General features: G+C 58.4%; 73 protein-coding genes (1 of these 73 cut by a window edge). 27 read left to right on the top strand and 46 right to left on the bottom strand.

The genetic code is table 11. The features are described 5' to 3' along the window. Nucleotides 1-749, top strand: partial view of a hydroxypyruvate isomerase family protein gene (locus tag KO492_RS04620; protein WP_216043876.1) — the 3' portion only. It extends 16 nt beyond the left edge of the window; only the last 749 of its 765 coding nucleotides appear in the window; its start codon lies beyond the left edge, outside the window; its stop codon occupies nt 747-749. 15 nt (nt 750-764) lie between these two features. On the opposite strand, the gene KO492_RS04615 is transcribed toward KO492_RS04620, so the two are convergent. After that, nucleotides 765-1685: a cation diffusion facilitator family transporter gene (locus KO492_RS04615; RefSeq protein WP_216043875.1), complete on the bottom strand. Its 921-nt coding sequence runs from the start codon at nt 1683-1685 to the stop codon at nt 765-767. Between the two features lie 508 nt (nt 1686-2193). Between KO492_RS04615 and KO492_RS04610 the strand changes: the two genes are divergently transcribed. Then, a complete protein-coding gene (locus KO492_RS04610; protein ID WP_066601885.1) occupies nt 2194-2538 on the top strand; it encodes a hypothetical protein in 345 nt (114 codons plus the stop codon). A gap of 111 nt (nt 2539-2649) precedes the next feature. Here the strand turns inward: KO492_RS04610 and KO492_RS04605 are convergent, their stop codons facing one another. Then, nucleotides 2650-3468 carry a sulfotransferase family protein gene (locus KO492_RS04605; RefSeq protein WP_216043874.1) on the bottom strand — a complete coding sequence of 273 codons (819 nt, stop codon included), beginning with the start codon at nt 3466-3468 and terminating at the stop codon, nt 2650-2652. Between the two features lie 133 nt (nt 3469-3601). Between KO492_RS04605 and KO492_RS04600 the strand changes: the two genes are divergently transcribed. Then, on the top strand, nt 3602-5179 hold the full coding sequence (locus tag KO492_RS04600) for a DUF5928 domain-containing protein (protein ID WP_216043873.1): 1578 nt from the start codon (nt 3602-3604) through the stop codon (nt 5177-5179). 11 nt (nt 5180-5190) lie between these two features. Continuing rightward, complete coding sequence (locus tag KO492_RS04595) at nt 5191-5568, top strand: HIT domain-containing protein (RefSeq protein WP_216043872.1); 378 nt, start codon at nt 5191-5193, stop codon at nt 5566-5568. 91 nt (nt 5569-5659) lie between these two features. On the opposite strand, the gene KO492_RS04590 is transcribed toward KO492_RS04595, so the two are convergent. Beyond that, on the bottom strand, nt 5660-6592 hold the full coding sequence (locus KO492_RS04590; protein WP_216043871.1) for an ABC transporter ATP-binding protein: 933 nt from the start codon (nt 6590-6592) through the stop codon (nt 5660-5662). 194 nt (nt 6593-6786) lie between these two features. Between KO492_RS04590 and KO492_RS04585 the strand changes: the two genes are divergently transcribed. Both KO492_RS04585 and polA read left to right on the top strand, forming a co-directional pair. Continuing rightward, nucleotides 6787-6969: a zinc-finger domain-containing protein gene (locus KO492_RS04585; RefSeq protein WP_066608716.1), complete on the top strand. Its 183-nt coding sequence runs from the start codon at nt 6787-6789 to the stop codon at nt 6967-6969. Nucleotides 6970-7150: 181 nt separating this feature from the next. Beyond that, a complete protein-coding gene (gene polA / locus KO492_RS04580) occupies nt 7151-9958 on the top strand; it encodes a DNA polymerase I (protein WP_216043870.1) in 2808 nt (935 codons plus the stop codon). A 102-nt stretch (nt 9959-10060) separates the two neighbouring features. Here polA and KO492_RS04575 read toward each other — a convergent pair whose 3' ends face one another. The 3 genes from KO492_RS04575 to KO492_RS04565 are packed head-to-tail and all read right to left on the bottom strand — an operon-like array spanning nt 10061 to nt 11841. After that, nucleotides 10061-11047, bottom strand: a complete 987-nt coding sequence (locus KO492_RS04575) for an adenosine kinase (protein ID WP_216043869.1) — start codon at nt 11045-11047, stop codon at nt 10061-10063. Then, the gene (nth, locus tag KO492_RS04570) at nt 11040-11687 is read right to left on the bottom strand and encodes an endonuclease III (RefSeq protein WP_216043868.1); all 648 of its coding nucleotides are present in this window, start codon (nt 11685-11687) and stop codon (nt 11040-11042) included. Before nth ends, KO492_RS04575 begins: the two co-directional genes overlap by 8 nt. A gap of 7 nt (nt 11688-11694) precedes the next feature. Further along, complete coding sequence (locus KO492_RS04565) at nt 11695-11841, bottom strand: hypothetical protein (protein ID WP_216043867.1); 147 nt, start codon at nt 11839-11841, stop codon at nt 11695-11697. Nucleotides 11842-11870: 29 nt separating this feature from the next. Here KO492_RS04565 and KO492_RS04560 point away from each other — a divergent pair, with 29 nt between their 5' ends. From KO492_RS04560 to KO492_RS04550, 3 genes are all read left to right on the top strand, one after another. Continuing rightward, nucleotides 11871-12758: a methylated-DNA--[protein]-cysteine S-methyltransferase gene (locus KO492_RS04560; RefSeq protein ID WP_436835694.1), complete on the top strand. Its 888-nt coding sequence runs from the start codon at nt 11871-11873 to the stop codon at nt 12756-12758. Between the two features lie 104 nt (nt 12759-12862). Next, nucleotides 12863-13513, top strand: coding sequence for an OmpA family protein (locus tag KO492_RS04555; protein ID WP_216043866.1), 651 nt, complete (start codon nt 12863-12865; stop codon nt 13511-13513). 106 nt (nt 13514-13619) lie between these two features. Continuing rightward, a complete protein-coding gene (locus KO492_RS04550) occupies nt 13620-14390 on the top strand; it encodes a FadR/GntR family transcriptional regulator (protein ID WP_216043865.1) in 771 nt (256 codons plus the stop codon). A gap of 99 nt (nt 14391-14489) precedes the next feature. Here KO492_RS04550 and KO492_RS04545 read toward each other — a convergent pair whose 3' ends face one another. The 5 genes from KO492_RS04545 to KO492_RS04525 all read right to left on the bottom strand — a co-directional run bounded on the left by KO492_RS04545 (nt 14490) and on the right by KO492_RS04525 (nt 17138). Next, nucleotides 14490-15047: a F0F1 ATP synthase subunit B gene (locus KO492_RS04545; protein WP_216043864.1), complete on the bottom strand. Its 558-nt coding sequence runs from the start codon at nt 15045-15047 to the stop codon at nt 14490-14492. Nucleotides 15048-15051: 4 nt separating this feature from the next. Then, nucleotides 15052-15603, bottom strand: a complete 552-nt coding sequence (locus KO492_RS04540; protein WP_066608701.1) for a F0F1 ATP synthase subunit B' — start codon at nt 15601-15603, stop codon at nt 15052-15054. 116 nt (nt 15604-15719) lie between these two features. After that, on the bottom strand, nt 15720-15956 hold the full coding sequence (locus tag KO492_RS04535; RefSeq protein ID WP_066608699.1) for a F0F1 ATP synthase subunit C: 237 nt from the start codon (nt 15954-15956) through the stop codon (nt 15720-15722). A 61-nt stretch (nt 15957-16017) separates the two neighbouring features. Further along, nucleotides 16018-16773, bottom strand: coding sequence for a F0F1 ATP synthase subunit A (locus KO492_RS04530; protein WP_066608695.1), 756 nt, complete (start codon nt 16771-16773; stop codon nt 16018-16020). 2 nt (nt 16774-16775) lie between these two features. Next, on the bottom strand, nt 16776-17138 hold the full coding sequence (locus KO492_RS04525; RefSeq protein WP_066608693.1) for an AtpZ/AtpI family protein: 363 nt from the start codon (nt 17136-17138) through the stop codon (nt 16776-16778). A gap of 229 nt (nt 17139-17367) precedes the next feature. Between KO492_RS04525 and KO492_RS04520 the strand changes: the two genes are divergently transcribed. Continuing rightward, nucleotides 17368-17697 carry an ArsR/SmtB family transcription factor gene (locus KO492_RS04520; RefSeq protein ID WP_216043863.1) on the top strand — a complete coding sequence of 110 codons (330 nt, stop codon included), beginning with the start codon at nt 17368-17370 and terminating at the stop codon, nt 17695-17697. Between the two features lie 52 nt (nt 17698-17749). Here the strand turns inward: KO492_RS04520 and KO492_RS04515 are convergent, their stop codons facing one another. The 3 genes from KO492_RS04515 to KO492_RS04505 form a co-directional block, all read right to left on the bottom strand. After that, complete coding sequence (locus KO492_RS04515) at nt 17750-18649, bottom strand: DMT family transporter (RefSeq protein ID WP_231730594.1); 900 nt, start codon at nt 18647-18649, stop codon at nt 17750-17752. 245 nt (nt 18650-18894) lie between these two features. Further along, entirely contained in the window at nt 18895-19791 is an 897-nt protein-coding gene (locus KO492_RS04510; protein WP_216043862.1) for a LysR family transcriptional regulator, read from the bottom strand. A 67-nt stretch (nt 19792-19858) separates the two neighbouring features. Next, the gene (locus KO492_RS04505; RefSeq protein ID WP_216043861.1) at nt 19859-20677 is read right to left on the bottom strand and encodes a putative nucleotide-diphospho-sugar transferase; all 819 of its coding nucleotides are present in this window, start codon (nt 20675-20677) and stop codon (nt 19859-19861) included. A 388-nt stretch (nt 20678-21065) separates the two neighbouring features. Between KO492_RS04505 and ffh the strand changes: the two genes are divergently transcribed. The 10 genes from ffh to KO492_RS04455 all read left to right on the top strand — a co-directional run bounded on the left by ffh (nt 21066) and on the right by KO492_RS04455 (nt 28207). Continuing rightward, nucleotides 21066-22568, top strand: a complete 1503-nt coding sequence (gene ffh / locus KO492_RS04500; RefSeq protein ID WP_216043860.1) for a signal recognition particle protein — start codon at nt 21066-21068, stop codon at nt 22566-22568. A gap of 2 nt (nt 22569-22570) precedes the next feature. Beyond that, nucleotides 22571-23119 carry a GNAT family N-acetyltransferase gene (locus KO492_RS04495; protein WP_216043859.1) on the top strand — a complete coding sequence of 183 codons (549 nt, stop codon included), beginning with the start codon at nt 22571-22573 and terminating at the stop codon, nt 23117-23119. Nucleotides 23120-23207: 88 nt separating this feature from the next. After that, the gene (locus tag KO492_RS04490; RefSeq protein ID WP_216043858.1) at nt 23208-23507 is read left to right on the top strand and encodes a chorismate mutase; all 300 of its coding nucleotides are present in this window, start codon (nt 23208-23210) and stop codon (nt 23505-23507) included. 48 nt (nt 23508-23555) lie between these two features. Then, entirely contained in the window at nt 23556-23942 is a 387-nt protein-coding gene (rpsP, locus tag KO492_RS04485; RefSeq protein WP_066608676.1) for a 30S ribosomal protein S16, read from the top strand. A gap of 197 nt (nt 23943-24139) precedes the next feature. Beyond that, the gene (bluB, locus tag KO492_RS04480) at nt 24140-24787 is read left to right on the top strand and encodes a 5,6-dimethylbenzimidazole synthase (protein ID WP_216043857.1); all 648 of its coding nucleotides are present in this window, start codon (nt 24140-24142) and stop codon (nt 24785-24787) included. A 78-nt stretch (nt 24788-24865) separates the two neighbouring features. Continuing rightward, a complete protein-coding gene (gene rimM / locus KO492_RS04475) occupies nt 24866-25375 on the top strand; it encodes a ribosome maturation factor RimM (protein WP_216043856.1) in 510 nt (169 codons plus the stop codon). Between the two features lie 5 nt (nt 25376-25380). Further along, the gene (gene trmD / locus KO492_RS04470; RefSeq protein ID WP_216044327.1) at nt 25381-26205 is read left to right on the top strand and encodes a tRNA (guanosine(37)-N1)-methyltransferase TrmD; all 825 of its coding nucleotides are present in this window, start codon (nt 25381-25383) and stop codon (nt 26203-26205) included. A gap of 267 nt (nt 26206-26472) precedes the next feature. Beyond that, nucleotides 26473-26847, top strand: a complete 375-nt coding sequence (gene rplS / locus KO492_RS04465) for a 50S ribosomal protein L19 (protein WP_066608665.1) — start codon at nt 26473-26475, stop codon at nt 26845-26847. Between the two features lie 11 nt (nt 26848-26858). After that, nucleotides 26859-27080, top strand: coding sequence for a 50S ribosomal protein L31 (rpmE, locus tag KO492_RS04460; RefSeq protein ID WP_066608661.1), 222 nt, complete (start codon nt 26859-26861; stop codon nt 27078-27080). Between the two features lie 314 nt (nt 27081-27394). Continuing rightward, nucleotides 27395-28207: a division plane positioning ATPase MipZ gene (locus KO492_RS04455; RefSeq protein ID WP_216043855.1), complete on the top strand. Its 813-nt coding sequence runs from the start codon at nt 27395-27397 to the stop codon at nt 28205-28207. Nucleotides 28208-28296: 89 nt separating this feature from the next. Here KO492_RS04455 and KO492_RS04450 read toward each other — a convergent pair whose 3' ends face one another. The 4 genes from KO492_RS04450 to KO492_RS04435 all read right to left on the bottom strand — a co-directional run bounded on the left by KO492_RS04450 (nt 28297) and on the right by KO492_RS04435 (nt 30949). Beyond that, on the bottom strand, nt 28297-28449 hold the full coding sequence (locus tag KO492_RS04450) for a hypothetical protein (RefSeq protein ID WP_216043854.1): 153 nt from the start codon (nt 28447-28449) through the stop codon (nt 28297-28299). Between the two features lie 55 nt (nt 28450-28504). Further along, nucleotides 28505-28777, bottom strand: a complete 273-nt coding sequence (locus KO492_RS04445; RefSeq protein WP_216043853.1) for a hypothetical protein — start codon at nt 28775-28777, stop codon at nt 28505-28507. Nucleotides 28778-28894: 117 nt separating this feature from the next. Then, nucleotides 28895-29848, bottom strand: coding sequence for a glycosyl transferase family protein (locus KO492_RS04440; protein WP_216043852.1), 954 nt, complete (start codon nt 29846-29848; stop codon nt 28895-28897). Between the two features lie 603 nt (nt 29849-30451). Further along, nucleotides 30452-30949 carry a DUF2478 domain-containing protein gene (locus KO492_RS04435; protein ID WP_216043851.1) on the bottom strand — a complete coding sequence of 166 codons (498 nt, stop codon included), beginning with the start codon at nt 30947-30949 and terminating at the stop codon, nt 30452-30454. 80 nt (nt 30950-31029) lie between these two features. Between KO492_RS04435 and mobA the strand changes: the two genes are divergently transcribed. Next, a complete protein-coding gene (gene mobA, locus KO492_RS04430; RefSeq protein WP_216043850.1) occupies nt 31030-31653 on the top strand; it encodes a molybdenum cofactor guanylyltransferase MobA in 624 nt (207 codons plus the stop codon). Here mobA and KO492_RS04425 read toward each other — a convergent pair. Next, entirely contained in the window at nt 31640-31909 is a 270-nt protein-coding gene (locus KO492_RS04425) for a sulfurtransferase TusA family protein (RefSeq protein ID WP_216043849.1), read from the bottom strand. The genes mobA and KO492_RS04425 overlap by 14 nt on opposite strands. A 74-nt stretch (nt 31910-31983) precedes the next feature. Next, complete coding sequence (locus tag KO492_RS04420) at nt 31984-32898, bottom strand: isopenicillin N synthase family dioxygenase (protein WP_216043848.1); 915 nt, start codon at nt 32896-32898, stop codon at nt 31984-31986. A gap of 466 nt (nt 32899-33364) precedes the next feature. Between KO492_RS04420 and KO492_RS04415 the strand changes: the two genes are divergently transcribed. The 5 genes from KO492_RS04415 to KO492_RS04395 all read left to right on the top strand — a co-directional run bounded on the left by KO492_RS04415 (nt 33365) and on the right by KO492_RS04395 (nt 38620). Further along, a complete protein-coding gene (locus KO492_RS04415) occupies nt 33365-34669 on the top strand; it encodes an extracellular solute-binding protein (protein WP_216043847.1) in 1305 nt (434 codons plus the stop codon). Between the two features lie 68 nt (nt 34670-34737). Next, complete coding sequence (locus tag KO492_RS04410) at nt 34738-35619, top strand: ABC transporter permease subunit (RefSeq protein WP_066608636.1); 882 nt, start codon at nt 34738-34740, stop codon at nt 35617-35619. A 9-nt stretch (nt 35620-35628) separates the two neighbouring features. Next, nucleotides 35629-36522 carry an ABC transporter permease subunit gene (locus KO492_RS04405; protein ID WP_216043846.1) on the top strand — a complete coding sequence of 298 codons (894 nt, stop codon included), beginning with the start codon at nt 35629-35631 and terminating at the stop codon, nt 36520-36522. An 11-nt stretch (nt 36523-36533) separates the two neighbouring features. Continuing rightward, complete coding sequence (locus KO492_RS04400) at nt 36534-37625, top strand: ABC transporter ATP-binding protein (protein WP_216043845.1); 1092 nt, start codon at nt 36534-36536, stop codon at nt 37623-37625. Further along, complete coding sequence (locus tag KO492_RS04395) at nt 37622-38620, top strand: endonuclease/exonuclease/phosphatase family protein (RefSeq protein WP_216043844.1); 999 nt, start codon at nt 37622-37624, stop codon at nt 38618-38620. Before KO492_RS04400 ends, KO492_RS04395 begins: the two co-directional genes overlap by 4 nt. Nucleotides 38621-38751: 131 nt before the next feature. Here KO492_RS04395 and KO492_RS18760 read toward each other — a convergent pair whose 3' ends face one another. From KO492_RS18760 to KO492_RS04325, 15 genes are all read right to left on the bottom strand, one after another. Beyond that, nucleotides 38752-38880: a hypothetical protein gene (locus tag KO492_RS18760; protein WP_289847566.1), complete on the bottom strand. Its 129-nt coding sequence runs from the start codon at nt 38878-38880 to the stop codon at nt 38752-38754. A 40-nt stretch (nt 38881-38920) separates the two neighbouring features. Continuing rightward, nucleotides 38921-39139 carry a DUF1127 domain-containing protein gene (locus tag KO492_RS04390; protein ID WP_216043843.1) on the bottom strand — a complete coding sequence of 73 codons (219 nt, stop codon included), beginning with the start codon at nt 39137-39139 and terminating at the stop codon, nt 38921-38923. Between the two features lie 305 nt (nt 39140-39444). After that, nucleotides 39445-39633 carry a 50S ribosomal protein L30 gene (rpmD, locus tag KO492_RS04385; protein ID WP_066608627.1) on the bottom strand — a complete coding sequence of 63 codons (189 nt, stop codon included), beginning with the start codon at nt 39631-39633 and terminating at the stop codon, nt 39445-39447. A gap of 12 nt (nt 39634-39645) precedes the next feature. After that, nucleotides 39646-40203, bottom strand: a complete 558-nt coding sequence (gene rpsE / locus KO492_RS04380) for a 30S ribosomal protein S5 (protein WP_066608623.1) — start codon at nt 40201-40203, stop codon at nt 39646-39648. Nucleotides 40204-40331: 128 nt separating this feature from the next. Next, nucleotides 40332-40691, bottom strand: coding sequence for a 50S ribosomal protein L18 (gene rplR, locus KO492_RS04375; RefSeq protein ID WP_216043842.1), 360 nt, complete (start codon nt 40689-40691; stop codon nt 40332-40334). Nucleotides 40692-40702: 11 nt separating this feature from the next. Continuing rightward, on the bottom strand, nt 40703-41236 hold the full coding sequence (rplF, locus tag KO492_RS04370) for a 50S ribosomal protein L6 (protein WP_216043841.1): 534 nt from the start codon (nt 41234-41236) through the stop codon (nt 40703-40705). 12 nt (nt 41237-41248) lie between these two features. Beyond that, a complete protein-coding gene (rpsH, locus tag KO492_RS04365) occupies nt 41249-41641 on the bottom strand; it encodes a 30S ribosomal protein S8 (RefSeq protein ID WP_066608614.1) in 393 nt (130 codons plus the stop codon). A 13-nt stretch (nt 41642-41654) separates the two neighbouring features. Beyond that, nucleotides 41655-41960 carry a 30S ribosomal protein S14 gene (gene rpsN, locus KO492_RS04360; RefSeq protein WP_066608612.1) on the bottom strand — a complete coding sequence of 102 codons (306 nt, stop codon included), beginning with the start codon at nt 41958-41960 and terminating at the stop codon, nt 41655-41657. Between the two features lie 22 nt (nt 41961-41982). Further along, nucleotides 41983-42546: a 50S ribosomal protein L5 gene (rplE, locus tag KO492_RS04355; protein ID WP_216043840.1), complete on the bottom strand. Its 564-nt coding sequence runs from the start codon at nt 42544-42546 to the stop codon at nt 41983-41985. After that, on the bottom strand, nt 42546-42851 hold the full coding sequence (gene rplX, locus KO492_RS04350) for a 50S ribosomal protein L24 (protein ID WP_066608603.1): 306 nt from the start codon (nt 42849-42851) through the stop codon (nt 42546-42548). Before rplX ends, rplE begins: the two co-directional genes overlap by 1 nt. After that, the gene (gene rplN / locus KO492_RS04345) at nt 42851-43219 is read right to left on the bottom strand and encodes a 50S ribosomal protein L14 (protein WP_009574016.1); all 369 of its coding nucleotides are present in this window, start codon (nt 43217-43219) and stop codon (nt 42851-42853) included. Before rplN ends, rplX begins: the two co-directional genes overlap by 1 nt. 89 nt (nt 43220-43308) lie before the next feature. Then, nucleotides 43309-43536 (bottom strand): 30S ribosomal protein S17, encoded by a 228-nt coding sequence (rpsQ, locus tag KO492_RS04340; RefSeq protein ID WP_066608601.1) that lies wholly within the window; start codon nt 43534-43536, stop codon nt 43309-43311. Nucleotides 43537-43548: 12 nt separating this feature from the next. Continuing rightward, the gene (rpmC, locus tag KO492_RS04335) at nt 43549-43749 is read right to left on the bottom strand and encodes a 50S ribosomal protein L29 (RefSeq protein ID WP_066608599.1); all 201 of its coding nucleotides are present in this window, start codon (nt 43747-43749) and stop codon (nt 43549-43551) included. Nucleotides 43750-43931: 182 nt separating this feature from the next. Next, complete coding sequence (locus KO492_RS04330; RefSeq protein WP_216043839.1) at nt 43932-44282, bottom strand: hypothetical protein; 351 nt, start codon at nt 44280-44282, stop codon at nt 43932-43934. Nucleotides 44283-44400: 118 nt separating this feature from the next. Further along, a complete protein-coding gene (locus KO492_RS04325; RefSeq protein WP_216043838.1) occupies nt 44401-44886 on the bottom strand; it encodes a bacterioferritin in 486 nt (161 codons plus the stop codon). 137 nt (nt 44887-45023) lie between these two features. Here KO492_RS04325 and KO492_RS04320 point away from each other — a divergent pair, with 137 nt between their 5' ends. Next, nucleotides 45024-45647, top strand: a complete 624-nt coding sequence (locus tag KO492_RS04320) for a TIGR02466 family protein (protein ID WP_216043837.1) — start codon at nt 45024-45026, stop codon at nt 45645-45647. A gap of 28 nt (nt 45648-45675) precedes the next feature. Here KO492_RS04320 and KO492_RS04315 read toward each other — a convergent pair whose 3' ends face one another. The 11 genes from KO492_RS04315 to KO492_RS04265 form a co-directional block, all read right to left on the bottom strand. After that, the gene (locus KO492_RS04315; protein WP_216043836.1) at nt 45676-46440 is read right to left on the bottom strand and encodes an ion transporter; all 765 of its coding nucleotides are present in this window, start codon (nt 46438-46440) and stop codon (nt 45676-45678) included. 209 nt (nt 46441-46649) lie between these two features. Continuing rightward, nucleotides 46650-47063, bottom strand: coding sequence for a 50S ribosomal protein L16 (gene rplP / locus KO492_RS04310; protein ID WP_216043835.1), 414 nt, complete (start codon nt 47061-47063; stop codon nt 46650-46652). Nucleotides 47064-47076: 13 nt separating this feature from the next. Continuing rightward, nucleotides 47077-47784, bottom strand: coding sequence for a 30S ribosomal protein S3 (rpsC, locus tag KO492_RS04305; RefSeq protein WP_066608566.1), 708 nt, complete (start codon nt 47782-47784; stop codon nt 47077-47079). After that, on the bottom strand, nt 47784-48164 hold the full coding sequence (rplV, locus tag KO492_RS04300; protein ID WP_066608564.1) for a 50S ribosomal protein L22: 381 nt from the start codon (nt 48162-48164) through the stop codon (nt 47784-47786). Before rplV ends, rpsC begins: the two co-directional genes overlap by 1 nt. A gap of 3 nt (nt 48165-48167) precedes the next feature. Further along, nucleotides 48168-48446: a 30S ribosomal protein S19 gene (rpsS, locus tag KO492_RS04295; RefSeq protein WP_066608563.1), complete on the bottom strand. Its 279-nt coding sequence runs from the start codon at nt 48444-48446 to the stop codon at nt 48168-48170. Nucleotides 48447-48449: 3 nt separating this feature from the next. Then, nucleotides 48450-49292, bottom strand: a complete 843-nt coding sequence (rplB, locus tag KO492_RS04290) for a 50S ribosomal protein L2 (protein ID WP_066608561.1) — start codon at nt 49290-49292, stop codon at nt 48450-48452. A gap of 398 nt (nt 49293-49690) precedes the next feature. Beyond that, the gene (locus KO492_RS04285; protein ID WP_066607452.1) at nt 49691-49987 is read right to left on the bottom strand and encodes a 50S ribosomal protein L23; all 297 of its coding nucleotides are present in this window, start codon (nt 49985-49987) and stop codon (nt 49691-49693) included. Next, entirely contained in the window at nt 49984-50580 is a 597-nt protein-coding gene (gene rplD, locus KO492_RS04280) for a 50S ribosomal protein L4 (protein ID WP_066607449.1), read from the bottom strand. The genes KO492_RS04285 and rplD overlap by 4 nt, the downstream gene beginning before the upstream one ends. After that, the gene (gene rplC / locus KO492_RS04275; protein WP_170845893.1) at nt 50577-51311 is read right to left on the bottom strand and encodes a 50S ribosomal protein L3; all 735 of its coding nucleotides are present in this window, start codon (nt 51309-51311) and stop codon (nt 50577-50579) included. Before rplC ends, rplD begins: the two co-directional genes overlap by 4 nt. An 18-nt stretch (nt 51312-51329) precedes the next feature. Then, nucleotides 51330-51638 (bottom strand): 30S ribosomal protein S10, encoded by a 309-nt coding sequence (rpsJ, locus tag KO492_RS04270; protein ID WP_066607445.1) that lies wholly within the window; start codon nt 51636-51638, stop codon nt 51330-51332. A 318-nt stretch (nt 51639-51956) separates the two neighbouring features. Beyond that, nucleotides 51957-52720, bottom strand: a 764-nt coding sequence (locus KO492_RS04265) for an elongation factor Tu (RefSeq protein WP_216043834.1), incomplete at its 5' end; no start/stop codon positions are given.

Below are 52720 nucleotides of genomic sequence, written 5' to 3'. Positions count from 1 at the left end.
CGAACCTGTCCTTTCTGTTCAAAGAATATCCGCTCCTTGAGCGGTTTGCGGAGGCGAAAGCCTGCGGTTTTACGGCTGTGGAAGTGCTGTTCCCCTATGACGAACCCGCCTCCGAGGTGGCGCAGCGCATGGCGGATCTGGGGCTCGACATGGTGCTCATCAATGTGCCGCCCCCGAATTACACCGGCGGGCAGCGCGGCTTTGCCGCTGTGCCGGAGCTTGAGGAGCGATTCCGGCGCGACTTCAAACGGGCGCTGCGCTATGCGCAGTTTCTGGGCGCGCAGCACATGCATATCATGGCGGGAAAGGCCAAGGGCGAAGCCGCACACGAGACCTACACGCGCAATCTGGCATGGGCCGCGAAAGAAGCGCCCGAGATGAGCCTCACCATCGAGCCGATCAACGGACAGGACATGCCGGACTATTTCCTTGATGATTTCGATCTGGCCGTCGAGGTGCTCGACTCGGTGGATGCGCCGAATCTGGGGCTGCAATTCGACGCCTATCATGCCCAGATCATCACCGGCGACGCTCTGGCCGCTTGGACGCGCTATGCCCCCTATGTGCGACACATCCAGATCGCAGGTGCGCCGGAGCGCCATGAGCCGGTGCAGGGTCTTATTGATTATCCGGAATTCTTCCGCCGCGTAGACGAGAGCGGCTATACAGGCTGGATCTCGGCGGAATACATGCCGAAGGCGCGCACGAAAGACGGGCTGGACTGGTTCAACGATTTTCGCGGTCGTTAGACTGCCCTGAAGCCACTATTCACCAGCGAGCATCGCCGGATCAGCATCCCCCGCACATCCAGCCCCCGGTGCTTCGACCTCAAGGGTGGAATGAGCGATGGCGAAACGGTCGCGCAGCAGGGCTTTCACCTCCACCAACACAGGGGCCGCCTCACCGGAAATCACCACATGGGCCTCGACCGAGTTGCGATGCTCGTCGATTTGCCACAGGTGGATGTGATGCACATTTTCGACTCCCTCGATCCCTTCAAGTGCTGCGGCAATATCTCCGGCCTTGGTCCCCTCCGGCGCGCCCAGCATCAGGATGCGGATCACAGGGCGCAATTCGCGCAACGCCTGCCAAAGGATATAGAGCGAGATCGCAATGGTCAGCAGCGGGTCGATCAGGCGCCAGTCCCACAAGAGAATGACCACCCCGCCAAAGATCACCGCCACCGACGTGCCCGCATCCGCAAGGTTATGCAGGAAAGCCGCGCGGATGTTCAGGCTGTCTTTTGACAGGGTGTAGGTCAGGAGCGCCGTTACCAGATCAACACTCAGGGCAATGACTGCGATAATCACCACAGTCCAGCCCGCGATCTCGGGCGGATTGAACAGGCGGGACACGCCTTCGGCGAAGAGATAGACGGAGATCACGATCAACGTGGTGTAGTTGACCATCGCCGCAACCACTTCGGCGCGGCCATAGCCAAAGGTCATCCCCCCGTCACGCGGCTTTCGGGCGATCTTGCGCGCCCCGAAGGCGATGACCAGTGAGAGCGCGTCCGACAGGTTGTGAATTGCATCCGCGATCAGCGCCATAGAGCCGGAGATCACGCCGCCGACAATCTGCGCGATCGTCAGGAAAAGGTTGACCGCAATGGCTCCGGCGACGCGGGCATCTCCGGCTTCGGGGTCAATATGGTGGTGATGGTGGGGGTGATGATCATGAGCCATAATCCCATAATGCGCCTCGCATATCAGAGCACCAGCGGAAAATTGACGCAGCCGCGTATAATGGGCGGCTTGGCCTGAAACTCTGTCTGGCGGGCCTGCGTTCGGATGGCATTGATGCGCCCCTTCGCGCCCTGTTGCGGGCGAACCCGCCTATGTTCTGTATGGTTTTTAAGCGCGTTTCGAGCGCCTGCGCACAGAAATAAATCAAAGTGTTAAAATATCCCAAAAATCCGCAATATTTGGTGCGCATATGCACACAATTAGAAAAAGCACAGTTATTTGCTCCAAATAAGGCGAATTCGCACAATGTTTCACGGAATCACAAAAAATCCCGCGACAATCGCCGAAATGTGATCTGCATATATGCACATTGATCTGGATAAAAATGGTAAATTTGTTCGACTTTACACAAGCATGACACAAGCCTAAATATTATTCCATCGAGAGACGCAAAAACGAACAGACAGCGTCCCCCACAACTAGAAATGAAATGAAAAGGACCACAACCATGACATTCTCCCTCAAAACACTGACCGCCGCCGCTATCGTTGCTGTTGCAGGCACTGCCGCTGTTGCAGGCCCCAACTACATCATCCCGGGCAACCAGTCCTCCACCAAAACCGTCGCCAATGTTGAGCTCGTGCGGGCCGAAGCTCCGGCAACTCTGGAAGTTTACTCCGTCCATGGTGGCGAACGTGTGGCTCTGCTCGGCTCGACCGACGTCAACGCCGGCGCGAACACCGATGTGAAAGTGAGCCTCGACGCAGGCGCTGCTCAATCCAACCTTGAGTTCGTCCTCGTCGGCTCCAACGGCGCAACCCTCGCCGACAAAAGCATCAACAACTACCAATAACAGGTGGTCCCGTCCGCTCTGAGCCAAGGCGCTCAGGGCGGATGGAAATCAGAAATGCCGCCGGAGTCCCCTCCCGGCGGCATTTTTGTGTTTTCTGGTAAGTGAAAAAGGTCAGTCGCCCAGTTTGGCGTGAACCTCGTCGAGATCAACCTCGCCCAAAGGCATCTTGTTGCCCGGATTTTCAAAGTCGTATTTGAAGAGCTGGAAATCGCGCTTGTAGATTTCCCACATCAAATGCATCGAGAGGTCGTCGAAATAGTCCTCGACCGGATGCAGCCGCTTCGGCCCGTGCCCCTCGGATTCGTTGAACCGCGGAATCGCGCTCAGATCAACCTTGTGCGGCGCGTCGATATGGTCGAGCACGTCCTGCATCCCCTCGTTGAATTTCTCCGTAAAGAAAATCTTGTCATATCTCCCGCCATTCACAATGAAGGTGGAGACATGGCCGGACATGGCCGACCAGTGGATGTCGGGGTCCATCGGGCGGCGCCAGCGGATGGTGTCGCGCACGAACAAAAGGAACCGGCGGAAACTCGCGATCTGGTCGAACTCCTGCTTGCCATCAGGCCCGCCCACTTCAATCCCGTATTTCTGGATCAGCTGCGGAACAAGATTGCCACGATAGCGGCGGCCATTGCGCTGGATGCCGCAAATTTTGTCAAAAAAGCTCGACAAAACACGGGTGTAGGGATTGCGCACACAGGTGAAAGCATAGCTTTTATGCGCCTGCACATTGGCTTCGATCAGGGGTTGGCTTTCCTCCTGCGCCCATTTGTGCATGCGATCCTTGCTGTCATGAATGTCACCGTCGAAAAACTCGCCGTGATCCGAATAGAACATGATCTGCCCGATCGTCGAACAGGCACATTTGGGGACGACGCGATAAACAACACTCTCGCTTTCAGTCATCCAGGTTCCGGGAAAGCCCATAATTACCACTACTCCTCTTTGTCACATGCAAAGTGACCCTTTTTGCTTTAAAAGCAAATTCCCCTTGATTATTCAATGATTGGTTACGCTTGTAAGCGGACAATGAAGCAAAAAACAGGTTACGGTTTCCAATATGGCGCGAATTGCCTTTATCTTGTTGTGCCATAAAGACCCCGAGGCGATCATTGATCAGGCCCGCCGCCTCACCCGTGCGGGGGATTATATCTCGATCCACTTCGATGCCAGCGGCGGCAAAGAGACCTTCGAGGCGATCCGGAAGGGGCTCGAAAACAACCCCAATGTCACCTTTGCCACCAAGCGCATCAAATGCGGCTGGGGCGAGTGGAGCCTTGTGCAGGCCACGCTTTACGCCATTGAGGCCGCAGAGCGGGATTTCCCGCGCGCGACGCATTTTTACATGCTCTCCGGCGATTGTATGTCGATCAAGACCGCCGAATACATGCATGATTACCTCGACCGCGAGGATGTGGACTTTATCGAAAGCTTCGACTTCTTCGAGAGCGACTGGATCAAGACCGGCATCAAGGAAGAGCGGCTGATCTACCGGCACTGGTTCAACGAACGCAACAACAAGTGGCTGTTCTATGAAAGCCTGAAACTGCAACAACGCCTCGGGTTGCGGCGCGAAATTCCCGAAGACCTGCAAATCATGATCGGGTCGCAATGGTGGTGCCTGCGCAGGCGGACCATCGAATGGATTCTCGACTTCACCCGCCAGCGCAAGGATGTGATGCGATTCTTCCGCACCACATGGATTCCCGACGAGACGTTTTTCCAGACCGTCGTGCGCCATCTGGTGCCCGAAAAGGAAATCCGCACCCGCACGCAGACCTTCCTGATGTTCACCGATTACGGCATGCCCGTGGTGTTCTATAACGACCACTACGACCTGCTCCTGTCGCAGGACTATCTCTTTGCCCGCAAAATCTCCCCCGAGGCCAAGGAACTGAAAAAACGCCTCGGTGATCTCTATGCCGCCACCGGCGTCAAGTTCCAGATCTCGAACGAAGGGCGCTCGCTGTTCCAGTTCCTCACCAATCGGGGCCGGAACGGGCGGCGGTTTGCACAGCGGTTCTGGGAGACCGAAAGCTCCCTTGGCCGCAACCGCGAGCTTCTGATCATCGTGTGCAAGAAATGGCACGTCGCCAAACGGCTTGTGGCCGAGATCAAAACCAAGACCGATATTCCCTGTCTCGAATACCTGTTTAACGAGGAAGGCAGCGCCCTGCCCGACCTCGGCGGGATCGAGAAAAGCCTTGAAAAACGGACGCGGCACAGACGCGCATGGGTGCGGATGCTGTTCGACTATTTAGACACGAATCGCATGGTCATCTGTCTCGACCCTACAGGCATCGACCTGATTCAGGATTTCTACGCCGACCGCTCCAGTTCGCGGCTGCTGGAAATCGAGTGCGAATTCACCGACGACTATCTCGCCGGACATGCCAAGCGCACGGGGCTGGCCGGAGACCAGACACCGGAGGAGGCGATCGAGCGGCTTTTACCGACCATCCGCTCGGATATGACCGATGAGAGCGACCGTATCCGCGACGCCGAGTTCGAGAATTACAATCGGATTTCACAAAGCAACACGCCGGAGGAAAATGCGCGGCCCCTTGCACGTTTCCTCGGCATCCCCGAAGATAAAGCGCGCGAGATTGTCTCGATGCATTACCTGTTTTCCGACTGAGGGAGGCCCCCATGCCCTACGCCTATGATGACCAGAACGTCTTTGCCAAAATCCTGCGCGGCGAGATCCCCTCGACGCCGGTGTTCGAGAGCGAGCACACGCTGGCCTTCCCCGACATCACGCCGCAGAAAAAGGTACATATTCTGGTGATCCCGAAAGGGCCTTACCGCTGTTACGACCATTTCGTGCAAGCCGCCTCTGACGTCGAACAGCTCGACTTTTTCCGCTCTGTCGCCAAGGTCGCGGAACAGCTGGGCGTGGCGGAATCTGCGGGGGGACAGGGTTTTCGCCTGATCACCAATTCCGGCGCGGATTCCCATCAGGAAGTGCCGCATTTCCATGTGCATCTTCTGGGCGGAGAGCCCTGCGGGCCGCTGACCTGCAAGTGAGAAAACATATCCGTAATTGACAAAACCCCGCTTTGAGGCGGGGTTTTTATTGAGTATTTAGACCATCAGAAAGCCCGCACCCGCGCGTGGGTCATTTTCCCGAAGTCAGTTCGACAAAGACATCTTCCAGATCCGGCTCCATCGTGCGCACGTCTCCGATGGTGATACCAGCGTCTTTGACCGCATCCAGAATGGCCCCGACCGAGGCTTGCCCGCGCGAGAAATCGAAGACCAGCGCCCCGTCGCGGCGGCGGCCCATTTTGACACCTTCGGGCAGAGCGAAACTCTCCGGCGCGCCGCCTTCGGGTTCGATCACCAGCGTCTTGGCATCCATCAGCCCCAAGAGATTCTTGGTCGTGTCCTGTTTGATCAATTCGCCGTGATTGATGATGGCGATCTCGTCGCACATTTCCTGCGCTTCTTCGAGGTAATGCGTGGTGAGGATGATGGTCATGCCGCGCTCCTCGTTGAGTTTTCGAACATTGGTCCAGAGCATCTGGCGCAGCTCGATATCGACGCCTGCGGTCGGTTCGTCCAGAACGAGGATTTGCGGATTGTGCACCAGCGCCTTACCCAGCAAAAGCCGCCGCCGCATCCCGCCCGACAGTGTGCGCGCATAGGCGTCGGCCTTGTCGGACAGTCCGATGAGCTCAAGGATTTCGTCGGTGCGCCGGTCGCGTTTCGGCACGCCGTAGAGGCCCGCTTGCACTTCCAGCGCGCCGCGCGGGGTAAAGAAGGGATCGAGGTTCAGCTCCTGCGGCATGACCCCGATGGCGGCGCGGGATTGGCGCGGGTTCACGTCCTGATCGAATCCCCAGATCCGCACCTTGCCGGAGGTTTTGATGACCAGCCCCGCAAGAATGTTGATCAAGGTGGATTTGCCTGCGCCATTCGGTCCCAGAAGGCCGAAGATCGACCCCTGCGGAATCGCCAGATCGACACCTTTGAGCGCCTCTTTCGGGGGCTGTCCGGCCCCGCCTGCATAGGTCTTGCGCAGGGCTTCGATCTCAAGTGCGTTGCTCATCGGTCTCGCTCCTTCTGTCCGCACGTCAGTTCTGCGGGCGGTTGCCTCTTGTCCGTGCCGCACGGATCGCTATCATATGCCCCTGACTTAGGCGGTCTGTATGGCTGCGGCAACCGCACCAACCGCCAAGCCCTTTGCACAGACCCGCACAGCCCCCTCATGCGGCTGACGCCAGACAGCGAAAAGGACACGACATGACGATTGAAGCGCCGGAAACGGAAGTGGTCTCCAAATGGAAAGTGGCTTGCGATGGCGGCGAGGGTGCGCTTGGCCACCCGCGTGTCTGGCTCGTGATCCCGCATGACACCGGCTATGTGGAATGCCCCTATTGCGACAAGAAATTCGTCCACGAAAGCAGCAAGCTGCAGGACGCCTGAGGCGCACGGGCCTGCCGCGCAAGCTCCTGCACAGGCGGGGGCGGCCTCTTCACTGCCCTTTGTGACACGTTTTATGGCCTGACCCGATCTGCCCGTGCGGGTCTTGCGCAATACCGGCTTGCAGATGTCGCGTCATTCCGTGTTATCAAGGCGCAACTTTTGAGCACAGGGAAAGACGCGCATGACATTCGGAAAAGGCAGCCACCTTCACCTCATCGACGGATCGGCCTTTATTTTCCGCGCCTACCACGCGCTTCCGCCGCTCACCCGCAAATCGGACGGGCTGCCGATCGGGGCGGTCAGCGGGTTTTGCAATATGCTCTACCGCTATATCGAGGCCAACACCGGCTCGGATGCTCCGACTCACGCCGCGGTGATTTTCGACTATTCCGGCAAGACCTTCCGCAACGATCTCTATTCCGCCTACAAGGCCAACCGCCCGCCCGCGCCCGAAGACCTCGTGCCGCAGTTCCCGCTGACGCGCGAGGCCACCCGCGCCTTCAATGTCGCCTGTATCGAGATCGAGGGCTTCGAAGCCGACGACATCATCGGCACCCTGTCCCATCAGGCGCGTGATGCAGGCGGGCGCGTGACGATCATTTCCTCGGACAAGGATCTGATGCAGCTTGTCGGAGGCGGGGTCGAGATGCTGGACCCGATGAAGAACAAACGCATCGACCGCGAAGGGGTCGAGGAGAAATTCGGCGTCGGACCGGAGCGCGTCGTCGATGTGCAGGCGCTTGCCGGCGACTCGGTCGATAACGTCCCCGGCGCGCCCGGCATCGGGATCAAGACCGCCGCCCTTCTGATCAACGAATACGGCGATCTCGAAACGCTTCTGGCGCGGGCCGAAGAGATCAAACAGCCCAAACGCCGCCAGACCCTGATCGAAAATGCCGAGCTGATCCGCATCTCCCGCGATCTGGTCAAGCTGGACTGCGACATGGAACTGGATTTCACCCTCGACAGCCTTGAGGTCAAGGAACCGGATACGGAGAAACTTCTGGCCTTCCTCTCCGAGATGGAATTCCGCACCATTGTCAAACGCGTCGCCGAACGGTTTGGCGTCGAGGCACCGGCCATTCCCGACGCCCCTGCCCCCTCTGCCGCATCCTCACCGGATGCACCTGCCGCGCCCGAGGCCAAGCCCTTTGACACCTCGTCTTACGAAAAAGTCACCACAATGGGCGCGCTGGAGCGGTGGATCGACGCCATCTATGCGCGCGGCTATGTCGCCGTGGACACAGAAACCACGGGCCTTGACGAGATGCAGGCCGATCTGGTCGGCGTGTCGCTTTGCGTCGAGCCGGGCGAGGCATGCTATATCCCCGTCGGTCACACGCTGGGCGAGGATGATCTCTTTGGCGGCTCGAACCTTGTAGACGGGCAACTGTCGAAAAACATGGTGCTCGATGCGCTCAAACCGATGCTTGAGGATGAGAGCATTCTCAAGATCGGCCAGAACATGAAGTATGACGCCAAGATCTTTGCCCGTCACGGCGTCCGCGTCGCGCCCTATGACGACACGATGCTGTTGTCCTATGCGCTCAACGCGGGGCTCCACAATCACGGCATGGATGCGCTCTCTGAACGCTATCTGAACCATACCCCGATCCCGACCAAAGAGCTTCTGGGCAGCGGCAAATCCGCGATCACCTTTGACAAGGTCGAGATCGGAAAAGCCGTCGAATATGCCGCCGAGGACGCCGATATCACGCTGCGGCTGTGGCAGGTGCTCAAACCGCGGCTTCACGCGGAGAAAGTCACCACGGTCTATGAAACGCTGGAGCGCCCGCTCTCGCCCGTGCTGGCACAAATGGAAATGGCCGGCATCCTCGTGGACCGCGATGTGCTCTCGCGCATGTCCAATGCCTTTGCCCAGAAAATGGCGGGGCTGGAAGCCGAGATTCACGAACTTGCAGGCGAAAGCTTCAACGTCGGCAGCCCCGCGCAGCTCGGCGAAATCCTGTTCGAGAAAATGGGGCTTGAGGGCGGCAAGAAGGGCAAGACCGGCAAATATTCCACCCCTGCAGATGTGCTCGAAGACCTCGCCACCGAACACGACCTGCCCGCGCGCGTTCTGGACTGGCGGCAACTGTCGAAACTCAAATCGACCTATACGGACGCGCTTCAGACCTTCATCCATCCCGAAACAGGCCGCGTGCATACATCCTATGTGCAAACCGGTGCCGTGACGGGGCGACTGGCCTCATCCGATCCCAACCTGCAAAACATCCCCGTGCGCTCGGAAGAGGGCCGCCGCATCCGCGAGGCCTTTATCGCGCCGAAAGGCAAAAAGCTGATCTCGCTCGACTATTCCCAGATCGAGCTGCGCATCCTCGCCCATGTCGCAAATATCGAAAGCCTCAAACAGGCCTTCCGCGACGGGCTGGACATTCACGCCATGACCGCCTCCGAGATGTTCAATGTCCCGATCGAAGGCATGGACCCGATGGTGCGCCGTCAGGCCAAGGCCATCAACTTCGGCGTGATCTACGGCATCTCCGGCTTCGGTCTCGCCCGCAACCTGCGTATCCCGCGCAAGGAGGCACAGGGCTTTATCGACCGCTATTTCGAACGCTTCCCCGGCATCCGCACCTATATGGATGACACGGTCGCCTTCGCCAAAGAGCATAAATATGTCGAGACCCTGTTCGGCCGCAAAATCCATACACCGGAAATCGGCGCCAAAGGACCGCAGGCGGGCTTTGCCAAACGTCAGGCGATCAACGCCCCGATTCAGGGCTCCGCCGCCGACATCATCCGCCGCGCCATGATCCGTATGCCCGAAGCGATCAAGGACCTCCCCGCCACCATGCTGTTGCAGGTGCATGACGAATTGATCTTCGAGGTGGACGAGGATGCCTGCGATCAGGTGATCGAAGTGGTCAAGGATGTGATGGAAACCGCCTCCGATCCGGCGGTGAAGCTCGATGTCCCCATCGAAGTGGACGCGGGCATTGGCGACAACTGGGCCGAGGCGCACTAGCGCCGTGCGTGGCGTCTCCTTTGCTGCCGGAAATACTCAAAAGAAAACGGCGCGGGAAATTCCCGCGCCGTCCGAGTATTTAAAGCCATCAGAAAGCCGAAATCAGATCAGCCCTTCTTTGCGGAAAAGCTGTTTCATATCCGTTTCCGGACGCGGCCCGATGTGGGAGATCACCTCACCTGCGGCGATACAACCCATCCGGCCACAGGTCGCGAGGCTCTGCCCCGTCGCATAGCCGTAGAGAAAGCCTGCCGCGAACTGGTCTCCTGCGCCGGTCGTGTCCACGGGCTGCACCCGTTTGACCGGCACCACCGCTTCTTCCTCGCCCTGCACCAGCACCACATCCGAGCCTGAGCGCGTGCAGACCACGAGGCCGGATTCGGAGGCGGCGGTTTCCAGAGCACTGGACAGGTCGCTTTGGTAGAGGCTTTCCCATTCGTGTTCGTTGCCGATCACGAAATCCAGCTCTTTGACGAATTTGCGGAAGTCGTCGCGGTGGCGGTCCACACAGAACGGATCGGAGAGCGAAATGCCGACCTTTCCGCCTGCGGCTTTGGTCAGTTTCGCGGCCTGATTGAACGCGTGTTTGCCTTGGGGTTTGTCGTAGAGATAGCCTTCGAGGAACATGATCTCCGTGTCGGCGGCCACAGATTGAGCGACATCATCGGCGGAGATTTCCGATGAGATGCCCAGATAGGTGTTCATCGAGCGCTCCCCGTCCGGCGAGACGAAGATCATCGAGCGCGAGGTGGGAAGCTCGCCGCCCGGCACGGGGCGGTTGACGAAGGCGGTGCCGTCGGCTTCCATTTCGGCTGCGTAGAAGCGCCCCAACGCATCGTCGTGGACGCGCCCGATAAAGCCGGTTTTTAGCCCCAGCCCGCCAAGTCCTGCCAGCGTGTTGGCCACAGAGCCGCCCGGCGTCTGAACGCGGTTGGTCATGGAGCTGTAGAGCAATTCGCCGCGCTCGCGCTCCACCAGTTGCATGATGCCTTTCTCGATCCCCATGAGTTCGAGGAAACTGTCATCCGCCTGTGTAATCACATCGACGATTGCGTTGCCGATGCCGACAACCTGATAGGTTTTAGTCAAGGTTTTTCTCCTCATACATGCAGAGGTCGCGGATCAGACACGTGCTGCACAAAGGTTTACGCGCCTTACAGACATAACGTCCGTGCAGGATCATCCAGTGATGCGCGTGTTGTTGGAATTCGGCGGGGATATTGTCTTCGATGGCGCGTTCAACCGCGACGACATCCTTGCCCACAGCCACGCCGGAGCGGTTGCCGAAGCGGAAGATATGCGTGTCTACGGCCTGTGTCGGCACATGCCACCACATATTGAGCACCACATTGGCGGTTTTGCGGCCAACGCCCGGAAGGCTTTCCAGAGCGGCCCGCGACGAGGGCACTTCGCCGCCGTATTCCTCAACGAGAATCCGGCTCATCTTGATGACGTTTTTCGCCTTGTTGCGATACAGCCCGATGGTTTTGATATGTTCGATCAGCCCCTCTTCGCCCAGATCAAGCATCTTCTGCGGCGTGTCGGCGATTTTGAACAGCTCTTTGGTGGCTTTGTTCACCCCTTTATCCGTCGCTTGCGCGGACAGGGCGACCGCCACGAGCAGGGTATAGGCGTTCGTATGCTCGAGCTCCCCTTTGGGCTCGGGCTCTGCCGCCTGAAAACGGGTGAATATCTCGCGGATCGTTTGGTAATCGAGTTGCTGGACCATGGGGCGTCTAATGCCTTGTCAGAACCGTCTGGGCAAGCCGTTTGATGGGAATGGCCGCCACGGAACCGTATCCAAGGCTTTGAGAGGTGCGGGCGCGGGGATTAGGCGCAAGTTTCGGGTCGGCAAATCCCGCCGCAAAGGCTAGGCTTTTCACAACCAATCTCGTTTCACCGGAGCAAGCCTGTGCCAAACCCCGTGCCAAACCCCCAAGACGCGCTTCCAGCCGCATCTCCGGCGCAGGACGAAGACCGCTATCATTATCAGGTGATCCGCCGCGCCATCGAGATTCTGGACAAGGCCGCCCTGCCCCTGCCACTGGATGCGCTGGCCGATGAACTGGGCATGTCACCGTTCCATTTGCAAAAGACCTTCAGCCAATGGGCCGGTGTCTCCCCGAAACGCTTCCAGCAATATCTGACCCTCGGCCATGCCAAGGCATTGATTGACCAGAACCACACGCTGCTCGACACGACCGAGGCCACGGGCCTGTCCGGCACGGGGCGGCTGCATGATCTCTTTGTGCGCTGGGAGGCCATGACCCCCGGCGAATTCGCCCGCAAAGGCGACGGGCTTTCGATCTCCTACGGCTGGTTCGACACGCCCTTCGGTCCGAGCCTCGCCATGGCCACGCCACGCGGGCTCTGCGCAATGGCCTTTGCCTCCGAATGTAGCAAACAGGCCGCCTATGACGATCTCGCAAGCCGTTGGCCCAAAGCCGACTTCATACACGCGCCCGAACAGGTCCGCCCCTATGTCGAGGCTGCGATTGGTGGCGGCGAGATGAAGCTGCACCTCTTGGGTGCCCCGTTCCAGATCAAGGTCTGGGAAGCACTTCTCGCCATTCCGTCTGGGCAGGTCACCACCTATTCCGATATCGCCCGCCGCATCGGCAGCCCCAAAGCCGTGCGCGCCGTGGGCACTGCGGTCGGGCGCAATCCGGTCAGCTGGCTGATCCCCTGCCACCGCGTGCTGCGCAAAACAGGGGCCTTGGGCGGCTACCATTGGGGCCTTCCGGTCAAGCGCGCGCTGCTGGCCTATGAAACCGCACAGGCCGAAGAACAACACATCTGAGCGAAAACCCGCCACATTTTCGTGAACACCGCAAATCCATCGTGCGAGTGGCGTCATAGAACGGTAAAATCGGCGTCAAGAGCAGTTTTTCAAGGAGGATCCAAATGAAATCCCCGCTATTTATCGCCATCCCGCTGGTCGCGTCTTTCGGACTGAGCGCCTGTATGGACACTTACGACACCAATTCCAAAGCCACTCAGGGCGTTGCACTCGGTGCCGCTCTGGGCGGGATCACCGCCGCCGCCACATCCGGCAGCAATGACAAACTCGCCAAAGTCGCCGTGGGCGCGATGATCGGCGGGGCTGTGGGCGGTGCCATCGGTCAGCAGCTTGACAAACAGGCCGCCGATCTGCGTCAGGACCTCGGCAATGACGACGTGCAAATCGTCAACACCGGTTCGCAACTGATCGTGACCATGCCGCAAGACATCCTGTTCGCCACGGACAGCGCCGTGGTCGTGCCCTCGCTGCAATCCGATCTGCGCACGCTGGCCTACAACTTGCAGGACTATCCGAACACCACCGTGCAAGTCATCGGCCACACCGACAACACCGGCAGCGCCTCTTATAACCAAGAGCTCTCCACCCGCCGCGCCTCGGCTGTTGCGACCATCCTGACCGCCAATGGCGTCTCCACAGGTCGCGTGCATGCCTTTGGCCGTGGCGAGGATCAACCGGTCGCCACCAACCTGACCGCAGAGGGCCGCGCCCAAAACCGTCGCGTGGAAATCATCATCACGCCGACTTCGGCCTGATCCGCGTTTCAGACCATTCAAAAGGCCGGACAATGTTCCGGCCTTTTTTCATAGCTCCACCACGATAATGGTCATATAATCTGACCAATCAAATTCAGGGGTTGCTATGCCATTTCAGAAAATCAACGCCGAAAAACTCAGCTCCTCTGTCGCAAAACAGATCGAGCTTCTTATTCTGCGCGGGATTTTGCGGCCCGGAGAGCGGCTCCCGTCCGAGCGCGATCTCTCCGAACGGCTGGGCGTGTCTCGCCCCTCTGTGCGCGAGGCTGTGGCGGACTTGACTGAAAAGGGGCTTCTGGAGACCCGTGCGAGCGCGGGCATCTTCGTGGCCGATGTTCTGGGCTCCGCCTTCTCTCCCGCGCTTGTGCGGCTCTTCGGGGCGCATACCGAGGCGGTGTTCGACTATATCGCCTTTCGCCGCGATATGGAGGGGCTCGCGGCAGAGCGTGCGGCGCGGATGGCCTCCGACACCGATCTGAAGGTCATCCAAACAATTTTCGAAAAGATGGAAGCCGCTCATCCCAAGCGCAATCCCACGGAGGAGGCGCGACTGGACGCGGAGTTCCACCTCTCGATCATTGAAGCCTCGCATAACGTGATCATGCTGCACATGATGCGTTCGATGTTCGATCTTTTGCGTGAAGGGGTGTTCTACAACCGCTCCGTGATGTTCAAACAGCGCACCAACCGCGCGCAGCTTCTGGACCAGCACAGGGCCATTAACGATGCGCTCCAGACCCGTGATCCGGAGGCCGCCCGCGCCGCTGTCACGCGGCATCTCGATTATGTTGAAGAGGCTTTGCTGGATCAGCAGAAGTTCGAGCACAACGAAGAAGTCGCCAAGCTCAGATTCAAACACGAGCAGGCGCGCAGCTAACCATTTTCCCTGATAATTGCCCATGAAAAAGCCCCGCCGGAAAGGGCGGGGCTTGTCTTGATCAGGGTCGATCCGATCCGGTCAGAAGATCAGAACGTCTTAGTGCAGCTTGGCGCTCACATCGGCAATCGCGTTGTCGATCAGATCATTGGCTTCCGCCGCAGACATTTTCTTCGCGATCACGTCGGAGGCCGCCGCAATGGCCACGTCCACAGCCGTGTCGCGCACTTCGCGGATGGCGGCAGCTTCGGCAGCGCTAATTTGCTCTTCGGCGGCAGCAACGCGACGGGCGATGGAGGATTTCAGATCCTCTTTCGCTTTCGCAGCGGCCGCTTCGGAATCTTTCTTCGCCTGAGCCACGATGGCGTCGGCTTGTTCCTGCACTTCGCGCTGTTTGCGCTCGTAGGATGCGAGGATCGACTGTGCCTCTTCGCGCAGGGTGCGGGCTTCGTCCAGTTCGGCTTTGATGCCTTCGGCGCGCTGGTCGAGCATACCGCCGATCATCGCCGGAACCTTTTTCCAGATCAGGATACCGATGAAGACCAGAAAGCCCAGAAGCACAACGAAGTTGGTGTTCTTGAGCGAAAAGAACGGGCCGGACGCGGCAAAGGCCGGGCTTGCGACGGTGAGAGCGAGAAGGAGGGAAAGTTTTTTCATGTCCTTAGCCTTTCAACCGTGCGGTGACTGCCGCGTTGATCGTGCGACCATCGGCAGTGCTGCCCATGGCGGCGACGAGTTCCTTGGCGGTTTCCTTGGCAACGTCTTTCACGCTGTCCATGGCACCGTCGCGGATTGCGGCAATCGCTTTTTCAGATTCAGCGGCTTTCGCGGCGATCTGGGCATCGGCCTTGGCGGTCGCTGCGTCAAGATCGGCCTGAATGGCCGCACGGGCTTCGCCCGCGATCTGCTGGGCCTTGGCTTTCGCCTCTGCCAGAGCAGCGTTATATGCCTCTTCCGCTTCTTTTGCCTTGAGCTTGAGCTCTTCGGCGGCGGAAATATCATTCATGATCGTGCCGGAACGCTCGGCGAGCACCGAAGAGATGCGCGGCAGTGCGATCTTGGACAGCACGAAATAGATCACGACAAGCGTGACGAGAAGCCAGAAAATCTGGTTGGGGAATGTCGCAAAGTCCAGCTGCGGCATCCCTGCCTCAGCGGCAGCATGTGCGGCATCTGCAGCGTGGGTTTCGGCCCCATGCGTATCTGTTGCCATCTTAACCTCCTGGTTCTGACCGAAATCCCCCGAAATGACGGGAGAACAAGACTCCTGATGTTACGCGAGGGTGGGACTATGGAAGTCCCACCCTGCCGTAAGGATGGAGCGTCGGATCAGACGGCGAACATCAGAAGCAGAGCGACGAGGAACGAGAAGATCCCCAGAGCTTCTGCGAAGGCCATGCCGATGAAGAGCGTCGCGGTTTGCGAAGCTGCGGCGGACGGGTTGCGAAGAGCGCCGGAGAGGTAGTTACCTGCTACGTTGCCCACACCCATTGCTGCGCCGCCCATGCCGATAGCGGTCAGACCAACACCGATGTATTTGCCGAGTTCTGCGATATTGCCTTCCATTGTGGTATCTCCTTACGTTGGAATTGGCTGGATAGGATTTCGAACCTGTTTACTGCGGGCCTTAGTGGACCGGATGCAGCGCGTCTTTCAGATAGACACAGGTCAGAATGGTGAAGACGTAGGCCTGAATGAAGGCCACGAGAATTTCGAGACCATACATGGCGGTGATCGCCAGAATGGACACCGGAGAGATCGCCGCAATGGCAGCAAACCCTGCGAAAACCTTGATCACGGCGTGACCGGCCATCATGTTGCCCGCCAGACGAATGGAGTGGCTGACCGGACGCACGAAGTAGGAAATCAGCTCGATCACGGCAAGAAGCGGACGCACGGCCATCGGTGCGGAGCTGACCCAGAACAGGGCGAGGAATTTCGAGCCGTTTTTGACAAAGCCCAGAACCGTCACAAAGACAAACACCAGAAGCGCCAGCACACCGGTCACCGCGATGTGCGATGTGGTGGTAAACGACAGCGGCAGAAGGCCCAGCATGTTCGAGAACACGATGAAGATGAACAACGTCATCACATAGGGGAAGTATTTCACGGCATCCTTGCCGGTCACATCCTCGATCATCTTGTAAACGAAACCGTAGGTCAGCTCTGCAACAGACTGGCCCTTGGTCGGCACGATGGAACGGCTGCGCGAACCGACAACCAGAAGCAGGATCACACCGACAACGGCGAGCGCCATCCAGAGCGTCACATTGGTGATCGTGTACCAGTGCACCGGACCGTCGCCAAAGAGCGGCGTGACCTTGAACTGGTCCATCGGGTGGAAAACAAGGCTGCTCTCGGAACCATGTGCTTCAGTCGCCACGTTCAATCCCTCTCATCAGGTGCGGGTGTCCCCGCGTTCGTCTCATTGGCCGCCGCCTGTTCGGCGATCTGGCCCCTCTCGATCTCTTTCGCCGTGCGCATCATGGTTTTGACGCCGGCCGCGAGACCAAATCCGATAAACAGCACGAGGAAAAGCGGGGAAGTCCCCAACAGCTTGTCCAAGCCGAACCCCATGCCAAAACCGATCAACAGACCGGCCACTAGTTCCGTCACCATCCGCCATGCCATATTGGCTTGGGAAAAGTGCTCTTCCCCGCGGGAGGTTTTCGGCTTCTGCGCCTCTTTCATCTTCGCGAGCCGCTCTTCCAAAGCGTGCAAACGCTTGGGATCATGCGGTTCGGACATATGAAAAGCCCCCTGCGGTCATTTGCGGGCAAGCTATGCGGGAGGGCGTTTAGAGTCAATGTGGAATTGAAGCCTTGGCGTGCGACATATGACGTTGTTTTTATTGAGCATTTCAACCATCAGAAAACCGCCCTGCCCCGCAAGGCATCCCCGTTAGCGCAAAATGCTCTCGCTTTCGTTATTCAACCAGATGGTTGACCAAAGCCGCGCTTCCTCCTATCGCAAACACATGGCACATGATCTCGACCTCATCTTCGCAGCCCTCGGCGACCCGACCCGTCGGGCGATCCTGATGATGCTGCTGGAAGATGACATGGCGGTCACGGATGTGGCCGAGCCTTTCGAGATGTCTTTAGCCGCGATCTCCAAACACCTCTCCATTCTGACCCGCGCCGGACTGATCGCGCAGGAAAAGCGCGGGCGGGTGAAATGGTGCAAGCTGGAGCCGGACGCCATGCGCGCCGCGTCGGTCTGGATGCAGGGGTTTGGCCAGTTCGAGGAGATTGATCTCGACGGGCTGGAACGGTTTCTGGAACGCGAACTGTCAGACGGGGCGTAACCTCTGGTGCGCCCGCGTCTGCCCCGCGCCTGACCCTGTATCAGGCTTAGCGTCAGGCTTCGTGCTTCAACAGAAGATAGAGCGCCAGAACCGTCAGGCCGATCCCGCCGAAGACCAGCGCAGGCGGCGTGCCGTGGCCCAGAAGGATTTCCCAGATGATCACCCATGAGGGCACGAGATAGGTGTAGGCCATGACCTTGGCCGCCGCCAGCCGCACAGAGGCATAGGCCAGAAGCGTTGCCGAGGTGGTGGTGGCAAAGACGGTAATATAGCCCAGCGCGATCCAGACGATGGCCGGAAGATGGGCCCAGTCGGTCTCGACCACATCCCGCCAGCCCAGCAACAGGATCGCAAGCGAGGCGGCGGACAGGATGAAAAAGGTGAACACCAGCGTGCGTTCGCCCCGATGCAGCCGCGGCACCAGCGGCGTGTAGAGCGCATGGGCCACTACGCCGATGAAATAGAGCGCTTCCCCGCGTCCGATGTGAAAGGCCAGAAAAGCGTGAATATCGCCGCGAAAGATCACCCAAAGCGCGCCCACCGCGCCGGTTGCCAGCGCAAGGGCGATGCGACGCGTGGTGATCTGGCGCATGATCAGATAGCCGAACCCCGCCGCAAGAAGCGGTGTCAGGGTAAAGACGGCAGAGGCAGAGACCGGTTCGGCGGTTTTCAGGCCGACAAACATCATCACGAAATAGAGCGCGAAGATGCCGCCCAGAATGGCGTAGCGCCACGGCTGGCGCAGCGAGGCACGCGGGATGCCGCCCGTGGCCATCGCCATGATGCCCACAAAAATCGCCGCCGCGACAAAGCGCACGCCGTTGAGCGCCAGAGGCGTGATTTCATTGGCCGCCATTGCGCCGAGGGAGAAAGACCCGGCAACAAGACAGGAAAAGGTCAACATCGCCAGATGGCCGTTCCGGCGGTCTTTGGCTGCTGCAATATGGGGCACGGGCAAAACTCCCTCTCAAGACATTTCTAAAATCTTGTGCCATCTAAAGGATCTCAAACCGGACCGGAAGACCGGTCGGACGTGAAAGGCCGCGACATCAATATGTTGCATGGCACAGGCCCCGAAACCTTGCAGCACGGGACAATCGAAAGACGCTTTAACGGCAGCGCGAGCACAGGTCCATTGTCCGCTTGCGCACATGTCGGGCGCAAATTCCGTCAGGCGACACTCTTTGGTGCGGGAGGTTACTTCGCGCCGGGCCACTCCTTGGCGCGCGCTTTGAGGAAGGTGAGAAAGGCCTGCACCTTCGGAGTCCGGTGCAGGTCGACATGGGTGACAATCCAGTTCTGGCTGCCCCATTCCGGTCTCGCCGGCAGGATTTCCCTGATATTCTCGCGGCCATGCGCCATCCATGTCGGCATGAACCCGACACCTGCGCCCGCGTTGATGGCGTCGTTCATCGCGCCCATGTCGGAAGTGCGGAAGACCACGTTGCTTGCCGGCACATTCTCGTTGATCCAGATCACGAAAGGCGCGCGCGAATGGCTGTCGTCCATCGAGATAAAGCGCAATTCCTTCGCCAGCGCGTCTCCTTCACCCTGCGGCTCGCCATAGGTGTCGAAATAGCGCTGGTGGGCATAGAGCCCTATGTCCTGACTGTAGAAGGGCTGCACCACATTGTCCGGCTCTTGCGGCGGGCGACCTGCGCGAATGGCGACATGAGCCTCGCCATATTCCAGCCGGAACACCCGCTCGCCCGTGAGATAGCGCACGGACAGCGCCGGATGCTCGCGTTGGAACTCGGCCAGAACCGGTGCCAGAAGCGGCCCCATCCCCGGCAGCGAGGTGACGACCAACTCGCCCGCAACCTCTTCGCCGCGCCCCTTGATGCGCGAGACAAGCTGCGACAGTTGATCATCGGTGGTTTGCGCGACTTTCAACACGTCCAGCCCCGCCTCGGTCGGTGTGTAGCCGCGCGCGTGGCGTTGGAAGAGCTTGACCCCCAAACGGGATTCCAGCGCATCAATATGGCGGATCACCGTGGCGTGGTGCACGCCCAGCGCCTGAGCCGCGCCGGACACGGTGCCCATTTTGGCAACCTGAAAGGCAGTGCGGAACTCATCCCAGTTTTCGACGGACATTGGCGACCTCATGTGCGCAAAAGAACAGTTTGCACGGATCATCCCGCTGTCTGTTGGAAATTGCAAGCTATTTTGCGCGTTGCGGGTTTCTTAATTCCGCCCAACGCTCCGCCGCCTCCGGCAGATCGCCGCGCCACTCCACCTTCAACGCCGCACGTTCGGCCTCCAGCAAAGCCTCCAGCGTCGCAATCCGTGCCCCGCGCCCGCGCATGTGGTCCTGAAACCGGTGCGAATGCACAATGGTCGGCACCGCATCCAGAGGCTCCCACGCATCAAGCACCGTCACACGGCGCAGGTTGAACTCCGGCGGCAACACATAATAGCGCAGATCACTTTCCCAGAGCATGTCCTTGAGGATGATCTGGTCGCGCAACACAGTGTCATCGGCAAAGAACCTCTCGGCCCACTCCTTGAGAAACGCCAGCATCACAGGGCTGCGCCGGTAGAGAAAAACGCCGGAATTGTGCTGCGGGAACGCATAGGGCGTTGCATGGTCCCGCCCCTGCCGGATCAGCGACCAGTCACGGCGCACATCATGACAGAGCGCACAGTCGAACCGGTCGAGAATGTCAAAGAGATCCCCCAGAGGCGCCACAAAGAGCGTATCGCTGTCGACATATAAAGTGCGCTCGAAACGCGACACAGGCATGGCACGCAGCTTTTCGCGCTCGTGCATGTCATATCGTGCCGTGACCCGATCAAAGAGACCGGCGGGCAGGTTCTCCGGCAGGTCGGTCACCAGATCAATCGCGATCTCCGGCTCGTGCTCGCGCAGGGACCGCGCCGACTGGATCGCCAGATCGACATAATCCGCCCCGCTCGCAACATAAAGCACGCCACAGGTCACATGGCCCTGCTCCGACGCGGTGTTCTGTAAGTCTTGCATCTATAGTATATCCTCCCGAGCGGGCCTTGCCACAAGTCTAGCGCGCAAGACCGGACATTCCAGAGCAATTGCCGCGCCCGTCTCCCTGACACACACCCATCCGCGCCACACACTCACCGCGTGCTCTATCAGGCGCTTTGACTTGACTCACTGCGGACACGCGCGTAGAGAGCGGATCAAATTTCCCGGAAGTGTGCATCTTCCGGTCCTCAGGCTATATGCCAGGATCGCCCCCCGTCAGCGTTATACGCCCACGGGGGCCAAGGTGCATTGAACGGGGTTCACATTCGCCGCTTCGTCCCCAGATGAAGTATATCGTCAACGGCCCCTGCCCGCCGGACACCCTTTGAACGGGTCATTCCACAGGGCGCAAACAGGAGAACGGCCCATGTTTGAAAATCTGTCTGATCGCCTCTCCGGCGTCTTCGACAAGCTCACCAAACAAGGTGCCCTGTCTGAAGACGATGTAAAAACCGCGCTGCGCGAAGTCCGTGTCGCCCTGCTGGAAGCGGACGTGTCGCTGCCCGTCGCGCGTGACTTCGTCAAAGCCGTCACGGAAAAAGCCACCGGACAGGCCGTCACCAAATCCGTCACACCCGGTCAGCAGGTCGTCAAGATCGTGCATGACGAACTGGTGCATGTGCTGCAAGGTGACGAAGCCGACATCGGCACGCTCAAGGTGGACAACCCGCCCGCACCGATTCTCATGGTCGGTCTGCAAGGTGGCGGTAAAACCACCACCACGGCGAAACTCGCCAAGCGCCTGAAGGAAAAGCACGGCAAGCGCGTGCTCATGGCCTCGCTCGACGTTTACCGTCCGGCGGCTATGGACCAGCTCAAGGTGCTGGGCGAACAGATCGGCGTCGACACCCTGCCCATCGTGCCGGGTCAAAGCCCTGCAGATATCGCCAAACGCGCCAAGCAACAGGCCTCTATGGCGGGCTATGATGTCTATATGCTCGACACGGCGGGCCGCCTGTCCATCGATGACACGCTTATGGCCGAGGTCGAGGAAGTCAAAGCGATCACCTCCCCGCGTGAGACGCTTCTGGTGGTCGATGGCCTGACCGGTCAGGATGCTGTGCATACGGCAGAGAATTTCGACGGGCGCATCGGCATTTCCGGCGTTGTGCTGACCCGTATGGACGGGGACGGTCGCGGCGGTGCGGCGCTCTCCATGCGTGCGGTCACCGGCAAGCCGATCAAATTCGTCGGTCTGGGCGAAAAGATGGACGCGCTCGAAGAGTTCCATCCCGACCGCGTTGCGGGCCGCATCCTTGGCATGGGCGACATTGTCGCACTCGTGGAAAAAGCGCAGGACACCATCGAGGCCGAACAGGCCGAAAAGATGGCGCGGCGCTTTGCCAAAGGTCGCTTCAACATGAACGACATGAAGATGCAGCTTGAGCAGATGCAGAAAATGGGCGGCATGGAAAGCATCATGGGCATGATGCCGGGCATGAAAAAAGCCGCCGCCCAGATCAAGCAAAGCGGATTCGACGACAGCGTGTTCAAACGCCAGATCGCGCTCATCAACTCGATGACCAAGAAAGAGCGTGCCAATCCGCAGATTCTGCAAGCCTCGCGCAAGAAGCGGATCGCCAAAGGTGCGGGTCTTGAGGTCTCCGAATTGAACCAGCTCATCAAAATGCACCGCCAGATGTCGGATGCGATGAAGAAGATGAGCAAGATGAAGGGCGGCATGTTCAAACAGGCGCTCAAAGGCATGATGGGCAAAGGCGGCCCGCAAGGGCTTGAGGACATGGATCCGTCCAAGATGGCCGAAGCGACCAAAGCTCTGGGCGGCGCGATGCCCAAAGGCATGGGTGGCCTGCCGGGTCTGGGTGGCGCTTTGCCGCCGGGTCTCTCGGGCTTCGGGAAAAAGAAATAAACATGACCCTCGCCCCCACCATAGAAACCCAGCGCCTGAGATTGCGCGCGCACAGGATCGACGATTTCGATGCCTATGCCGATGTCTTCTCCTCGGATCGCGCCAGCTACATGGGACAGTTGCAGCGTCGTCAGGCGTGGTTCAGCTTTTGCTCCGATGTGGCGCAATGGCAGCTGTTCGGTCATGGCGCTTGGGCGGTGGACCGGCTTGAGGACGGAAAGTTCATCGGGCAGGTCGCGCTGTTGAAGCCGGACCATTTCCCCGAGTTGGAACTGGGCTGGATGCTCACCTCCGAGGCCGAAGGGCACGGCTTTGCCGCAGAGGCCGCGATGGCCGCCCGCGATTACGCCTATGTCGAGATGGGGCGCGACACGCTTGTGTCCTATATCGACCCTAAGAACGCCCGCTCCATCGCTCTGGCCGAACGGCTCGGCGCCGTGCGCGACGACACCGCCCTGCGCCCTGATGGCGAGAGCCTTGCGCAAACCGTTGTCTACCGTCACCCCACAATCGACGTCCTGCAAGACGGTGGTATGGAGGCCTACGCATGACCCGTATGTTCCGCCCCGCATGCCCGACAGAAGTCCGACGCTTGTCCGACGCGATGCCGACAGGATATTTTGCAGGGAGATCGCTGCAATGAACGAGACCCAGAAACGCGCCGCAGAAGTGCTCAAAGAGCATCGCGAGAGCATCGACCGGCTCGACGCGATCCTCGTCTATACCCTTGGCGAGCGGTTCAAACACACGCAGGCCGTGGGGAAACTCAAGGCCGAACACAACCTTCCGCCGTCCGATCCGGCGCGTGAGGAAAAACAGATTGCCCGTCTCGAAGACCTCGCAAAACGCGCGGACCTCGATCCGGAATTCGCAAAAGAGTTCCTGAAATTCATCATTCAGGAAGTCATCCACCATCACGAAAAACACCAAGATTGCTAAGGACTTACAAGACCTTGGCTCAATAGTCAGACTTAGGAGAAACACATCATGGCTATGAAAATTCGTCTCGCCCGCGGCGGTTCCAAAAAACGCCCGTTCTACAGCATCGTGGCTTCCGATTCGCGCATGCCGCGTGACGGCCGCTTCATCGAGAAACTGGGCACCTACAACCCGCTTCTGCCGAAAGACAGCGAAGATCGCGTGAAAATGGATCTGGAGCGCGTGCAATACTGGCTCGGCCAGGGCGCACAGCCGACCGACCGCGTGTCCCGCATGCTCGAAGCTGCTGGTGTTCTTGAGAAAAAAGAACGCAACAACCCGAAAAAAGCCGTCCCGGGCAAAAAAGCTCAGGACCGCGCTGAAGAGAAAGCTGCCAAAGCCGCTGCCGCCGCTGAAGCTGCTGCTGCTCCGGCTGAAGAAGCCGCAGAAGAGTAAGTCTTCAAAGGGGTATCCCTTGCGAGCTTCGTGCTTTTTCAGGCGCAGGTGTCCAACACCTGCGCCTTTTCCCTTTGCTCTACAAATATGGGCAAAAACAGGGCTTTCCGCTGGACAGCGGGATTGCACACTATCAGACTTGATCCCGACAGAGCCATTATGGCGCTTCATTTCTGAGCCAACACTGGAAAACAGACATGACAAAACTCGCTGCATTCGGGCAGTTTTCGACCGCTTTTCGTAATGATTTTACCGAACTTATGCGCTGGCGTCGTGATGTGCGGAAGTTCCAGCCCATCGCCGTGAACCCGCAGGCGCTGGAGCGCTGCCTCAAGGCCTTCACCCTCGCGCCCTCCGTGAGCCTGACCCAGCCCTGGCGTCTCGTCGCGGTCAAAAGCGAGGCGGCCCGCGCCGCTGTGATCGGGAATTTCAAGACATTCAACACCTCCGCCCTGTCCGGTCAGGACGGTGAAGCGGCCCAGAGCTTCGCCGCACAAAAGCTCAAAGGGCTTGAGGACGCGCCGGTGCAATATGCCGTCCTGAGTGACCCTTCCGCCTCACAGGACCATCCGCTGGACCTCTCGCCTATTCCGCAAGTGCTCGAATACTCGGTGGCCACCGCCATCATGCAATTCTGGCTCGCCCTGCGCGCCGAAGGAATCGGCATGGGCTGGGTCTCGCGTATGGATCAGGCGCAGTTGAAGACCGATCTCGACCTGCCTCCCTCTTGGGCGTTGGTGGGCTATCTGTGTGTCGGCTACCCCGACCACGACGCGAGCGAGCCGGAGTTGCAGACCCAAGGATATGAGACCCGCGACGCAACCCTCGACATTCTGGACCGCTAGGCAGCGGCGCACACGCCAGAGCTTCAAACTTCCTCCGAAACGATCTAAGATTTTTCGGCAACAAACAGAGAGCAAAGCATGACTGACACGCGGATCATCGTCGGAGCCATCGCGGGGGCTTATGGCGTCCATGGCGAAGTGCGGATCAAAAGCTTTTGCGCCGAGCCGGAGGCCATTGCCGACTATGCGCCCCTGACCTCCGAGGACGGGACGAGAACCTTCGACCTGACCCTCACCCGCGCGATCAAGAACGGGTTCGCCGGACAGATCAAGGGTATCGAGAGCAAGGAAGAGGCCGACGCGCTCAAAGGCGTGACGCTTTTCGCCGAACGTGACACCCTGCCCTCCCTTCCCGACGACGAGTATTACCACGCAGACCTGATCGGACTGACGGTGCTCGACACGGGCGGCACGGAATTGGGACAGGTGCGCAACGTCCTCAACCACGGCGCGGGCGATTTGTTGGAAGTGCACGGGCCGAACCTCAAGGCCTCGGTCCTGCTGCCCTTTACCATGGCCAATGTGCCCACCGTTGATCTCGCTTCGGGCCGCATCATCGCGGACCCGCCCGAAGGGCTTTTCGAGTGAGTGACATGACGGACAATGCCCCGAAATCCCATGGCCGTCTGGCCGTGCGCCCGACGCTCAAACCCAGCGAGTTGATGACCAACACCCCCGACCTCGCGGGGGTCTGGAAGGCCAAGGTCATCACTCTCTTTCCCGAAGCCTTCCCCGGTGTTCTGGGCGAAAGCCTGACGGGCAAGGCGCTTCAGGACGGCAAATGGCAGTTGGAGAAAATCCGGCTGCGTGAATTTGGCGAAGGCAAGCACCGCAATGTTGACGACACACCGGCAGGCGGCGGTGCAGGCATGGTGATCCGCCCCGATGTGATGGGCAATGCCATCGACTTTGCAATGAACGGCGCCCCAGAAGACCGCGCCCAATGGCCGCTGGTCTACCTCAGCCCGCGCGGCAAACGCTTTGATCAGGCGACCGCGAAACGCTGGTCCAAGGCCCGCGGGATCACGATGATCTGTGGCCGGTTTGAAGGCGTGGATGACCGCGTTCTCTTTCACTACGGGATCGAAGAGGTCTCTCTGGGCGATTTCGTCCTCACAGGCGGCGAGATTGCCGCGCAAGCCATGATCGACGCCACTGTGCGTCTCCTGCCCGGTGTCTTGGGAAATGCCGAAAGCATCGAGGACGAGAGCCACGCCAACGGTCTGTTGGAACATCCGCAATTCACCCGCCCCGCCGAATGGCGCGGCCTGCCGATTCCGGAGGTTCTGATGTCCGGCCACCACGGCAAGATTGCCGAATGGCGTCAGAAAATGGCGGAGAAGATCACCCAAGAGCGCAGACCGGACATGTGGGACGCCTATCAGGCCGCCCAAAAGGCGCAGAAAGCCAAGAAATAAAGGCCGATCCCTCTTGATCGAAACCGGTGTGCAGCTTATACACCGCCCGTCTGGCATCGGGATTCGACGCACAGACCTTTTTGCTATTCGCCGGACGGCTTCTTCTCCGTCCAACAGAGCCAAGGCAGAATGTTCAAAGCAAAGACGACCTGAACCCTCCGGCGGGCGCACCCAAACGGGATCAATGCGGACCCGATCGAAGACGCGGAGCTCTGGGGCAGTTGAAACCTTCGTGGACAAAACCACGAGCAAATTGGAGTTTAAGCGATGGATCTTATCGCCCAGCTTGAAGCCGAGCAAATCGAAGCTCTCGGCAAGACTATCCCGGATTTCAAAGCCGGTGACACCATTCGCGTCGGTTACAAAGTGACCGAAGGCACTCGCACCCGTGTGCAGAATTACGAAGGTGTCTGCATCTCCCGTAAGAACGGCAAAGGCATTGCCGGTTCCTTCACGGTTCGCAAGATTTCTTTTGGTGAAGGTGTGGAACGTGTGTTCCCGCTCTACTCCACCAACATTGACTCGATTGAGGTTGTGCGTCGCGGTAAAGTCCGTCGTTCCAAGCTCTATTACCTGCGTTCGCGTCGCGGCAAATCCGCACGTATCGCGGAAGTCACCAACTACAAGCCGCTCGAAGCCTGAGGATCGCACCGATGAAAAACGATATCCATCCCGATTACCACTTCATCGACGTCAAAATGACCGATGGTACGATCGTCAAAATGCGCTCCACTTGGGGTGCAGAAGGCGACACGCTGGCGCTCGACATCGATCCGTCCGCACACCCGGCATGGACCGGTGGCAACTCCCGCCTCATGGATGCTGGCGGTCGTGTGTCCAAGTTCAAAAACAAATACGCTGGCCTCGGCTTCTAAGCCCGACTTACAGTGCATGTTTGAAAAGGCCCGCAGCAATGCGGGCCTTTTTCTTTGCCTGCCGCCGAACATTCCGCCCCCAAAGCCCCCTTGCCTACGCGCCATTCGCGGCAGGTCTGCCACACAAGACGATTGCGATATTCGCGCTTCATCAATAGGTTATACGGGATTTCCCGAAAATTTCCCCATCGGGCATTTCGTGAAACACTTTCATGGCGCGAACCCTCTTGCACAGGGACCGCGATCAACGGCATACAGAAACAAACGGTTTACAAACGCGCAGATAAGCGCGGCAAGAAACGGGAAGTCGGGACGTGGCGCATATTATCATTGTCGGGAACGAAAAAGGCGGAGCGGGGAAATCCACCGTCTCCATGCATGTGGCAACGGCGCTGTCGCGCCTCGGGCATCGGGTTGGTGCGCTGGATCTGGACCTGCGCCAAAAGACCTTTGCACGCTATCTGGAAAACCGCCTGAGCTATTGCCTGCGCGAAGGGATCGAACTGGCCACGCCGGAATATCGCGACCTGCCGCAGGTCGAAGCCTCCGATCTGGCCGAGGGCGAGAATATCTATGACCGCCGCTTGTCGATGGCGGTGGCCGGTCTGGAAGACAGCTGCGACTTCATCCTGATCGACTGCCCCGGTTCGCACACCCGCCTGTCGCAAGTGGCCCACACGCTTGCGGACACGCTGATCACACCGATGAACGACAGTTTCATCGACTTTGACCTTCTGGCCCGCGTTGATCCGGATACCAATAAAATTCTCGGCCCGTCGGTTTATTCCGAAATGGTCTGGAACGCACGGCAGTTGCGAGCGCAGGCCGGATTGAAGCCGATTGACTGGGTCGTGCTGCGCAACCGTCTTGGCGCACAGGCGATGCACAACAAGAAAAAAATCGGGGCCGCTTTGGAAGAACTGTCCAAGCGCATCGGCTTTCGTGTTGCTCCGGGCTTTTCCGAGCGCGTGATCTTCCGCGAACTTTTCCCGCGCGGGCTGACGCTTCTTGATCTAAAAGATGTCGGCGTCAAATCCGCGCTGAATATTTCCAACGTGGCCGCACGTCAGGAAGTGCGCGAATTGCTGAAAGAATTGAATTTGCCGGGAGTCGAGGTCGACATCTAAAGGATGCCGAACTTCAAAGCCTGTCACAAAAGACTTTAAGGCGTCTCTAGCCGCCTTAAAGCGACACCTGCCCTAATCGATCCGGCGTCCTAGTCGATCCGAATCACCGTGATCGCCTCTGCGGTTAAACGCTGTGCCGCCAATTCACTTTGAGAGCTACGGCGAAACCTCTCCGGTTTCGCCAGAATAAAGCCTAGAGTGAGACCGGCACACAGTACTGCGCTGAAAACCATTTTGAACATAAAGTGACTCTCGCACAAATATCTTAACAAAGACTTGCCAGCTCACCTCCGTCAATCAGGCCAACTGGTCAATGCGGCGCAGGAAGGCATCGCCTTTTTGCTTAGCCACGACATGACGTTCGCCCGGAACGGCTCTCACCGACTCGGCATATTCCGAGACCCGCACATTATTGGCATCGCCCTTCTCACGGCTGCGCTGCCACAACAAGGCGGCCACGGCGAAGATCATGAGGCCGAAACCAATGGCCAGAAGCGTCACATTATCCGCCGCAGTCAGGCCGGAAGTCCAGTCCTGATAGAGCGCTTGTCCTTTTGCCAAGATATCCAATCTCCGGCCTCCTTCTTCTTGCGGGGTCTGGGGTCAGTCTCCTACCGCAAAGTGGCGAGAATCGGGCCAAGTCATGACAAAGCAGGTCGGATTTCGTGGTAAAATGGAGGTCGATCACTAGATATGGCGTGTCTGCCAAAGCTCCGCCGCGCGCGCTTCGGCGTTTTCGACGCCCAAGGTGTCCAACGCCAGCGCCGCTGTCGCCAGCACAATCGCCTCGGCAAACGGATCATCCAGATCACCCCGCCAAAGCGCGGAGAGCCGCGACACATCGGTTTCGCCATCATTGAGCTTGCGCGTGTCCTCAAGGCTCGGCGGCAAAAGCATCTCCCACGGTTTTCCGTCTCTCAGGCCGAACACCTGAATATCTTTCGTGGGATTGCGCTCGAACTCACCGCCACCGCCCTTAATGACAGACATGGCTTTCAGCCCCAGAAGATGCGAAGCATCGGCCTGCAACTCTCGATAGGGCGGATGGAACACACCTTGGACCGAAGCCCCTGCCCCACCGGGGTTGAGCATCCGCGCCACGGTGTTGAGACAGGACCGCAGCCCGAAATCCGCGCGCAGTTGCAACAAGCGCAAAAGAGCGGGCGAGAAACCTTCCAGAGGCAGGTAAGCAATATTGTCCCGCGCCAGAACCTCCGCCGCCTCATCCGGCCCCGCGCAACGGGTGATACCGGCATCCGACAGGCCCTTGCGCACCAGATGCCCGCTCTGCCCCAAACCGTTCCAGCCATGCAGCAAGACCTTATGCCCCCCACGCGCCACCAGACGCGCGGACAACAGGAACCACGGCAGGCCACGGGTCCGTCCGGCGGCATAGGACGGCCAATCGAGATCAGGGGTCGGCACAGCGGTCAGCACATCGCGAAACGCAGCGGTAAACCCCGCCAGTTCCTCAGGCACTTCGCCCTTCATCCGCATGAGCATAAGCATCGCACCAATGCTCTCGGGGGCCGCTTCCCCGCGCAGCACGCGGGCCATGGCCTCATGGGCCTCGTCTTGTGTCAAAGACCGCGAACGCCCCGGCCCGCGGCCAAGAAGACGGACAAATTCTGCAATGCTCATCGGGTGTCACGCCCCTCACTCTGCGGCTTGTTTTGCGGCAACGCGCGAGATCAACGCCGCGATTTCCGAACGACAAGAGCCACAATTCGTCCCCGCCTGCAAGGCCGTGGCCATCAAAGCCATGTCGATGGGAAACAAACACGAAAAAAGCCGCCGATAGACCGCCTGGGAGGAGAAGAGCGGTGTATCGAGCGGCTTTGCTCTGTGCCCCGATCAATGGGACATATTCAGAATCCCCGATCTTCGGGGAAATGTTCTGTATCGCGGCATCTCTGCCTTGCGATAACTTATATTTCGCGTGAATTGCTGCGCTGGCAAAGGTGTTTTCCACGCTCGTTCGGAAAAATCTGCTGAAGATACATGCAGTAGCTCAAAATTTATGCGTTTCTATGCAAAAAGATCAAAAGCGCGCCTGTCGAAAAACCGGCGACACTAGAAACCCAACCGGAGTATGCACCCCGTCACTTCGGAAATGATCAAATATCGAAGCGCACCGCGATACGCGCGATGCCCTAGGCAAAGGAAACGATTCCCCGACACTGCCCGAAGGGCCGCCTCAACAGTGCTCGTTTTTTAACCCTCGCCGCCCAACTTGCAGGCAGATCACAAATTGCCCTCAAACCATCGGATCAAGGCCTCAACCTCCGGCGACAGCGCCTGTGCAAACTCTCCTGCGAAAGCCTCGAAACCCGCGATATTCTTGGCATTGACGCCCACGATAACCGGAACGCCCCGCGACAGGGCCTCTCCGATCAGGCTGCGAAACCCGCGGCCTTCGACCTCCTGCTTGCCGAATTTGTTGATGACGACCAGATCGGCCCCCGCCTCCAGCCCTTGTTCTGTATGAAGCACCGCTTGCTCCAGCCCCGCCGGATCAAGGCGGCAGCCTTTCGACAAGGCCCCGAGGCTTTGCGAAATCGGCACCAGTTTTCCCGTGGGCAAAAGTTTCAAATCCATGCGACATTTGGGAAGATCGGGTTGGTCGGTGTTGATCTGGACCGCACCGGTCACACGGTATCCTTGGGCCAGCAACCGCTCGGAAAACGCCGTGAGCAAGGTGTCCGTTTCGCCCCGCCCCTCTGTCATAACATATGCAAGCATCGCATTGCCCCTTGATTTGGCTGCGTCCAGCCATACAAAATGGAACCACCAAGGGAAAGCTCATAGAGGGAGCAGACAATATGGCACAGGTTCCCGGAGCAATACCCGGCGTCATTCTCGCCGGAGGTCAGGCGGAGCGACTTGGCGGGATCGACAAGGGTCTCATGGAGTTGGGCGGCACGCGCCTGATCGAGCGGATCATCGACCGGCTCGCCCCGCAATGCGCCACGCTGGCCATCAGCGCCAATGGCGACCCGAAACGCTACGCCGAATTCGGCTACCCGATCCTGCCCGATGGCCGCGCCGAGGCCCAAGGGCCGCTGGCCGGTGTGCTGGCGGGTCTCGACTGGGCCGCGATGAAGGGGTTCAGTGCCATTGTGACCGTGGCGACAGATACGCCGTTCTTCCCGACCGATCTGGTCGCGCGGCTCCATGCCGTCTCCCAGCCCGAAGGCTTTGGCATGGCCGTCACAGAAGAGGCCGGAGAGACCCACTGGCACCCGACCTTCGGGCTTTGGCCTGTGGCTTTGCGTCATGATCTGCGGATCGCGCTTCAACGGCACCAGCGCCGGATGCGGCAATTTGCCGAGGGCAAGGGCGTGATCCCTGTGGTCTTTGCGGCAGATGGGGCCAATGATCCGTTCTTCAACATCAACACGCCCGAAGAACTCACCCAAGCCGAGTCCCTGCTCAGCCGCGTTTGATCAGATAGGCTTGCGTCTCACCGTCGTCTTGCATCGACAGGTAGTGATGGCCCGCCTCCTGACAGAAATGCGGCACGTCGATCACGGCGGCGGGGTCTGACGCCAGTAGCCGCAAGACCTGCCCTGTCTCCATCGCCAAAAGGCGTTTGCGCGCCTTGAGCACCGGCAGGGGACAGATCAGCCCCACAGCGTCCAGTTCGTCATCCCACTCGTCATCCCAGTGGGTCGTGTCAGAATGTTCTGTTGTTGCACTCATATGATGAGGCTTAGAGCAGGCCCGAGGCCCCTGTCCAGAGACAAGATTTTCGCGCGGGCCTTGCCTGCGGTGTTTCAGGCATATGTGTCATCAAGCCGCGCCCGCAGGTAGTCCGCCGCCCGCACGGGCGGGTATTGCTGGCCCGTCATGTTGGGCAGAGGCGCAACCACGCTATCGGGGTTCGGGTCGAGGTAGAATGCCGCCAATGTGCGCGGTTCGGCGGGCGGCAAGAGCCGGTGCGGCGCAGCGCGGTAGAGACCGTTGGTCCAGCGCATAAGCACCTCTCCGACCATCACCATCACTGTGTCGGGTTCTTCCGGAATATCCTGCCACTCACCCGAACGGCTGCGAAACTGAATCCCGCCCACGCCATCGGTCAGCACGATGGTCAAAGCGCCGTAGTCGAATTGCGGCACTTCGGACAAGGGCTGATCCGGCGCGGCGGGGTCACTTGGCGTATGAGACAGGCGCAGAGTTGCCATCGGTTCGGAAAAATGCGGCTGGAAAAACCCTTGCGGCATATCAAGGTCACGCTCCACCGCCCGCATGAGGCCGCGTCCGAGGCCCAGCATTTCCTTATAGTAGTCGCGCATCACATCGCGGAACAGCTCGTCTTCGGGCCAGAGGTTCGGCGCACGGAACGGCTCTCCGGCCAGAACACGCGGATCGTCGGGACGCAGGTCTAGGCCGATGCTGAAGCTCTCCTTGCGCAGAGGAACACCGCCCTGACCGCCTGCGCGCTCGACGCCCGGACCGGCCCAACCGCGATTGCAATTCGAATGACGAATGTCCAGCGGGGCCTTCTCCGCCTCGGGCAGCGCGAAAAAGGCATTGGCCTCACCCAGCACATCCCGAAGCAGCCCGCGGGGGATACCATGGTCCGACAGAAGGCAGACACCTTCCCGACGACAAGCCGACCCGAGTTCTGCGGCAAATCCGTCAGGGTTCTTACCTGATATAAAGTCTCTGTAATTCAATATCTGTATCATATGTCGTCTTTCAAATGCAGTGTCTGCGCCCTCCTCCGGCCCGCTGATCCGCAGACCGATCAACCGGTCCTTCCACGATACATCCCCGCCGTCTCTCCCATTCCACAACCTATAGGTGAACCATCGGAAATCGGGGCTGTGCTGAAACCCCGTGCAGTTTCAGAGCCATATGATCAGTTTCGATGCGGAAGCATTTTGCTCCAAAGCGCTTTCACAATCGCGCGCATTCGCCAGCCTATCGCGGTTCCGCAGCAGGCAAATTTTTCAATACCGATAAAAAAGGTTCACAGAACCATCACAAAACGCGCGTAGGCGAACACCTGTGCAAAGCCATGCAGGCCGGAGGTTTTTCGGGCTGTTGGCTCTGTGTCTCTCCTGAAGGGGGAAGGATCGGAGCGCCGCCCAACGGGTGTGGCGCGAAACGGATGAATAAGCCCCGACGCGGGCTCAAACCGGAGACAGTGTGATGAACACGACCAAATTCACAGCCGCCGCAACGGCTTTCGCCCTTTTGGGCGGTGCCGCTTTTGCGGAAACCGAAATCACATGGTGGCACGCTATGGGCGGCAACCTCGGCGAAACCGTCAACAAAATCGCCGAAGGTTTCAACGCCTCCCAAGACGAATACAAAATCACGCCTGTGTTCAAAGGCTCCTACGAAGAAACCCTGACCTCCGGCATCGCCGCTTTCCGTGCCGGTGAACAGCCGAACATCATGCAAGTGTTCGATGCGGGCTCTGCCACTGTGATCGGGGCCAAGGGTGCCACTGTTCCGGTGCAGGATCTGCTCTCAGAGAATGGCGTCGATTTCGACATCGAAGACTACATTGCGGGCGTGCGCTATTTCTACGCGGACACCGATGGCAAGATGATCGGCATGCCGTTCAACTCCTCCTCGCCGGTGATGTATTACAACGCCGACGCTCTGGAAAAAGCCGGTGTCGAAGCGCCGCGCACCTATGAAGAGTTCGAAGCCATCGCGCCGAAACTCAAAGACGCCGGTTACATCCCGCTCGTGCAGACGCACCTGCCTTGGGAAATGGTGGAGAACTTCCACTCCCGCCACAACCTGCCGTTCGCAACCAACAACAACGGCTATGACGGCGCAGAAGGCACCGAGATTCTTATCAACTCCGATGAGATGAAAATGCACTTCACCAAGGTCAAGGAATGGCTCGACGACGGCTATTTCGGCTTTTTCGGCACCGGCTGGTCCGACAATCAGGCGCAGTTCGAAGCCGGCAATGCCGCCATGTATATCGGTTCTTCGGGTGACTTCGGTGGTCTGACTGCCAAAGACCTGCCGTTCGAATGGGCCTCCACCTACCTGCCCTATTGGGAAAGCATCACGCCGGAGGGCTACCAGACCTTCATCGGTGGCGCATCGCTCTTCGCTATGGCTGGCAAATCCGCAGAAGAGAACAAGGCCACGGCCGAATTCTTCCGCTACCTGACCTCGGCAGAAGTCCAATATATGTGGCACAAGGAAACCGGTTACGTTCCGGTGACGACCGCGGCTTATGAGCTGGCCAAGGCCGATGGTCACTACGACCGTTTTCCCGCCGCCGAAACCGGCCCGAAACAGTTGATGCTGCAAACTGGCGACAACACCAAAGGCTATCGCATGGGCTTCTACGTTCAGATCCGTGACGTGGAAAACCGCGAATTGTCCCGTGTCCTGTCCGGCGAAACCACCGTCGAAGACGCTCTGGCGACCATCGAGAAAGAAGGCAACGCCCTTCTCGCCCGCTTCGCCAAAACACAAGGCTAACCCCCTTTTCAACGACACATCCGGCGGCCGCAGTTTTGCGGCCGTCGGCTTTCCAGAAAGGTTCCCCCATGAAACGTGCCGGTTTCGACTCGCGCTGGCTGCCGATCCTGCTGCTGGTACCCCAGCTGACGATCATCGCCGTTTTCTTCTATTGGCCCGCTGTCTATGCACTGAAATCCTCCTTTTTCCTGCAAGACCCCTTCGGGTTCGGCCAGACCTTTGTGGGGCTGGAAAATTACACCTCGCTGTTCGATTCCTCCGAATATCTCAAGGTCGCCAATTTCACCGTGCTGTTCACCGTTCTGGTCACGTTCTTCTCGCTGGCGCTGGCGCTTTTGCTCGCGGTCAAGGCCGACAACGTGCTGCGCGGGGCCAAGACCTATCGCACGCTTCTGATGTGGGTCTACGCGGTGGCGCCTCCCGTGGCGGGGTTCATGGGGCTTCTCCTGTTCAACCAGCGCTGGGGGCCACTCATGGAGCTGTTCGGCCATTTTGGTTGGGAGTTCGAGATGGGGGCGGACTACTCCGACACCGCCTTTGCCATGATCATGATCTCGATCTGGAAACAAGTGCCGGTAAATTTCATCTTTTTCCTCTCGGGGCTTCAGGCCATCCCGAAAGCCGTGCGCGAGGCCGCGTTGATCGACAACCGCTCCGCCTCCGGCCGGTTCTGGGACGTGACCTTTCCGCTGCTCGCGCCGACCGGATTTTTCCTTTTGATCATCAACATCACCTATGCGCTCTTTGACACTTTCGGCGTGATCGACACGGTCGTGCGCGGCGAGCCGAGCAACAATCCGATGACCCTCGTCTACAAGGTCTATGTCGACGGGTTCCGCGGCAATGATCTCGGCGGCTCTTCGGCGCAATCCGTGATCCTGATGGTGCTGGTTCTGGCTCTGACCGTGTTCCAGTTCCGCATGGTCGAACGACGCATCCATTATACATGAGGCAGGACAATGGCTGATATCACCTCTTCCGTGGCCGTTCCGGCCCCAACCCGCCGCCGCATCCGCTGGTCGCTCATAGCCGACCACGCCATCCTGATTGCCGGCTCGCTCTTTATGCTTCTGCCGCTTCTGGTATTGCTACAAACCGCCTCCACCCCGGACCTCGAAACGATGAAGAACGGGCCGGGGCTCTATTTCGGCGACCAGCTTGACGACAATTTCCGCAAGGCGATGTTCGAAGCATCAGGCTTTTCAGGGGCCAACACCGGCCTGTCGATGCTCAAGAACTCTCTGATCCTCGGGCTCGGCTTTGCCTTTGGCAAGATCGTCATTGGCATGATGGCCGCCTATGCGATTGTCTATTTCCGTCTGCGCTTTGCGACACTGGCCTTCTGGCTGATCTTCACGACGCTTTTGCTGCCGCTTGAGGTCCGCATTCTGCCGTCTTACGAAATCACCCAGAAACTCGGCCTGCTCAACACCTACACGGGGTTAATCGTCCCGCTAATCGCATCGGCCACCGCAACCTTCTTTTTCCGCCAGTTCTTCCGCTCCGTGCCCGAAGAGCTTGTAGAAGCCGCCCGCATCGACGGCGCGGGGCCGGTGAAATTCTTCATCGATATTCTCGTGCCGCTCTCGCAAACCATGATCGCGGCGATGTTCATCATCATGTTTGTCTATGGCTGGAACCAGTATCTCTGGCCCACGATGATCACCACCGAAGAGGACATGTACACGCTGGTGCGCGGCATCAAGCAGATCGTTCAGGTGCTCGAAGGCAATGAAATCCCGCAATACGGACGCGCGAACGTTCTGGCGATCATCTCCGTGATCCCGCCCGTGGCTGTCGTCATCTTTTTCCAGAGCTGGTTCGTCAAGGGCCTCACGGAATCCGACAAATAAGGACTAAATCAATGGCTCAGGTTACGTTGGACTCTGTCCGCAAAATCTACCCCAATGGCGTCGAGGCCGTCTCTCCCGCCTCTTTCAACATTCCCGATGGCGAATTTGTGGTGCTTGTCGGCCCCTCCGGCTGTGGCAAGTCCACGCTCTTGCGCATGATCGCAGGGTTGGAAGACATCACCGACGGGGCGCTCTCGATCGGGGATCGTGTGGTCAACACGCTTGATCCGGCGGATCGGGACATTGCAATGGTGTTCCAGAACTACGCGCTCTACCCGCATATGACCGTGCGCAAAAACATCGCCTACGGCCTCAAGAACCGAAAAACGCCCAAAGACATCATCGCGCAAAAGGTCGATGAGGCGGCAAAGATGCTCAACCTCACCGAATATCTCGACCGCAAACCCGCGCAACTATCCGGTGGCCAGCGCCAACGTGTCGCAATGGGCCGCGCCATTGTGCGCGATCCGGCGCTGTTTCTCTTTGACGAGCCGCTGTCGAACCTTGATGCCAAACTGCGCAACCAGATGCGGATCGAGATCAAAGCCTTGCAACGGCGTCTGGGTGTGACCTCGGTCTACGTCACCCACGATCAGGTCGAAGCCATGACCATGGCAGACCGGATCATCGTGCTCAACAGCGGCAAGATCGAACAGATCGGCACGCCTGCGGAAATCTACCACAATCCCGCCTCGACCTTTGTGGCCTCTTTCATGGGCGCGCCGCCGATGAACCTTGTGGCAGGCGAACTGGACAGCGGGCATTTGAGCTTCGCGGGTCTCTCCCTGCCTGTGCACGCGGATCATCGTGGACCAGTCACGATGGGCGTGCGACCGGAAGACCTCGTCATTGACCCCGACGGCCCGCTGCATATGGAGGTCGAACTGGTCGAAGAACTGGGTGCGCATCGCCTTTTGCATGGCATGGTCGACGGTCAGAGCCTGACGGTGCACCTGACCAAAGAGATCAAAGCACACACAGGCCCACTGCGCCTGTCCTGTCATCCCGACCGCCTGCGCCTGTTCCATCCCGAGACCGGCAAACGCATGGACGCGCAGATGGCCACACAGCCGCGCACACAGACCGAAAGTGTCGCCTCATGATCTCGCTTCTCGACACGTTGCCCAAGGTCACCGCCTCCCAACGCAAGGCCCTCCTGTCCGCGCCTCGCACGGCAGAGGCCCATCGCGCCATGATGGCCGATGTTCTCGCGATGAACGCGGTGCAGCTTGGCGGTGCAGCCTCACAGGACAGCCTGCCATCCGAGTTCACCGTCGCCGCATGGAATGTCGAACGCTGCCTGTTCCCGCAAGACAGCGCAGAGCACCTCGCGCAACTCTCCGCTGATGTGGTGCTGCTCTCCGAGGTCGATCACGGCATGGCCCGCACCGGCCAGCGCCACACCACTGAAGAGGTCGCCGGAGCGCTCGGGATGCGTTACGCCTACGGTGTCGAGTTTTTCGAGATGGATCTGGGCGGCCCGACTGAACGCGCCTATTGCACGGATGATTTCAACGCGCTGGGATGGCACGGCAATGCGGTGCTCTCGAACGTGCCGCTCGACAAGGTGACGCTGATCCGTCTCGACGATCATGGTCATTGGTTCGCCTCGGACAACGGCGCCGCCGACCCTGACCAACCCCGCCTTGGCGGACGCATGGCGATTGCCGCTGTCCTGCCCTCGACGCAGGGAGACATCTGCGTGGTCTCGACCCATCTGGAAAGCAATGCCAATCCGGCGCATCGTCATAGGCAGTTCGAGATCCTCCTCGACGCGCTGGACGATTTCGCGCCCGATATGCCTGTGTTGATCGGCGGGGATCTCAATACCGGCAACCATATCCCGCCCGATTTCGATCACCGAGATGAAACGCTGTTCGCACAGGGCGAGAGCCGCGGATATGACTGGAGCTTCACCGCAGAGGGCATGACCACGCGCCCATCTCTCATCACCCCGCATCCTGATCGCGAGATGAAGCTCGACTGGATCGCCGCGCGTGACATGCAGTGCCTCGATAAAGGCGTGCTCTCCTCCATCGACAAGAACGGTCGCCCTTTGGCCGATCATGATTGCGTTTGGGCGAAGGTGTCTCTTTAACCTGAACCAACATTTCGGCCCCGATCAAAGTCGAGGCCCTCCCCTCTTTCCCTACAAACAAAACACCCCGCAGTCTCCTGCGGGGTGTGTGTCATGTCCAGAGAATCCGAGCGCTCGGCTCGCGGTCCGCTTCAATTGCGCGTGCTGCGCAGATACTCGGTCCAGCAAGGCACCGGCTCATGGGCACTCAGAGCTTTCAATGCGCGGGAGAGTGCTGCGAAGGGGCGCGGAAAGAGCGGGAAGGCGGCGGCGCGTGGCATGGTCGGATCCTCTGTCACTTGTACGTGTCTGGTCGCAGGCTCAGATGCGCGCTGCGGTTTCGCGTGCGATGTCGAGAATGTCACCGCGGGAAAGACCGATGTCTGCCAGTTCGTGATCCGAAAGCGCATCAAGCTGGTTGTAGGTGGTCGTGAACGCACGTTGACGGGCAAAGCTCAGACGGATGCCTTCAAACATGTTGCGCACAACGGAAATGAGGCCGGTGCCAGCAGTGCGGGAGATATCGGTGTAATGTGCCATTTTATGTTCCTTTGTCTCGGGGCCCCATGCCCCGCGAATCTGTGTTTCTGGGTTCTCTTTAGGAGTGAGGCTCATGTAGTGGGGACCAGCCCCTATGACATCCCCCAGTTTGCGAGACTCCGGTATGCACAAAATGCATGCAGTTTTAAAACTGCTCTTTTTTTGAACCTAACTGCTTTCCAGATGTGCAATTCACCCTGCCGAAACGTCCGTCAACACACAGAAACCAAACGACAAAAGAAAACGCCCCGCTGTCTCCGGCGGGGCGTTTCAAATTGTAAACTCACGATAAACGTGGGCTGCGCTCAGCCGCGTTCCTCGACGATTTCGACGAGGTGCGGGATGGATGCAACCATGCCGCGGATGGAAGGCGTATCTTCCAGCTCACGGGTTTTGTGCATCTTGTTCAGGCCGAGACCGATAAGGGTCTGGCGCTGTTTGGCCGGGCGACGGATCGGGGAGCCGATCTGTTTCACAACGATGGTTTTAGCCATGTCTCAGTCTCCTTACGCGTCAGCGGTTTCAGTGGCCGGTTCATCCTTTTTGAGGATTTCGGCGACTTTTTTGCCACGGCGCTGAGCCACGGTACGCGGGGAAGCCTCTTTCTTGAGACCGTCCAGCGTTGCGCGGATCATGTTATACGGGTTTTGCGAGCCAATAGATTTGGCAACCACGTCCTGAACACCAAGCATTTCGAACACAGCACGCATCGGACCACCGGCGATGATACCAGTACCTTGCGGTGCGGTGCGCATGACGACTTTACCGGCACCGTGACGACCTTCGACGTCGTGGTGCAGGGTGCGGCCCTCTTTGAGAGCAACGCGGATCATCTGGCGCTTGGCTTGTTCGGTGGCTTTACGAATGGCCTCAGGGACCTCTTTCGCTTTACCTTTACCGAAGCCGACGCGGCCTTTTTGGTCGCCCACAACCACGAGAGCAGCAAAGCCGAAGCGCTTACCACCTTTTACGGTTTTGGACACACGGTTGATCGCGACCAGACGATCAGAGAATTCCGGGTTTTCGTCGCGATCGCGACCCCGACGGTTATCACGTTCTGCCATAGAACTTTCCTTTGAACAGGTGGCGCATGGCCCATGTGGGGGCGCCGTTTAACTCGATCCAAGTGGCCGCCCGAAAGGACAGTCCCGGATCATCGGGAAGGGGACCTTCCGGCCCCCTTCCTCAAGTCTTAGAACTTCAGACCACCTTCACGGGCAGCGTCGGCGAGAGCCTTCACCTTGCCGTGGAAGAGGAAGCCACCACGGTCGAAGTAACATTCTTCGACACCGGCTTTCTTCGCGCGCTCTGCAATCGCTGCGCCAATTTTGGTCGCGGCTTCGACGTTGTTCTTGCCAACCATGCCGAAATCCTTCTCCAGAGTGGAGGCGGCGGCGATGGTTTTGCCCTGAACGTCGTCGATCAGCTGAGCGCTGATGTTCTTGTTCGAACGATGGATCGACAGGCGAAGCTTGCCGACATTGTTCTTGCGAAGCTTGTTCCGAACGCGCAAGCGGCGTTTCAGAAACAGGGTACGTTTGCTGTTTGCCATGATGAGCGTCCTTACTTCTTCTTGCCTTCCTTGCGGAAGATATACTCGTCTTTGTATTTGATACCTTTGCCTTTGTAGGGCTCGGGCTTGCGCCATTCGCGGATGTTTGCCGCGACTTGGCCGACGAGTTGCGGGTCGGTGCCCTCGACAGTGATCTCGGTCGGTTTCGCAGCTGTCACAGTGACGCCTGCGGGAACCTCGAAGTTCACCTCGTGGGAGTAACCCAGGTTGAGTTTAAGCGTGTTGCCCTGCATCTGGGCACGATAACCAACACCGTTGATCTCCAGCTCTTTCTTGAAGCCGTCGGTCACGCCGGTAACCATGTTACCGATCATAGTGCGGGACATGCCCCATTGCTGGCGGGCACGCTTGGATTTGCCACGCGGAGTGACGGTGATCACGTTGTCTTCGACAGCGAGGGTCACATCGTCCGAGGCGGTGAAGGAGTGAGAGCCTTTCGGGCCCTTCACTTCGATGGTCTGGCCGGACACAGAAGCAGTTACGCCGCTGGGCAGGTCGACCGGTCGTTTACCAATACGAGACATCGAAAGACCTCCTTAGAAGACGGTGCAAAGCACTTCGCCACCAACATTGTTGGCACGAGCGTTTGCGTCCGACATCACACCTTTCGGGGTGGAGACAATCGACACACCGAGGCCCTGACGGACCGACGGGATGTCCTTGACACCGAGGTATACGCGACGGCCAGGTTTGGAGACCCGTTGCAATTCGCGAATGACCGGAGTGCCTTCGAAGTATTTGAGGCTGATTTCAAGGCTCGGATGGCCTTTGGAATCGGTGCCTTTTTCGTAACCGCGGATGTAACCCTCATCGAGCAGCACATCCAGGACCCATGCCCGCAGCTTGGAAGCCGGGGTAGAGACAGTGGATTTGCCACGCATTTGAGCGTTGCGGATACGGGTGAGCATATCGCCGATAGGATCGTTCATTATCTGTGCTCCCTTACCAGCTCGATTTCACCAGACCGGGGATCTGGCCGAAGGAGCCAAGTTCCCGCAGCATGATCCGGGAGACCTTCAGCTTACGGTAGTAAGCGTGAGGACGACCGGTCAGCTGACAACGGTTGTGAAGACGTGTAGCCGAGCTGTTGCGCGGCAGTTCAGCAAGCTTCAGGGAAGCGCGGAAACGCTCTTCCATCGGCTTCTCTTGATCATAGATGATCTCTTTGAGAGCAGCGCGCTTGGCGGCGTATTTGGCCACCAGCTTCTCGCGCTTGCGCTCACGGGCGATCATGGATTTCTTAGCCATGTTCTCTAAACTCCTCGCGCGATCAGCTGTTGAAAGGCATGTTGAAAGCTTTCAACAGGCTCTTTGCTTCAGCATCGGTTTTCGCCGTTGTGGCGATGACAATGTCCATACCCCAGACTTCGTCCACTTGGTCGAAGTTGATCTCGGGGAACACGATATGCTCTTTGATGCCCATGGCGTAGTTGCCACGGCCGTCGAAAGATTTGCCGGAAACACCGCGGAAGTCGCGGATGCGGGGCATAGCGATCGTGATCAGACGGTCGAGGAATTCATACATACGGTCGCCACGAAGAGTGACTTTCGCGCCAAGCGGCATATCTTCACGAACGCGGAAACCAGCGATGGATTTCTTGGCTTTCGTGGTGAGTGCCTTTTGACCGGCGATGGCCGAGAGATCTTCCTGAGCGGATTTCGCTTTTTTGGAATCACGCACAGCTTCAGCACCGCAACCGATGTTGAGAACGATTTTGTCCAGACGCGGGATCTGCATGTCGTTTTTGTAACCGAACTCTTCTTTGAGAGCGGCACGAATGCTGTCCTTGTATGCGGCCTTCAGACGCGGGGTGTAATCGGTGGTATCGAGCATCAGATCACGTCTCCCGTAGTTTTGGCGTAACGCACCTTTTTGTCGCCTTCGAATTTGAAGCCGACGCGGGTGGCTTTGCCGTTGGCGTCGAGAAGCGCGAGGTTCGACAGATCGATCGGAAGAGCTACCGGCTTGCGGCCACCCTGATCGCCCTGCGTTGCACGCACGTGACGGATGGCGATGTTCACGCCTTCCACAATGGCTTTGCCTTTGGCGGGCAGCACAGTGGTGATTTCACCCTGTTTGCCTTTGTCTTTGCCGGCAAGCACGACGACCTTGTCGCCTTTTTTCAACTTAGCAGCCATTAGAGCACCTCCGGAGCGAGCGAGATGATCTTCATGAAGTTCTTCGCGCGAAGCTCACGAACCACCGGCCCGAAGATACGGGTACCGACCGGCTCGTTGTTGTTGTTGAGGATAACGGCCGCGTTGCGATCAAAACGGATCGCTGTCCCGTCTTCACGACGGACTTCTTTGGCGGTGCGAACGACGACGGCCTTGCGGACGTCCCCTTTTTTCACACGGCCACGCGGAATTGCTTCCTTGACCGACACCACAATGATGTCGCCCACGGAGGCATAACGACGGTGTGAACCGCCGAGGACCTTGATGCACTGAACACGGCGAGCGCCGCTGTTGTCAGCTACATCCAGATTGGTCTGCATCTGGATCATTCGGTTTCTCCCGACCTTTGGGGCGACCTGCAGCGATCGTGATCCCCAGGGTTTCGATTAAGCTGGGAGGAGGCTTGTTCAATCACAGATTAAACGAGCACTTCCCAACGCTTGGTTTTCGACTTCGGAGCACATTCCACGATGCGGACGGTGTCACCGACGTTGAATTGGTTGTTCTCATCGTGAGCCCGGTATTTCTTGGACTTACGGATGGTCTTTTTCAGAACCGGGTGTTTGAAACGACGTTCAACAGACACGGTAACAGTTTGTTCGTTTTGGTTCGAGGTTACGACCCCGGAAAGAATACGCTTCGGCATAGGTGTCGCTCCTTATTCGGCTGCAGATGCAGCTTTTTCGTTCAGAATGGTTTTCACACGAGCGGCCGCACGGCGCGCTTTGCGGATCTGAGCGGTATTTTCGAGCTGACCCGTGGCCTGCTGAAAGCGCAGGTTGAAGGATTCTTTCTTCAGGTTGGCAAGCTCGGTCTTGAGCTCGTCCGGCGTTTTGGCACGCAGTTCTTGGGCGTTCATAATTCGCCTCTCCTTGGTTCCTGTTAGCACCGGAATGCGCCCTTTTTAGGGGTGACATTCAGTCCGGTGGGTTATGTCAAAGCACACGAATCCCCTGACGGGGAATCTGCGAGATGCGTTCCTATAAGGGGGTATTGCCGTGCTGGCAAGGGCCAGAATGCCCGCGCCCGTGCAAACACCGGTTAATTCGGCAATTGCACCGGATAATATGTCCCCGCCCAGCCCTCAAGCGTATCGCGGGCCTCGATCTGCACTTCGGTCACGCCGTCGGGAATGTCCACACCGGACAAGGATCGTGTGAAGGGCTGCTCATGGACATGCGGATGAGCGAGGACACGGTGGCCCAGTTCGGTCCCGTCCATATCCAGCACCCGCCATCCATCGGCATAATGGTCCCACCCCGTATCGGGATGCGAGAGCGTGACATCAAAGCGCCACGCCTCTCCCGAACGAGTGACGTTGACCTCTTCAATCACGGGAGGGTCGGCGGCAAGCGGAGAAGCAGCGAGGAGAATAACAGCAATATATTTCATGACCTCACCTTAACATACCAGCACCCTATACCGCATCACATCTTTATCAGCAAAACCCCGCGCCAAGGCACGGGGTCTCACAATGTATCAAAGGGCGATCAAACCAGAAGGCGTGCGCTTATTCCTCTTCCGCCTCACCGGCAGAGACATATTTCGAAGCGTAATTCTGTTCCCCGATCCGTTCGATCAGACTCAGTTGCAATTCCAGCCAGTTCTGATGCCCCACCTCGTCAATCGCGATGGTCTCGAACAATCTCTTCGTCTTGAGATCACCCGCCTCATAAGCCGCTTTCGCCGCCTTGGTGTAGAATTCGGTGGCCTCTTTCTCGTCAGCGAGATCCATGTTGAACATGTCTTGCAGCGACTTGGCGACTTTCGGCGTGGTGGCAAATGCCATTTCCGGCTCTCCGCCCAACTCGAACATCCGCTCAAGGAACAAGTTCGAGTGACCGGTCTCTTCCTCAAACTCCTCGCGCATCTGGTCGGCCAGCTTGTCCAGCCCCCAGTCGTCAAGCACATGGGCGTGCAACTGATACTGGTGCGCGGCGCTCAACTCCATCTGGAGTGCGGTGTTGAGGTTCTTCAGCGTGGTTTCATTGGTCATGGTGTGGCCTCCTGTTCATTTACTTTATACATGGGGCTGCGAGTGAAAATTTCATCCCGAGATTGCGCTTTTTCTGCGCACATGCGATGTGGCAAAAGGGCACTCCAGTGCCTCCCCCTTATTCAGCGGAGAGCAACATGGCCGATATCGAATCCCTTTTCGTCACCCGTCTTTACAAAGCCAAACTCGGTGAATTCTCCCCCGAGGTCGATCAGGACGAGTTGTTCGACAGCTGCTATGCCATTGCCGAAGATGACGAGGCCGGCCAGAAATGGTGCGAGGACAAGGGCTATCCCGGTTACACCTCCTACGCTTCACTCACCGACCTGCCGTGGCGCTTTCCGATCTTCAAGGACATCGTTGAAAGCCTCGACCAGCACGTCGCCAAATTCGCCGAGGATTTGCAGTTCGATCTGGGCGGGCGCAAGCTGGTGCTCGAAGATCTCTGGATCAACATCCTGCCCGAAGGCGGCTATCACTCCGCCCATATCCACCCCCATTCCGTGATCTCCGGCACAACCTATGTGGCCATGCCGGACGGGGCCTCCAGCCTGCGCCTCGAAGATCCGCGCCACGCCATGATGATGGCCGCGCCTGCCCGCATCAAGGACGCGCGCCGCGAGATGCAGAACTTCATCTATGTGGCACCAGAAGCGGGGGACATCCTGCTGTGGGAAAGCTGGCTGCGCCACGAGGTCATGATGAACCAGTCCGAATTCGATCGGGTCTCGGTCAGCTTTAACTACAAGTGGGGCGAGTAACGGCCCGCAATCACGGGCCGGAACGGTCTCAACGCCGCTCCAAAGCCCGCTCGATCCGCTCCAAACGCGCCAACACGTCGTCACGGTAATCCCCCGTGGCGGCGTTTTCTTCTTCGGCATGGGCATCCTGCATGGTCGAGACGATAAGACCGACAACAAGGTTCATCACTGCGAAGGCCGTAATCAGGATGAAGGGCACAAAGAACAGCCATGATTGCGGATGGACCTCCATCACCGGACGCACGATCCCCATCGACCAGCTTTCCAACGTCATAACCTGAAAGAGCGTGTAGAGGGACGCGCCCAGCGTTCCGAACCATTCGGGGAAGGTCGGGCCGTAGAGTTTCGTTGCGATCACCGAGCCGATGTAAAAGATAATCCCCGTCAACAGAAAGACAGAGGCCATGCCAGGCAGCGCGAGGATGAAGGCTTCGACCACCCGACGCAGGCTCGGCAGAACCGAGACCACGCGCAAAAGCCGCAAGATACGCAGGGCACGGAGCACGGAGAGCCCCTCCCCCACCGGCGAGAGCGAAATCCCCACAATGGCAAAGTCAAAGAGGTTCCAGCCGTCGCGGAAAAACCGTGGCCCCTGCGCATAGATTTTGGCGAGCAGCTCCAGAACAAAGATGCTCAGGCAAATCATGTCGAGCGTCTCGATCAACCACCCTGCCCGCGCCATGACCTTGCCGGAAGTTTCAAGGCCGAGGATCACAGCGTTGAACAGGATCACTCCCATAATGAAGTGACGCGTCACGGGACGGTCAAGGAAATCGGAAATCTGTGTGCGCATCTTGGCCTCTATGGGTCAGTTCGCCGTAGAGATAGTGGAGTGGGCGGGCAGCTTAAAGCCCTGAACCGGCTCTCTTTGCATATGCAGAAAGAAAAACCCCCACCAACTGCTTGGCGGGGGTTTCTATATTTGCTCTGGTGTTTTTTTCATCGCCTTTCAAAGAAAAGCAAGAAAGACCCGTGACACTCCACTCTCGCGGAAAGCACGTCTTACCAGTCTTCGCGAACCACGGTGCGGGTTTTGATCGGAAGTTTCATTGCAGCAAGGCGCAGAGCCTCACGAGCAACATCTTCCGAAACACCGTCGAGTTCGAACATCACGCGGCCCGGTTTGACTTTGCAGACCCAACGGTCAACAGAGCCTTTACCTTTACCCATACGCACCTCGACCGGTTTCGCGGTCACAGGGGTGTCGGGGAAAATGCGGATCCAGACACGGCCCTGACGCTTCATGTGACGCGTCATGGCACGACGTGCAGCTTCGATCTGACGCGCAGTGATACGCTCGGGCTCAACGGCTTTGAGGCCGAATGTGCCGAAAGTCAGATCGGAACCACCTTTTGCCTGACCGTGAATACGGCCTTTGTGCATTTTGCGGAATTTTGTACGCTTTGGCTGAAGCATGTCTCAGATCTCCTTAGCGACGGCCGCGGTCGCCGCGAGGCGCCGGACCAGCTTGAGCTTCTTCGGCGCGACGGTCACGAGCCTGCGGATCGTGTTCCATGATCTCGCCTTTGAAGATCCAGCATTTGATGCCAATGATGCCGTAGGCGGTTGTCGCTTCCGAGTGGGCGTAATCGATATCAGCCCGCAGGGTGTGAAGCGGCACACGGCCTTCGCGATACCATTCGGTACGCGCGATTTCGGCACCACCGAGACGACCGGCAACGTTCACGCGGATGCCAAGGGCACCCATACGCATGGCGTTTTGCACGGAGCGTTTCATGGCACGACGGAAGGACACACGGCGCTCAAGCTGCTGCGCGATGGACTCGGCAACGAGTTGGGCGTCAAGCTCCGGCTTGCGCACTTCAACGATGTTGAGGTGCAGCTCGGAGTCGGTCATCGTGGCGATTTTCTTGCGCAGGGTTTCGATGTCTGCGCCTTTCTTGCCGATGATGACACCCGGACGTGCAGTGTGGATCGTAACGCGGCACTTCTTGTGCGGGCGCTCGATGATCACACGGCTGATGCCGGCTTGCTTGCATTCTTCCTTGATGAAATCACGGATCTTGATGTCTTCGAGAAGAAGATCACCGTAATCCTTGCTGTCGGCGTACCAGCGGCTATCCCAGGTGCGGTTGACCTGGAGACGCATGCCAATCGGGTTAACCTTATGACCCATTAGTTTTGCTCCTCAACTTGACGCACCTTGATGGTGATTTCCGCGAACGGCTTCATGATCTTGCCAAAACGACCACGGGCACGCGGGCGACCGCGCTTCATGGTGAGGTTTTTGCCAACCCAAGCTTCGGCGACGATGAGTTCATCGACGTCGAGACCGTGGTTGTTCTCGGCATTGGCAATCGCACTTTGCAGACATTTCTTGACGTCTGCAGCGATACGTTTGTTGGAGAAAGTGAGGTCCGTAAGGGCCTTGTCCACTTTCTTACCACGGATCATCTGAGCCACGAGGTTCAGTTTCTGCGGCGAAACGCGAAGCATTTTGGTTTTCGCCATTGCTTCGTTGTCAGCCACGCGACGGGGATTTGCTACCTTACCCATGACTTACTTCCGTTTCGCTTTCTTGTCTGCGGCGTGACCGTAGTAGGTCCGAGTCGGTGCATATTCACCGAACTTCTGACCGATCATGTCTTCCGAGACGTTGACGGGGATATGCTTGTGACCGTTGTACACACCAAAGGTGAGACCAACGAACTGCGGCAGGATGGTGGAGCGGCGGGACCAGATCTTGATGACCTCGTTGCGACCGCTCTCGCGAGCTTTTTCGGCCTTCTTGAGGACGTATGCGTCCACAAACGGGCCTTTCCAGACAGAACGTGCCATATCTTAGCGACCCTTCTTCTTGGCGTGACGCGAGCGGATAATAAGCTTGCTGGACGCCTTGTTCTTGTTGCGCGTTTTTGCGCCTTTGGTCGGCTTGCCCCAGGGCGTAACCGGGTGACGACCACCAGAGGTCCGGCCTTCACCACCACCGTGGGGGTGATCGATCGGGTTCATAACAACACCACGCACGGAGGGGCGGATGCCCTTGTGGCGGTTACGACCGGCTTTACCGAAGTTCTGGTTGGAGTTGTCAGGGTTGGACACGGCACCAACGGTGCACATGCATTCCTGACGCACGAGGCGCAGTTCGCCAGAAGAAAGGCGGATCTGGGCGTAGCCACCGTCACGACCAACGAATTGGGCGTAGGTCCCTGCTGCACGGGCGATCTGGCCGCCTTTGCCGGGCTTGAGCTCGACGTTGTGCACGATGGTACCAATCGGCAGACCGGAGAACGGCATAGCGTTGCCGGGCTTCACGTCAGCCTTGGAAGAAGCAACAACCTTGTCGCCAACTGCCAGACGCTGCGGAGCCAGGATGTAAGCCTGTTCGCCGTCTTCATATTTGATAAGCGCGATAAACGCGGTGCGGTTCGGGTCATATTCGATCCGTTCCACGGTCGCTGCGACGTCAAACTTGTTCCGTTTGAAATCGACAACACGATAGAGACGTTTTGCCCCGCCGCCTTTGCGACGCATCGTGATCCGTCCGGTGTTGTTCCGGCCGCCATTCTTGGTCAAACCCTCGGTGAGAGATTTGACCGGACGCCCTTTCCAAAGCTCCGAACGGTCGATCAGAACCAACCCACGTTGGCCAGGCGTCGTCGGTTTGTACGACTTAAGTGCCATAGTTTCTGTCTTCCGTTTGCTTTGGGTCATGTGATGTAGCGGTTCGCTACGACCCGTTTTCGTCTAAGGCCGGGGGCTTGGTGACCCTCGTCCCACACAAATCACGGGCCCCAAGAACGAATCCGGGGCCGTGAGATGGGCGGTGTATAGGGGGAGTTGGGAGTGGAGTCTATAGCGGAGAGGAAATAATCCACTATGGGTGACTTTCGCGGTGAAGATATGCGCACAAGTGCGAAGCGCGCTTTCCCTATGATGTACCTACAACAGATCGCCAGACAGGCCGTAGAAACGACCTGCGCACCAGACAAGTTCCCTCAATATGGCCGCAGAAACTTCCAACAAACGAAAGCCCCCCACTTTCGTGGAGGGCTTCTTCATCTCTACCAGTTCCGAGAGTCTCAGAGACCGGTGGTCACGTCGATCGAGTTACCTTCTTCGAGCGTGACGTAGGCTTTCTTGACGTCTTTACGCTTGCCGGGCTGACCGCGGAAACGCTTGGTCTTACCTTTGGTGACAACCGTGTTGACCGCTTTCACCTTCACACCAAAAAGCTCTTCAATCGCTTTTTTGATCTGCGGCTTGTTGGAGTCGATGGCGACTTCAAAAACCACAGCACCGTTTTCAGAAGCCAGCGTGGCTTTCTCGGTGATGATCGGCTTGCGGATCACGTCGTAGAGTTCAGCTTTGTTGGTCATTTCAGGCGAGCCTCCAGAGCTTCGACCCCTGCTTTGGTGATCACGAGCGTGTCACGTTTCAGGATGTCATAGACGTTGGCGCCAATGGTCGGCAGCACGTCAACGTTGGCGAGGTTCGCAGCCGCAGCTTTGAAGTTCGCATCAACGTCAGCACCATCGATCACCAGAACGCGCTTCCAGCCCTGCTCTTTGACAGCTTTCGCCAGCAATGCGGTTTTGGCTTCTGCGAGTTTCGCATCTTCCACAACCACGAGATTGCCAGAGGCCGCTTTCGCGGAGAGTGCGTGCTTCAGACCAAGCTTGCGGAATTTCTTCGTCAGCTCGTGGCCATGGGAACGCGGGGTCGGGCCTTTGTAGATACCACCTTTACGGAAGATCGGTGCCTTGCGGGAACCGTGGCGTGCGCCGCCGGTGCCTTTTTGGCGATAGATCTTTTTGGTGGAGTAGGACACTTCCGAGCGGGTCTTGACCTTGTGCGTGCCTTGCTGCGCGTTGTTACGCTGCCAGCGAACCACACGGTGCAGGATGTCTGCACGCGGCTCAAGACCGAAAAGAGCCTCGTCGAGGTCCAGTTTGATCACGTTGAAAGTCATGCTTCACCTCCTTCTGCCGGAGCTTCTTCGGCAGGTGCCGCAGTTGCTTCGGTGGCAGCGGATTTCAGAGCGGCCGGAAGGGGAAGATCGGCAGGAGCCGCTTTCTTCACAGCGTCTTTGATGGTGACCCAGCCGCCTTTGGAGCCCGGAACAGCGCCTTTGACCATGATCAAGCCACGGTCGGCATCCGTACGGACAACCTGAAGGTTTTGGGTGGTAACACGGGCAGCACCCATGTGACCGGCCATCTTTTTCCCTTTGAACACACGACCCGGGTCTTGACACTGACCGGTGGAACCGTGGGAACGGTGGGAGATGGACACACCGTGCGTTGCACGCAAACCGCCGAAGTTGTGGCGTTTCATGGCACCGGCAAAACCTTTACCGATAGATGTGCCGGAAACGTCAACATACTGACCTTCGAGGTAGTGGTCAGCGGAGATTTCCGCGCCCACTTCGATCAGCTTGTCTTCGTCCACGCGGAATTCAGCCACTTTGCGCTTCGGTGCGACATTGGCCGCAGCGAAGTGACCGCGCATGGCTTGCGAGGTGCGTTTTGCTTTTGCGTTGCCCGCGCCGAGCTGAACAGCGGTATAGCCGTCTTTCTCGGTGGTACGTTGGGCAACCACTTGCAAGTTTTCGAGTTGAAGAACGGTCACGGGAATCTGCTTCCCGTCTTCCATGAAGAGGCGGGTCATGCCGACCTTCTTCGCGATAACGCCAGAGCGCAACATATCTATTGCCCCCCCTTAGACTTTGATCTCGACATCCACACCAGCGGCGAGGTCGAGCTTCATCAGCGCGTCCACGGTCTGGGGGGTCGGGTCAACGATGTCGAGAAGACGCTTGTGCGTACGGATCTCGAACTGATCGCGGGATTTCTTATCGATGTGAGGACCACGGAGAACCGTAAACTTCTCAATCTTGTTCGGCAGCGGGATCGGGCCACGGACCTGAGCGCCAGTGCGCTTTGCCGTGTTGACGATTTCCTGTGTCGACGCGTCGAGCACGCGGAAATCAAATGCCTTCAGCCGAATACGGATGTTCTGGCTTTGCATTGCATTGCCTTTCTTAGGCTTATTGAGGTTGAGAGGAAGATGCACGCGCATCGCACACCCTCGTCGAACCTTTTGGTGCGGTTGACCCAAGGTCAAAGACCTATACCGAATCCCTACACCAACACTCGCCTCGCGACGAATTCGCGCGATATAGATGGGATTGGAGGATGTGGCAAGAGTGTTTGTGCAACTCGCACGTTTTAAACCGGCACATCCACGAAGATGTTTCAGTTCACAGACCTTCGTCCCAAGATGGATTGCCAACAAAAAGGGCCCCACTTTCGTGAGGCCCTTCCGTCTCTTAATCAGCGAGGCTGATTATTCGATGATTTTGGACACAACGCCCGAACCAACGGTGCGGCCGCCTTCGCGGATAGCGAAGCGGAGACCTTCTTCCATAGCGATCGGAGCAATCAGCTCAACCGCGAATTTCAGGTTGTCACCGGGCATAACCATTTCCGTACCTTCCGGAAGCTCAACGGTGCCGGTCACGTCGGTGGTCCGGAAGTAGAACTGCGGACGATAGTTCGCGAAGAACGGCGTGTGACGGCCACCCTCTTCCTTGGTCAGGATGTAGACCTCGGATTCGAACTTGGTGTGCGGGTTCACGGAGCCCGGCTTACACAGAACCTGACCGCGCTCAACACCTTCACGGTCCACACCACGCAGAAGCGCGCCGATGTTGTCGCCTGCTTCACCGCGGTCAAGCAGTTTGCGGAACATTTCAACGCCGGTACAGGTGGTTTTCGTGGTGTCTTTGATACCAACGATTTCGATCTCGTCACCCACGTTGATCACACCGCGCTCGACACGACCGGTCACAACAGTCCCGCGACCGGAAATCGAGAACACGTCCTCGATCGGCATCAGGAACGGCTGGTCAATCGCACGCTCGGGCTCGGGGATGTAAGCGTCGACAGCTTCCATCAGTTCGCGGATCTTGTTCTCGCCGATTTCAGGATCGCGGCCTTCCATAGCGGCCAGAGCGGACCCTGCGATGATCGGAATATCGTCGCCCGGGAAGTCGTATTCGGACAGAAGTTCACGAACTTCCATTTCAACGAGTTCGAGAAGCTCTTCGT

The sequence above is a fragment of the Celeribacter halophilus genome (assembly GCF_018860305.1).
GTDB lineage: Bacteria > Pseudomonadota > Alphaproteobacteria > Rhodobacterales > Rhodobacteraceae > Celeribacter > Celeribacter halophilus_A.
The sequence above is the reverse complement of the archived record's forward strand: the minus strand, read 5'-3'. Positions and strand labels throughout refer to the sequence as shown.

What these genes read in the sequence shown, in the direction of transcription:
- KO492_RS04615 (WP_216043875.1), bottom strand. Translation starts at nt 1,685, where the DNA reads ATGGCTCATGATCATCACCCCCACCATCACCACCATATTGACCCCGAA.
- KO492_RS04610 (WP_066601885.1), top strand. Translation starts at nt 2,194, where the DNA reads ATGACATTCTCCCTCAAAACACTGACCGCCGCCGCTATCGTTGCTGTT.
- KO492_RS04605 (WP_216043874.1), bottom strand. Translation starts at nt 3,468, where the DNA reads ATGGGCTTTCCCGGAACCTGGATGACTGAAAGCGAGAGTGTTGTTTAT.
- KO492_RS04600 (WP_216043873.1), top strand. Translation starts at nt 3,602, where the DNA reads ATGGCGCGAATTGCCTTTATCTTGTTGTGCCATAAAGACCCCGAGGCG.
- KO492_RS04595 (WP_216043872.1), top strand. Translation starts at nt 5,191, where the DNA reads ATGCCCTACGCCTATGATGACCAGAACGTCTTTGCCAAAATCCTGCGC.
- KO492_RS04590 (WP_216043871.1), bottom strand. Translation starts at nt 6,592, where the DNA reads ATGAGCAACGCACTTGAGATCGAAGCCCTGCGCAAGACCTATGCAGGC.
- KO492_RS04585 (WP_066608716.1), top strand. Translation starts at nt 6,787, where the DNA reads ATGACGATTGAAGCGCCGGAAACGGAAGTGGTCTCCAAATGGAAAGTG.
- polA (WP_216043870.1), top strand. Translation starts at nt 7,151, where the DNA reads ATGACATTCGGAAAAGGCAGCCACCTTCACCTCATCGACGGATCGGCC.
- nth (WP_216043868.1), bottom strand. Translation starts at nt 11,687, where the DNA reads ATGGTCCAGCAACTCGATTACCAAACGATCCGCGAGATATTCACCCGT.
- KO492_RS04555 (WP_216043866.1), top strand. Translation starts at nt 12,863, where the DNA reads ATGAAATCCCCGCTATTTATCGCCATCCCGCTGGTCGCGTCTTTCGGA.
- KO492_RS04550 (WP_216043865.1), top strand. Translation starts at nt 13,620, where the DNA reads ATGCCATTTCAGAAAATCAACGCCGAAAAACTCAGCTCCTCTGTCGCA.
- KO492_RS04545 (WP_216043864.1), bottom strand. Translation starts at nt 15,047, where the DNA reads ATGAAAAAACTTTCCCTCCTTCTCGCTCTCACCGTCGCAAGCCCGGCC.
- KO492_RS04540 (WP_066608701.1), bottom strand. Translation starts at nt 15,603, where the DNA reads ATGGCAACAGATACGCATGGGGCCGAAACCCACGCTGCAGATGCCGCA.
- KO492_RS04535 (WP_066608699.1), bottom strand. Translation starts at nt 15,956, where the DNA reads ATGGAAGGCAATATCGCAGAACTCGGCAAATACATCGGTGTTGGTCTG.
- KO492_RS04525 (WP_066608693.1), bottom strand. Translation starts at nt 17,138, where the DNA reads ATGTCCGAACCGCATGATCCCAAGCGTTTGCACGCTTTGGAAGAGCGG.
- KO492_RS04520 (WP_216043863.1), top strand. Translation starts at nt 17,368, where the DNA reads ATGGCACATGATCTCGACCTCATCTTCGCAGCCCTCGGCGACCCGACC.
- KO492_RS04510 (WP_216043862.1), bottom strand. Translation starts at nt 19,791, where the DNA reads ATGTCCGTCGAAAACTGGGATGAGTTCCGCACTGCCTTTCAGGTTGCC.
- KO492_RS04505 (WP_216043861.1), bottom strand. Translation starts at nt 20,677, where the DNA reads ATGCAAGACTTACAGAACACCGCGTCGGAGCAGGGCCATGTGACCTGT.
- ffh (WP_216043860.1), top strand. Translation starts at nt 21,066, where the DNA reads ATGTTTGAAAATCTGTCTGATCGCCTCTCCGGCGTCTTCGACAAGCTC.
- KO492_RS04495 (WP_216043859.1), top strand. Translation starts at nt 22,571, where the DNA reads ATGACCCTCGCCCCCACCATAGAAACCCAGCGCCTGAGATTGCGCGCG.
- KO492_RS04490 (WP_216043858.1), top strand. Translation starts at nt 23,208, where the DNA reads ATGAACGAGACCCAGAAACGCGCCGCAGAAGTGCTCAAAGAGCATCGC.
- rpsP (WP_066608676.1), top strand. Translation starts at nt 23,556, where the DNA reads ATGGCTATGAAAATTCGTCTCGCCCGCGGCGGTTCCAAAAAACGCCCG.
- bluB (WP_216043857.1), top strand. Translation starts at nt 24,140, where the DNA reads ATGACAAAACTCGCTGCATTCGGGCAGTTTTCGACCGCTTTTCGTAAT.
- rimM (WP_216043856.1), top strand. Translation starts at nt 24,866, where the DNA reads ATGACTGACACGCGGATCATCGTCGGAGCCATCGCGGGGGCTTATGGC.
- trmD (WP_216044327.1), top strand. Translation starts at nt 25,381, where the DNA reads ATGACGGACAATGCCCCGAAATCCCATGGCCGTCTGGCCGTGCGCCCG.
- rplS (WP_066608665.1), top strand. Translation starts at nt 26,473, where the DNA reads ATGGATCTTATCGCCCAGCTTGAAGCCGAGCAAATCGAAGCTCTCGGC.
- rpmE (WP_066608661.1), top strand. Translation starts at nt 26,859, where the DNA reads ATGAAAAACGATATCCATCCCGATTACCACTTCATCGACGTCAAAATG.
- KO492_RS04450 (WP_216043854.1), bottom strand. Translation starts at nt 28,449, where the DNA reads ATGTTCAAAATGGTTTTCAGCGCAGTACTGTGTGCCGGTCTCACTCTA.
- KO492_RS04440 (WP_216043852.1), bottom strand. Translation starts at nt 29,848, where the DNA reads ATGAGCATTGCAGAATTTGTCCGTCTTCTTGGCCGCGGGCCGGGGCGT.
- KO492_RS04435 (WP_216043851.1), bottom strand. Translation starts at nt 30,949, where the DNA reads ATGCTTGCATATGTTATGACAGAGGGGCGGGGCGAAACGGACACCTTG.
- mobA (WP_216043850.1), top strand. Translation starts at nt 31,030, where the DNA reads ATGGCACAGGTTCCCGGAGCAATACCCGGCGTCATTCTCGCCGGAGGT.
- KO492_RS04425 (WP_216043849.1), bottom strand. Translation starts at nt 31,909, where the DNA reads ATGAGTGCAACAACAGAACATTCTGACACGACCCACTGGGATGACGAG.
- KO492_RS04420 (WP_216043848.1), bottom strand. Translation starts at nt 32,898, where the DNA reads ATGATACAGATATTGAATTACAGAGACTTTATATCAGGTAAGAACCCT.
- KO492_RS04415 (WP_216043847.1), top strand. Translation starts at nt 33,365, where the DNA reads ATGAACACGACCAAATTCACAGCCGCCGCAACGGCTTTCGCCCTTTTG.
- KO492_RS04410 (WP_066608636.1), top strand. Translation starts at nt 34,738, where the DNA reads ATGAAACGTGCCGGTTTCGACTCGCGCTGGCTGCCGATCCTGCTGCTG.
- KO492_RS04405 (WP_216043846.1), top strand. Translation starts at nt 35,629, where the DNA reads ATGGCTGATATCACCTCTTCCGTGGCCGTTCCGGCCCCAACCCGCCGC.
- KO492_RS04400 (WP_216043845.1), top strand. Translation starts at nt 36,534, where the DNA reads ATGGCTCAGGTTACGTTGGACTCTGTCCGCAAAATCTACCCCAATGGC.
- KO492_RS04395 (WP_216043844.1), top strand. Translation starts at nt 37,622, where the DNA reads ATGATCTCGCTTCTCGACACGTTGCCCAAGGTCACCGCCTCCCAACGC.
- KO492_RS18760 (WP_289847566.1), bottom strand. Translation starts at nt 38,880, where the DNA reads ATGCCACGCGCCGCCGCCTTCCCGCTCTTTCCGCGCCCCTTCGCAGCA.
- KO492_RS04390 (WP_216043843.1), bottom strand. Translation starts at nt 39,139, where the DNA reads ATGGCACATTACACCGATATCTCCCGCACTGCTGGCACCGGCCTCATT.
- rpmD (WP_066608627.1), bottom strand. Translation starts at nt 39,633, where the DNA reads ATGGCTAAAACCATCGTTGTGAAACAGATCGGCTCCCCGATCCGTCGC.
- rpsE (WP_066608623.1), bottom strand. Translation starts at nt 40,203, where the DNA reads ATGGCAGAACGTGATAACCGTCGGGGTCGCGATCGCGACGAAAACCCG.
- rplR (WP_216043842.1), bottom strand. Translation starts at nt 40,691, where the DNA reads ATGGCAAACAGCAAACGTACCCTGTTTCTGAAACGCCGCTTGCGCGTT.
- rplF (WP_216043841.1), bottom strand. Translation starts at nt 41,236, where the DNA reads ATGTCTCGTATTGGTAAACGACCGGTCGACCTGCCCAGCGGCGTAACT.
- rpsH (WP_066608614.1), bottom strand. Translation starts at nt 41,641, where the DNA reads ATGAACGATCCTATCGGCGATATGCTCACCCGTATCCGCAACGCTCAA.
- rpsN (WP_066608612.1), bottom strand. Translation starts at nt 41,960, where the DNA reads ATGGCTAAGAAATCCATGATCGCCCGTGAGCGCAAGCGCGAGAAGCTG.
- rplE (WP_216043840.1), bottom strand. Translation starts at nt 42,546, where the DNA reads ATGCTCGATACCACCGATTACACCCCGCGTCTGAAGGCCGCATACAAG.
- rplX (WP_066608603.1), bottom strand. Translation starts at nt 42,851, where the DNA reads ATGGCTGCTAAGTTGAAAAAAGGCGACAAGGTCGTCGTGCTTGCCGGC.
- rplN (WP_009574016.1), bottom strand. Translation starts at nt 43,219, where the DNA reads ATGATCCAGATGCAGACCAATCTGGATGTAGCTGACAACAGCGGCGCT.
- rpsQ (WP_066608601.1), bottom strand. Translation starts at nt 43,536, where the DNA reads ATGCCGAAGCGTATTCTTTCCGGGGTCGTAACCTCGAACCAAAACGAA.
- rpmC (WP_066608599.1), bottom strand. Translation starts at nt 43,749, where the DNA reads ATGAACGCCCAAGAACTGCGTGCCAAAACGCCGGACGAGCTCAAGACC.
- KO492_RS04330 (WP_216043839.1), bottom strand. Translation starts at nt 44,282, where the DNA reads ATGAAATATATTGCTGTTATTCTCCTCGCTGCTTCTCCGCTTGCCGCC.
- KO492_RS04325 (WP_216043838.1), bottom strand. Translation starts at nt 44,886, where the DNA reads ATGACCAATGAAACCACGCTGAAGAACCTCAACACCGCACTCCAGATG.
- KO492_RS04320 (WP_216043837.1), top strand. Translation starts at nt 45,024, where the DNA reads ATGGCCGATATCGAATCCCTTTTCGTCACCCGTCTTTACAAAGCCAAA.
- KO492_RS04315 (WP_216043836.1), bottom strand. Translation starts at nt 46,440, where the DNA reads ATGCGCACACAGATTTCCGATTTCCTTGACCGTCCCGTGACGCGTCAC.
- rplP (WP_216043835.1), bottom strand. Translation starts at nt 47,063, where the DNA reads ATGCTTCAGCCAAAGCGTACAAAATTCCGCAAAATGCACAAAGGCCGT.
- rpsC (WP_066608566.1), bottom strand. Translation starts at nt 47,784, where the DNA reads ATGGGTCATAAGGTTAACCCGATTGGCATGCGTCTCCAGGTCAACCGC.
- rplV (WP_066608564.1), bottom strand. Translation starts at nt 48,164, where the DNA reads ATGGGTAAGGTAGCAAATCCCCGTCGCGTGGCTGACAACGAAGCAATG.
- rpsS (WP_066608563.1), bottom strand. Translation starts at nt 48,446, where the DNA reads ATGGCACGTTCTGTCTGGAAAGGCCCGTTTGTGGACGCATACGTCCTC.
- rplB (WP_066608561.1), bottom strand. Translation starts at nt 49,292, where the DNA reads ATGGCACTTAAGTCGTACAAACCGACGACGCCTGGCCAACGTGGGTTG.
- KO492_RS04285 (WP_066607452.1), bottom strand. Translation starts at nt 49,987, where the DNA reads ATGACCAACAAAGCTGAACTCTACGACGTGATCCGCAAGCCGATCATC.
- rplD (WP_066607449.1), bottom strand. Translation starts at nt 50,580, where the DNA reads ATGACTTTCAACGTGATCAAACTGGACCTCGACGAGGCTCTTTTCGGT.
- rpsJ (WP_066607445.1), bottom strand. Translation starts at nt 51,638, where the DNA reads ATGCAAAGCCAGAACATCCGTATTCGGCTGAAGGCATTTGATTTCCGC.